Genomic DNA, 41,240 nt, shown 5'->3' on the forward strand with positions numbered 1-41,240 from the left:
GGGAGTGTCAGGGACAGGGCTCTATGCTATCGTTTTCCGGTCATTCGAAAAAATGAATAATTAGAATGACTTCATCTTTTTTCGAGAACATAGGAAAAGGCAGGAGAACCGCATGGAACTGGCTGAACTGGAGATTTTCCGTACCGTGGTGGCAGAGGGCGGCGTGACACGGGCGGCCGAGCGCCTGAACCGGGTGCAGTCGAATGTGACTACGCGCATCAAGCAACTGGAGGAGTCCATGGGCGTGCCGCTGTTCGTGCGCGATCGCCGGCGCCTGGTCCTGACCGCGGCTGGCGAGGCGCTGCTGGATTACGCCGAACGCATCCTCGATCTGGTGCAGGAGGCTCGCCATGCAGTCGCTCCGCAGAGCCCGCGCGGTCGGCTGCGCATCGGTTCGATGGAAAGCACTGCTGCCAGCCGCTTGCCGGCGCCCCTGGCCGAATTCCACCAGCGCTGGCCGGAAGTGCGTCTGGAGCTCTCCACCGCGCCCACTGACGTGCTGGTGGCCCAGGTCCGCGCCTGCAAGCTTGATGCTGCACTGGTGGCCGGTCATCTGGATGATCCGGCCTTCGATGCCACGCCGCTGTTCAAGGAAGAACTGATGCTGGTGACACCGCGCAGCCATCGCCGGGTGCGCTCGCCGGAGGATGTCACGCTGGATACGCTCATCGTCTTCGAGCAGGGCTGCGCCTATCGCCGCCACGCGCAGACCTGGTTTGCCACCCATGGTCGCGGCGGTGTGCCGGTGCGTACGCTGGAGCTGGCGTCCTATCACGCCATCCTGGCGTGCGTGGCGGCCGGGGCCGGCGTGGCGGTGGTGCCGCGTTCGGTGATCGCGATGCAGATGGAACCCCACGGGTTCGCCACCCACTCGCTGGGCCGCGATGGTCGTGTCACCACTTATCTGATCAGTAGACGGGATCGCTACTCCGCGTCCTTCCTGGCGTTGCGTTCTTTACTTATGGCGAGTGTTTGATATATTTGATTCATACGGATTGATGCAAATATGTAGTGCTGTGCAGCATATGAAGAGGGTGTAACCATTTGTAAAAACCGCTGCGACGGCACATTGATTTCCCTATATTGAAGTTCCCCCTCCATTCTCCCCCCCGAGAATGGGATTTACCCCACGGCTCGCAAGGGACGTGGGGTTTTTCTTTTGTCCCTCCGGTTTTTCTGACGTGGCGCGACCGTGACAATCAGCCTTGTACCAAAGTGATGGGCGATTTGTGTAAGGCCTGTGATGTTTGGTGAGTTCATATGCTCACCGTTGCCGATTTCTTCGTGGTGTTTCTTGTCTGCTTGACTATCCAGGTTCAGCTCCGGCGCCCACCGGCGACGGCTGCGGCTTTGCGTCGTGCAGGTGGCTCTTCGGATGTGCTGCCCGTACTGCCGACCAGCAGGTTGCCGCGCGCGGCCGACTGGATGGCCAGCACCGCGGGATGCGTCAGTCTGCGCTCCACCGAGATGGCATAGAACTGTTCGCGGATGGCATCGGTCCTGCCGATTTCCACCAGTCCGTACTGCTTGCGGATCTGCGCGGCGATGGCGGACGGTGCGGCAAAGATGCCGGCGCCGGCGTCGCCGAAGGCCAGCAGCAGCGCACCGTCGTCGAATTCGCCGCTGATCTGCGGGCGGATCTTTTCCCTTTCGAACCAGCGCAGCAGGCGCGGCCTGACGGCGGCGTCCTCGCCGGGCATCAGGAAGGGCGCGCCATCGAAACTGCGCGGGAAATCCTTGCGATAGCGCCGGGCCAGCTCGGGCGTGGCGAAGAAGCTGGTGTCGCACTCGCCCAGCAGGTGGTGGTAACCGCGCACGTCTACATTGGGCGGCATGGGGCTGTCGGCAATGATGATGTCCAGCTTGTGGATGGCGAGGTCAGCCAGGAGCACGTCGAGCTTGCCTTCGCGGCAGATGATGCGGATCGGGTCCGGCATGGCCAGTGCGCTTTCCAGCAGCAGGTAGGCAATCGCCTTGGGCACCGCGTCGGCCACCCCGACGCGTAACTGCAGGGCGCGTCCGCCAGGGCGCAGGCGCAGTGCTTCTTCCAGTTCTTCGCCCAGGCTGAAGATGCGTTCGGCATAATCGAACACCATGCGCCCTTCATCGTTGAGTTCCAGCCGCCGGCCCACCCGCTTGAAGAGCTTATAGCCCAGGCTTTCCTCGAACAGGCTGATCTGGCCGCTGATGGTCTGCGCCGTCAGGTGCAGCCGTTCGCCAGCGCGTGCCACGGCACCGCTCTTGGCGACCGTCCAGAAGTAGTGCAGATGCTTGTAGTTGAGACTGGCCATGTGGAACTCCCCCTTTCAATACTTCGGTTTTTCCGATGAATTATCTCAGAATATTCGAATTTTCATTCATCGGGCTTTGGCCTAAAGTAGCGCCTTGTCCGGTGGGAACATGAGTTATCAACATGTCTGCCGCAGTTGCCATCACTGACATCAAGGAGAAGCCTGATGAAATGTCCCGTCTGTACATCTCACAACCTGCTGATCTCGGAGCGCCAGGGCATCGAGATCGATTACTGCCCACAATGCCGCGGTGTATGGCTTGATCGCGGCGAGCTGGACAAACTGATCGAGCGCTCTGCAGCCAGCCAGATGACGGCGGCAGCACCGGTGCCGCAGCAAGTACGCGTGCCGATGCCACAGCAGCCGCAGCCGCCGGGCTACGACCCGCGCTTCGGCCATGGCGCTCGCCATGACCACGGCAGCTACGGTCATGATCACAAGCGCAGGAAAAAGGGCTTCCTCGGCGAGATCTTCGATTTCGACTGAGTCCGGCCACCCATCACGCATCAATGCAGTCAGAAAATAGAAAAGAAGAGAGAGGTCTATCGTGAACGGCGTAGAGAGTTTTGCAAGCCTGCCCATGTGGGGCGGTTTCATCGTATTCGTGCTGGGCATGCTGGCGCTGGACATGTTTGCCCTCGGCGGCCGCCATGCCCACCGCGTCACTCCCAAGGAGGCACTGGGCTGGTCGCTGGGCTGGGTGTCACTGGCCTTCCTGTTCGCGGGCCTGATGTGGTGGTACCTGGATGCCAACGTCGGCCGTGAATTCGCCAACCAGAAGGGTGCCGAGTTCCTCTCCGGCTACCTGATCGAGAAGGCGCTGTCGGTCGACAACATCTTCGTCTTCCTGATGATCTTCAGCTACTTCGCCGTGCCGCCCGAGATGCAGCGCCGCGTGCTGCTGTACGGCGTGGTGGGTGCCATCGTCATGCGTGCCGTGATGATCCTGCTGGGTGCCTGGATGATCGCGCAGTTCAGCTGGATCCTGTACGTCTTCGGTGCTTTCCTGGTCTTCACCGGTGTGAAGATGCTGATCTTCGCCGACAAGGAAGCCGACCTGGGCGACAACCCGCTGCTGCGCTGGTTGCGTGGCCATATGAAGATCAGCAACGACTACGACGGCGAAAAGTTCACCACCCGCATCAATGGCGTGCGCTATTTCACCCCGCTGATGCTGGTCCTGTTGCTGATCGAAATTTCCGACGTGATCTTTGCGGTCGACAGCATCCCGGCCATCTTCGCCATTACCAAGGATCCGTTCATCGTCTTCACGTCGAACATGTTCGCCATCATGGGTTTGCGGGCGCTGTACTTCCTGCTGGCTGATTCGGCAGAGCGCTTCCACCTGCTCAAGTACGGCCTGGCCCTGGTGCTCCTGTTCGTGGGCGGCAAGATGTTGCTGGCCTACTGGTTCCACGTGCCGGTGCTGGTGTCGCTGTCCATCGTGGGCGCCATCCTGCTGATTTCCATCATCGCCAGCCTGGTGATGACCAGGGGTAAGGAAAAGAGCGCCAGCTAACGGCACTTGCCGACAGATCAACGTGGGGCTTGACCGGCTGGAGCAATCTGGCCGGTTTTTTTATACTCGTCGATGTTCGAGATAATTCCGGATCTTTGTCATTCGGCCATGCCGATTCGGCAACGTGCTTTTATTGGGGACGGAGTGCATTAGAATAGCGCCTCCTCCCTACCGGTTTGCAGCGTTCGCCATGGCCCGCCTTCCCCGTCTCGTCGTTCCCAACCAGCCTCATCACATTATCCAGCGCGGTCATGACGGTCTGGTCATCTTCCGCGATGCCGACGACCACCAGGCTTTCCTGGGCTGGCTCAAGGATGCTGCGCGGCAATTCAAGGTGGCGATACATGCCTATGTGCTGATGCCGGATCACCTGCACCTGCTGGCTACGCCTGCCGATGACCAGGGCCTGGCACGGATGATGCAATGGATAGGGCGCCACTATGTTCCCTATTTCAACCAGAAGCACGGGCGCAGTGGCACGCTGTGGCAGGGGCGCTATCGTGCCACCGTCATCGACGCCGAGCTCTACCTGCTCGCCGTCTGCCGATACATCGAGCTCAACCCCGTGCGCAATGGCCTGGTGGCCAGTCCCGGGGAGTACCCGTGGTCCAGCTACATGCATCACATCGGCGCCAAGCAGGATGGCCTGATCACCGACCACCCTCAATATTGGTCGATTGGCAACACTCCTTTCGATCGTGAGATCGCCTATCGCCAGCTCACCGAAGAAGGGCTGGCGCGAGCCGAAGTGGAGCGCATCACCGATGCCACGCTCAAGGGTTGGGCGCTGGGCTCGGAAGATTTCAAGCAGGGCCTGGAGCGCCAGACCCATCGACGCGTCAGTCCAGCCAAGCGTGGCCGGCCGGCCAATGTGCGGGCGGTCATCGAGGATGACGACGCGGCGGCAGCCCAGGATGCGTAGTCATTAAAATTTTTGTTTTGTGATCAATGACTTGCACTCGTTTACAATAACTCTGTCCCCAATTAAAAAATCCTGAAATTTCTAGGGATTAAAATTGCACTCAGACCCTAATTATTTTCATTGAACTATTGGGTGCAGTGCACTATTCTTCAAATCCTTACTGTCAATGTGGTGGAGTTCCGTTATGCACGCGCAAGGCCTTTACGACCCAGCAAATGAACATGACGCCTGTGGCGTCGGTTTCATCGCCCATATCAAGGGCAAGAAATCCCATTCCATCGTTGACCAGGGTTTGCTCATTCTGAAGAACCTGGATCACCGGGGTGCGGTCGGTGCCGACCCGCTGATGGGCGATGGTGCCGGTATCCTGATCCAGATTCCCGACCAGTACTACCGCGAAGAGATGGCCAAGCAGGGCGTGGACCTGCCGCCGCCCGGCGAATACGGCGTGGGCATGGTGTTCCTGCCCAAGGAAAACGCCTCCCGCATTGCCTGTGAACAGGAAATCGAACGCGCGGTGCTGGCCGAAGGCCAGATCGTGCTGGGCTGGCGTGATGTGCCGGTGGACCGCGACATGCCGATGTCCCCGACCGTGCGTGAAAAAGAGCCGGTGATCCGCCAGATCTTCATCGGCCGTGGCCCCGACGTGATGGTGACCGACGCGCTGGAACGCAAGCTCTACGTGATCCGCAAGTCTTCCGGTCACGCCATCCAGGCGCTGAACCTGCTGCACGGCAAGGAATTCTTCGTGCCCTCGATGTCGGCCCGTACCGTGGTCTACAAGGGCTTGCTGCTGGCCGACCAGGTCGGCGTGTACTACAAGGACCTGCAGGACGAGCGCTGTGTCTCGGCCCTGGCCCTGGTGCACCAGCGCTTCTCCACCAACACCTTCCCGGAATGGCCGCTGGCCCACCCGTACCGCCTGATCGCCCACAACGGCGAAATCAACACCGTCAAGGGCAACTTCAACTGGATGCGCGCCCGCGAAGGCGTGATGCAGTCGGCCGTGCTGGGTTCGGACCTGAAGAAGCTGTTCCCGCTGATCTATGAAGGCCAGTCCGACACCGCCAGCTTCGACAACGCGCTGGAACTGCTGGTCATGGCCGGCTATCCGCTGCCGCAGGCGATGATGATGATGGTGCCCGAAGCCTGGGAAAACCACACCTCGATGGACGACAACCGTCGCGCCTTCTACGAATACCACGCCGCGATGATGGAGCCGTGGGACGGCCCGGCCGCGCTGGCCTTCACCGATGGTCGCCATATCGGCGGCACGCTCGACCGTAACGGCCTGCGTCCGGCACGCTACATCGTCACCGATGACGACCTGGTGGTGATGGCGTCCGAATCCGGCGTGCTGCCCATTCCCGAATCCAAGATCATCCAGAAGTGGCGCCTGCAACCGGGCAAGATGTTCCTGATCGACCTGGACGCCGGCCGCATCATCGACGACAAGGAACTGAAGGATACCTACGCCAACGCCAAGCCCTACAAGCAGTGGATCAACTCGGTGCGCGTGAAGCTGGACGAACTGAAGGAAGAGGCACGCCAGCCGTCGTCGTCCCTGAAGCTGCTGGACCTGCAGCAAGTCTTCGGCTACACCCAGGAAGACATCAAGTTCCTGATGGCCCCCATGGCCACGGGCGGCGAGGAAGCCATCGGTTCCATGGGCAATGACTCGCCGCTGGCCGTCATGTCCAACAAGAACAAGACGCTCTACAACTACTTCCGCCAGCTGTTCGCCCAGGTGACCAACCCGCCGATCGACCCGATCCGCGAAGCCCTGGTCATGTCGCTGGTGTCCTTCATCGGCCCCAAGCCCAACCTGCTGGACACCAACAACATCAACCCGCCGATGCGCCTGGAAGTGTCGCAACCGGTGCTGGACTATGACGACATCGCCAAGCTGCGCAACATCAGCGCCCACAGCGGCGGCAAGTTCAAGTCCTATGAACTGAACATCTGCTACCCCGTCTCCTGGGGCAAGGAAGGCATCGAAGCCCGCCTGGCCTCGCTGTGCGCCAAGGCCGTGGATGCGGTCAAGTCGGGTCACAACATCCTGATCATCTCGGACCGCAAGGTCGATGCCGACCAGCTGCCGATTCCGGCACTGCTGGCCACCTCGGCCATCCACCAGCACCTGGTCAGCAAGGGCCTGCGCACCTCCACCGGCCTGGTGGTGGAAACCGGCTCGGCCCGCGAAACGCACCACTTCGCCCTGCTGGCAGGTTACGGCGCCGAAGCCATCCACCCCTACCTGGCCATGGACACCCTGTCCGACATGGCCAAGGGCCTGTCGGGCGACCTGTCGCCGGAAAAGGCCATCTACAACTTCCAGAAGGCAGTCGGCAAGGGCTTGCTGAAGGTCATGTCCAAGATGGGCATCTCGACCTACATGTCCTACTGCGGCGCGCAGATCTTCGAAGCCATCGGCCTGTCCAAGGCGCTGGTGGACAAGTACTTCAAGGGCACCGCGTCCAACGTCGAAGGTATCGGCGTGTTCGAAGTGGCCGAAGAGGCACTGCGTCTGCACACCGCCGCCTTCAGCACCGACCCGGTGCTGGCCAACGCCCTGGACGCCGGTGGCGAATACGCCTTCCGCATCCGCGGCGAAGAGCACATGTGGACCCCGGACGCGATCGCCAAGCTGCAGCACTCGACCCGTTCGAACAGCTACAACACCTACAAGGAATACGCCCAGATCATCAACGACCAGTCCAAGCGCCACATGACGCTGCGTGGCCTGTTCGAGTTCAAGATCGATCCGTCGCGTGCCATCTCCATCGATGAGGTGGAGCCGGCCAAGGAAATCGTCAAGCGCTTCGCCACCGGTGCCATGTCGCTGGGCTCGATCTCGACCGAAGCCCACGCCACCCTGGCCATCGCCATGAACCGCATCGGCGGCAAGTCCAACACCGGCGAAGGTGGCGAGGACGTCAACCGCTACCGCAACGAGTTGAAGGGCATCCCCATCAAGCAGGGCGCCACCCTGGCCTCGGAAATCGGTCGCGAACACATCGAAGTCGATATCCCGCTGCAGGAAGGTGATTCGCTGCGCTCGCGCATCAAGCAGGTGGCGTCGGGCCGTTTCGGCGTTTCCGCCGAATACCTGATCTCGGCCGACCAGATCCAGATCAAGATGGCGCAGGGTGCCAAGCCGGGTGAAGGCGGTCAGCTGCCGGGCCACAAGGTCTCCGAATACATCGCCAAGCTGCGCGTGTCGGTGCCGGGCGTGGGCCTGATCTCGCCGCCGCCGCACCACGACATCTACTCCATCGAAGATCTGGCACAGCTGATCCACGACCTGAAGAACGTCAATCCGCGTGCCTCGATCTCGGTCAAGCTGGTCTCCGAAGTGGGCGTGGGTACCGTGGCGGCCGGCGTGGCCAAGGCCAAGTCCGACCACGTGGTCATCGCTGGCCATGATGGCGGCACCGGCGCTTCGCCGCTGTCCTCGATCAAGCATGCAGGTTCGCCGTGGGAACTGGGCCTGGCCGAAACGCAGCAGACCCTGGTCCTGAATGGCCTGCGCAACCGCATCCGCGTGCAGGCCGACGGCCAGATGAAGACCGGCCGTGACGTCGTCATCGGCGCCATGCTGGGCGCCGACGAATTCGGTTTCGCCACCGCACCGCTGGTGGTCGAAGGCTGCATCATGATGCGCAAGTGCCACCTGAACACCTGCCCGGTGGGCGTGGCCACGCAAGATCCGGTGCTGCGCGCCAAGTTCTCCGGCAAGCCGGAACACGTGGTCAACTTCTTCTTCTTCATCGCCGAAGAAGCGCGCCAGATCATGGCCCAGCTGGGTATCCGCAAGTTCGACGAGCTGATCGGCCGCGCCGACCTGCTGGACCGTTCCAAGGCCATCGCCCACTGGAAGGCCCGTGGCCTGGACTTCAGCCGCATCTTCCATCAGCCGGAATCGAAGCTGCCGGTGTATCACACCGACCTCCAGGATCACGGCCTGGACAAGGCACTGGACCACAAGCTGATCGCGCAAGCCAAGATCGCGCTGGAAAAGGGCGAGAAGGTTTCCTTCATCTCCCCGATCAAGAACCTGAACCGTACCGTCGGTGCCATGCTCTCGGGTGAAGTCGCCAAGCGTTACGGCGACGAAGGCCTGCCGGATGACACCATCCACATCCAGCTGCAAGGTACCGCAGGCCAGTCGGCCGGCGCCTTCCTGGCCAAGGGCGTGACCCTGGACCTGGTCGGCGAAGGCAACGACTACGTCGGCAAGGGTCTCTCGGGTGGCCGCATCATCGTGCGTCCCAACACCGAGTTCCGTGGCCGCGCCGTGGACAACATGATCTCCGGTAACACCGTGCTGTATGGCGCCATCAATGGCGAAGCCTTCATCAACGGCGTGGCCGGCGAACGCTTCGCAGTGCGTAACTCGGGCGCCACCGCCGTGGTGGAAGGCACCGGCGACCACGGTTGCGAATACATGACCGGTGGCACCGTGGTCGTGCTGGGCAATACCGGCCGCAACTTCGCAGCCGGCATGTCGGGTGGCATCGCCTACGTGTATGACCCGGAAGGTGATTTCGCCGGCAAGTGCAACACCGCCATGGTCAGCCTGGAAAAGGTCCTGTCGGACACCGAACAGGAACAGACCGTCAACCGCGACATCTGGCACAGCCTGCTGCGCGGTGGCGATCGCCAGACCGACGAAGCCATCCTGCGCGGCTTGATTGAGCGTCACTTCAAGTACACCGGCAGCACGCGTGCGCGCTACCTGCTGGATAACTGGGCGGCATCGCGCGCCAAGTTCGTCAAGGTGTTCCCGACGGAGTACAAGCGTGCGCTGGCCGAACTGGCTGCCGCTGCCCAATCGAAGAAGGAGAAGGTCGCTGCCTGATCGTCATCAGCCAGCGTAACTTTCGAGTCAATCAAGCACGCCGGCGGGCGTGGCGCCAGAAATGAAGAGCGCCGCCCGCCGCATCCTTAGCGAGAATGTGAGAGGAAAATGGGAAAAGCAACCGGTTTCATGGAATACCAGCGCCTGAAAGAGGCCAGCGAAGCGCCAGCAGCGCGCACCAAGCACTACAAGGAGTTCGTCCTGCACCTGAGCGACGCCGACGCCAAGATCCAGGGCGCGCGTTGCATGGACTGCGGTATCCCCTTCTGCAACAACGGCTGCCCGGTCAACAACATCATTCCCGACTGGAATGATCTGGTCTATCGCGGCAACTACAAGGAAGCCCTGGACACCCTGCACCAGACCAACAACTTCCCCGAGTTCACCGGCCGCATCTGCCCGGCACCCTGCGAAGCCGCCTGCACCCTGGGCATCAACAATGACGCCGTGGGCATCAAGTCGATCGAGCACTTCATCATCGACAAGGGCTGGGAAAACGGCTGGGTGGTGCCGCAACCGGCTGCCGTCAAGACCGGCAAGAAGGTCGCCGTGGTCGGTTCCGGTCCTGCCGGCCTGGCCGCTGCCCAGCAACTGGCGCGCGCCGGTCACGACGTGACCGTGTTCGAGAAGAGTGATCGCGTGGGTGGCCTGCTGCGTTATGGCATCCCCGACTTCAAGATGGAAAAGTCGCACATCGACCTGCGCGTGGAACAGATGAAGGCCGAAGGCGTGAGCTTCCGTACCAGCGTCTTCGTGGGCAAGGATTTCCCCGAGACCGTCAACAACTGGTCCAAGGAAACCGTCTCCCCCGACGAACTGAAGAAGGAATTCGACGCCGTCATCATCGCCGGTGGCGCCGAGTCCCCGCGTGACCTGCCGGTGCCGGGTCGCGAACTGAAGGGCGTGCATTTCGCCATGGACTTCCTGCCGCTGCAGAACAAGGTCAATGCTGGTGACAAGCTGAAGAACCAGATCATGGCCACCGGCAAGAACGTGGTCGTCATCGGCGGTGGTGACACCGGCTCCGACTGCGTGGGTACCTCCAACCGTCATGGCGCTGCTGCCGTGACCCAGTTCGAACTGATGCCGCAACCGCCGGAATCCGAAAACAAGCCGCTGGTCTGGCCCTACTGGCCGATCAAGCTGCGCACCTCGTCTTCGCACGAAGAAGGTTGCGAGCGCGATTTCGCGGTCACCACCAAGCGTCTGGAAGGCAAGGGCGGCAAGGTCGAGAAGCTCATCGCCGCGCGCGTCGAGTTCAAGGACGGCAAGATGGTCGAAGTCCCCGATTCGGAATTCGAGATCAAGGCTGATCTGGTGCTGCTGGCCATGGGCTTCGTCTCGCCGGTGGCGCAGGTGCTGGAGGCTTTCGGCGTGGACAAGGATGCCCGCGGCAACGCCAAGGCCACCACCGATGGCGAAGGCTGCTACAAGACCTCGGTGGACAAGGTCTTTGCTGCAGGGGACATGCGTCGTGGCCAGTCGCTGGTGGTATGGGCGATCCGCGAAGGTCGCCAGTGCGCCCGTGCGGTGGACGAGTTCCTGATGGGCAGCTCGCTGCTGCCGCGCTGATCCGGCATGACGGACTGCATCAAACGATTTATATGATTTAAATAGTTTTAACGGTTAGCTTCATTTGACCCTGGACCCGGGCCGACGCAAGTCGGTCCGGTTTTTTTATTTTTGCCGCGTGTAAAATGGGCCATCGCCGCCCGCCGGCATCATCTCCACACTGCAATGGCCACCCCGATCCGCTACAGCATCACTTCCCTCAATCCCTCCTCCCATGTCTATGAGGTCAGCGTCACCGTCGACTCGCCAGCGCCGGAGGGCCAGGTGTTTTCGCTACCGGCCTGGATTCCGGGCAGCTACATGATCCGCGAGTTCGGCAAGAACATCGTGGCCTTGCGCGGTGAGTCAGCCGGTCGCAAGGTGCAGGTCAGAAAGCTCGACAAGCACACCTGGCAAGCCGCTCCCTGCAAGGGCGCGCTCACCCTGCATTATCAGGTCTATGCCTGGGACCTGTCGGTGCGCACCGCGCACCTGGACGACACCCATGGCTTCTTCAACGGCACCAGCGTGTTCCTGGCCGCGCATGGTTTCGAGCAGGCTCAGCAGGTGGTGGAAATCCGTCGTCCCGAGGGCGACCAGTTCAAGCGCTGGCGCGTCGCCACGGCCATGGCTGAACTCAAGGCCAAGCGCTATGGCTTCGGCACCTATGTGGCGCAGAACTACGATGAGCTGATCGATCATCCGGTGGAAATCGGCGATTTCACCCTGGCCAGCTTCCAGGCGCATGGCGTGCCGCATGACGTGGTCATTACCGGCCGCGTGCCCAATCTCGACATGGCGCGCCTGTGCGATGACCTCAAGAAGATCTGTGAAGCCCAGATCGCCTTCTTCGAGCCACGCACCAAGCGCGCGCCCATGGACCGCTATGTCTTCATGACGCTGGCCGTCGGCGATGGCTACGGCGGCCTGGAGCATCGTGCTTCCACCGCCCTGATCTGCTCGCGCGCCGACCTCCCGGTCAAGGGCAAGCCGGAGCAGACCGATGGCTACCGTACCTACCTGGGCCTGTGCAGCCACGAATATTTCCATACCTGGAACGTCAAGCGCATCAAGCCGGCGGTATTCGCCCCCTACGATCTGCGCCAGGAGAACTACACCTCGCTGCTATGGCTGTTCGAGGGCTTCACCAGCTATTACGACGACCTGTTCCTGGTGCGTACCGGTGTCATCGATACCGACAACTATCTGAAACTGATCGGCAAGACCATCACCGGCGTGCTGCGCGGCAGCGGTCGCAAGAAGCAGAGCGTGGCCGAATCCAGCTTCGATGCCTGGGTCAAGTATTACCGTCAGGACGAAAACGCCAGCAATGCCATCGTCAGCTATTACACCAAGGGCTCGCTGGTGGCGATGGGACTGGACCTGACGATCCGCCAGCAGACCGGCGGCCGCCGTTCGCTGGACGATGTCATGCGCGGGCTGTGGACCGGTTTTGGCCGCGACTTCTACCAGGGCAGGCCGCAGGGCGTGCCGGAAGAGGGCATCCTGGAACTGATGGAGCAATTCGCCGGCGCCGACCTCAAGCGCTTCCACGACCGCTGCATCCGCGGTACCGAGGACGTGCCGCTGGAAGTGTTGCTGCCGGCCTTCGGACTGGCCTATGAGGCAGCGTTGCCGGCGGACGCCAAGCCCTGGCTGGGCGCGCGTATCACCAAGGATGGCAGCGACGCCAAGCTGGCAGCGCTGTACGAAGGCGGCCCTGCGATGCAGGCGGGCCTGTCGGCCGGAGACAAGCTGGTGGCCATCGATGGCTTGCGTGTGCCTGCATCCGGTCCCGATGGCTTGCTGGCGCGTTACCGACTCAACGATACGGTGCGTGTGCATGCCTTCCGTCGTGATGAACTGATGGAGTTCAACGTCAAGCTCAAGGCGGATACGGCACCGCAGGTGAGCCTGAAGGCCTTGCCCAAGCCGGTGGCGACGGTGCGTCAGCGCGAGGCCTGGCTAAAGATAAAAGCCTGACAGCCTGTTGTGCTGTAGACGAAAAAAAACCCGCCGAATCAGATTCGGCGGGTTTTTTCTTGCAGCGGAAGAAAGCGGATTACTTGGCTTCTTCGGTGCCGCCAGCAGCAGCTTCACCTTCAGCGGCAACTTGACCGGCCGGCACGGTGGCGGTGGCGATGGTCAGGTTTTCCTGGGTGACGGCGGTCACGCCGTTGGGCAGCTTCAGGTCAGCCAGGTGGATCGATTGACCGACGTCCAGCTTGGACAGGTCGACTTCGATGAACTCAGGCAGGTTCTTCGGCAGGCAGGTCACGTCCAGTTCAGCAGCCACGTGGCTGATGATGCCGGCGTGCAGCTTGACGGCCGGCGACACTTCAGCGTTCACGAAGTGCAGGGGCACCTTGGTGTGCAGCTTCTGGGAAGCGTCCACGCGCTGGAAGTCAACGTGCAGGACCAGTTGCTTGAACGCGTGGACTTGGAAGTCACGCAGTAGCACTTGTTCGACCTTGCCGTCGATTTCCAGGTCCAGGATGGACGAGTGGAAGGTTTCCTTCTTCAGGGCGTGGTACAGGGCGTTGTGGTCAACGGCGATGTTCAGCGGGGCAGCGGTGCCACCGTAGACGATACCCGGGGTTTGACCCGCGCGACGCAGGCGGCGGCTCGCTCCGGTGCCCTGTTCATTACGCGGAAAGGCGATCACTTTCATGTTGAAGCTCCAATGTTGGCAGGGCTCGTCGTTGAATCATTCAATCGACGGTTGCCCCGCAAGTTAAATATTCCCCGCGACCAGGGAATATGAAAAAACCTCGCCACGGAAAACCGCAGCGAGGCGAATGCAAAATCTTATTCAGCGAACAGCGACATCACCGAGTCACCCTTGGTGATGCGCTTGAAGGTCTCGGCCAGCAGGTCCGCGCAGGTCAGTTGACGCACCTTGGCGCAGCCACGTGCAGCCGGCGACAGCGGTATGGTGTCGGTCACCACCAGTTCGTCCAGGGGCGAATTGGCGATGCGGTCGATGGCGGGACCCGACAGCACCGGGTGGGTACAGTAGGCCACGACCTTCTTGGCGCCACGTTCCTTCAGCACCTCGGCAGCCTTGGTCAGGGTGCCGGCGGTGTCGACCATGTCATCCATGATGACGCAGTTGCGGCCTTCGACTTCACCGATGATGTTCATCACTTCGGAGACGTTGGCCTTGGGACGACGCTTGTCGATGATGGCCAGGTCGCAGTTCAGGCGCTTGGCCAGAGCGCGGGCGCGCACCACGCCGCCGACGTCGGGCGAGACCACCAGCAGGTCGTCGTAGTTCTTGTTGACCAGGTCGCCCAGCAGGATGGGCGAGGCGTAGATGTTGTCCACCGGGATGTCGAAGAAGCCCTGGATCTGGTCTGCGTGCAGATCCATGATCAGGACGCGTTCAACGCCGGCTTCCTGCAGCATGTTGGCCACGACCTTGGCCGAGATGGCCACCCGTGCCGAACGCGGGCGGCGATCCTGGCGGGCATAACCGAAGTAGGGGATGGCGGCAGTGATGCGACCGGCCGAAGCGCGCTTCAGAGCGTCGACCATGATCATGATTTCCATCAGGTTGTCATTGGTCGGTGCGCAGGTGGACTGCAGCACGAAGACGTCCTTGCCGCGAACGTTTTCATTGATCTCGACCATGACTTCGCCGTCGGAGAACTTGGAAACATTGGCCTTGCCCAGCGGGATACCGAGTTTCTCAGCGACGCCGCGCGCCAGTTCGGGGTTGGCGTTGCCCGTAAAAACCATCAGGTTCTCAAGTGCCATGTGGGTATCCCTGAATGCAATCGTTAAAAAGTCGAAAAGCCGACAATGCTTGACTTGATCGGTCTCACATTGACGGCTTATTTTTCTGACTGGACCCGGGCCTGTACTGCGGCCTGTCCGAATTAAATGGCAGGGGAACAAGGATTCGAACCTTGGAATGCCGGAATCAAAATCCGGTGCCTTAACCAGCTTGGCGATTCCCCTACGCAACTTGCTGCTCGCCGTGTCGCGCGCTCTATGCCAGGCGCTGCGCTCACGTCAAACCAATTCTTCTTTACGACTGCACTAAATGGGCGAGAGGATGTTCCTGCATCGCTTTGGCTTTCCAGCCGATCCAGCGCGAAGGCAATTGCTTGAGCACTTCGTCTGCCTGATGTTCGTGTTCGAATGCACAAAACACACAGGCGCCAGATCCGGTCATTCTTGCGCTCCCGAACCTGCTCAGCCATTCGACTGCCGCTGCAACTTCGGGGAAATGCGCAGTTGCCACCATTTCCAGATCGTTCTTCCCGAAGCTGGAAGCGATTTGTTTCGTCGCATCAGGAAAGTCCGTTATTCTGACGGGTTCGGTATCCCTTGTCAACAACTTTGAAGAAAATATTAAAGAAGTTGGAACAGATACGCCTGGTTCGATGACCACGAACCAGCAATCCGCGGTGCGCAGTGCCGCCAGCTCTTCACCCACGCCTTCTGCGAATGCATTGCGGCCAAACAGGAAGAAGGGAACGTCGGCGCCCAGTTTCAGGCTCATCTCCATCAGAGAGGCGCGATTGTAGCCGCAATTCCACAGATGATTCAAGACCATCAGCGTGGTTGCCGCGTCGGATGAACCACCGCCCACGCCACCGCCCATCGGCAGGATCTTGTGCACGGTGATGTCGGCGCCCAGGTGGGGCTTGCCGCTGGCCTCGCGCAGCAGGTGCGCTGCGCGGATCACCAGATCGGACTCGGCCGGCACGCCCGCCACCTCATTGGTCCTGACGATGTGGCCGTCGTCGCGCAGGGCGAAGTCCAGCGTGTCGCACCGGTCGATCAACTGGAAGGCCGATTGCAGCAGGTGATAGCCATCCGGACGGCGGCCGGTCACGTGCAGGAACAGATTGAGCTTGGCCGGTGCCGGGCAGGCGGTGAGGGTGGTGGTCATGCGTGTTGCGTCGTCGGGTGAGGGCAAGTGAAGACGTGGGGTCTCAGGGCAGGGCAGCGCGTTCAGGGCTTTTTCCAGCCATCGATGGCGATGCGGATGGCGACCTTGCCGGCCTGTGCGGTGCTGCGGGTCATGTCGATGCGCTTGGGGCGGACCTGGCCGCTGGCGGCATCGGTCTCCCAGTTGGCGTAGGTGATGCGCCAGCCATCGCGTGTGTCGAAGCTGGCTGCTTCCGTGCCGGCGCGGGCGGTGAAGGGCTTGCCGCTGGCATCGATGCCGCTGCCCTGCAGCCACTGGCGCATGCCCGATACCGGCAGGGGCCATCCCAGCGATTGCGCGGCCAGTTCATCCACATCGGGCGCCACCTGCGGTGCGCGCCCGGATTGCACCAGGGTGGCGATGCCGGGCTTGACGTTGATGGTGGCGACCGTCTGGCCCAGGGGCGAGAACATGTCCAGGTTCAGTTCCTGCGGGGTCTGCTTCCAGAAGAAGCTGCCGTGCAGAGACTGCGGGCGCTGGTCCTGCTCGTACTGGACCGAGATGCGGCCATCGATCTCGATGCTGGACTGGTAGGCCGGCGCGCTGGCGTTGGGCGCCACGCTGTCCTGCGATACCGTGGCGCAGCCGGCCAGCAGGACGGCCAGACAGAAAGGCGCCGCCTTCAGGAAGCCATGATAGGAACGCAAGCGACTCATAACTTCACATTGAGCCGCGCCAGCGTGCTTTTCAGGACTTCATTGTTGGGTTCCTTCAGCGCAGCCTCACGCCAGACCTTGCGCGCCTCATCCTGCTTGCCGTTGGTCCAGAGCACTTCGCCCAGGTGGACGCCGATCTCAACATCCGGACGCAGTCCATAGGCGCGGCGCATCTGGGTCTCGGCCTGTTCGGCGCGACCCATGCGGAACAGCACCCAACCCAGACTGTCGGCGATGAAGGCATCTTCCGGGGCCAGGTCGGCCGCCTTCTGGATCAGATCCAGCGCTTCCGGCAGGCGCACATTGCGATCGGCCAGCGAATAGCCCAGCGCGTTGTAGGCATGCTGGTTGCCGGGGGCCAGTTGCATCACGCGACGCAGGGACTTTTCCATCTCGTCGTACTTGCCCAGCTTTTCCAGGACCATGGAATAGTCGTAGAGCAGGTCGGTATTGTTGGGGAAGCGTTCCAGGCCGCCCTTGAGCACGTCGGCGGCTTCCTGGTTGCGGTTGGCGTCGCGCAGCAGGCTCGATTCGGCCAGCAGCAGTTGCAGTTGCTCACCATCATTGGCCGATTCGGACTGGGCCTGTTCCAGCGCCTTGCGGGCACCTTCGATGTCGGCCTTGCGTGCCAGCAGCTGGGCACGGCGCACCTGGATGTTGACGTAGCCTTCGCTACCCGGTTCAGCCTGGTCCAGATAGCGCAGCGCCGAATCCAGATCGCGCCGTTCCTCGGCGATGCGCGAGAGCAGCAGGAGCGCCTGGCTGGGGTCGCGATCATCTTCGGGCTGGGCCGAGAGCACCTGCAGGTAGCGCTGCAGATAGTATTCGGCATCCTTCAACTGGTCGGTCTGGGCCGACAGCACGCCCAGCGCGAAGAGGGTGGTGGCGTCTTCGCCGTCTTCCTTCAACAGCGTCTCGAACTGGCTGCGGGCCTGCTTGTAATCCTTCTGTTCCACCAGGCTGCGGGCGTAGGCCACGCGCACTTCGCGCGCATCGGGATACTTGCGCAGGAAGTCGGTCACCAGCTTGGTGGCGTCCTTGTTGTCGGAGGCCACCTGGGCGGCGGTCAGCACGGCCAGTTCGGAGTCCGGCTTGATCTTCAGGGCTGCGCGCGCCTCGCGCTGGGCCTGGGCGCCATCGCCGATGCTGAAGGCGCCCTGGGCCAGGGCCAGGTGGGTTTCCATCAGGTCGCCATAGGGCTTGGTGATGTTCTGCAGGATGGTGAAGCTGGCCTGCTTGTCCTTGGCCCGCGAGAGCAGGCGCTGGATCTGCAGGATCATCGGGCCACGCGCCTGTGGCGCGGCATCGGCCAGGCGCTGGGTCAGCAGCGGTTCGATTTCATCGACGCTGTCCGAGAGCATGATCAGGCCCAGATAGTTCTGCAGGGCTTCATCGGAGTGCGGTGCCAGTTCGGTCCACAGGCGCACTGCCACCAGTGCTTCGCCAGCCTGGCGCGCCGCTACCGCCATTTCGGCAGCACGCTTGGCCAGGCGCGGGTCGCGCGTCTGCTGCGCGGCCGCCAGCATGGTCACGTAGGCCGACTGCCATTGACCACGCTGGAAGGCGATCTCGGCTGTCAGCACTTTGTAAAGGATGTCCTCGCTCAGCTCCAGCGCAGGCAGGGTGTCTTCCTGCGGCTGGACCTTGGCCTTGGGGGCTTTCTTGCGATTGGCGGCCGACTTGGCCGACGCGCTCTTCTGGTCCTGGGCCGCCTGGGCATCCGCCTTGTCGCCGGGCTGTTGCAGGCTTGCGCAGGCAGTCAGCAGCAGGGAACTGGTGAGGAGAGCGATGGTTTTTTTCAAGATTTCATCCTGACGATTCGGAGAGTTTCGATTTTACGCGCAACAAACGTGGCTTTGCTGACAGCGCAGTGTAATCCATCTTTGACAAGCTTCCCTGCGCAGGTTGCACCTGCGGCTTCAGGTCTTGTTTTCGGCATCTGCATTATCATATGCAGCTTCACGCCCGTCCTCCCTTATCCGCCAGCCGATGCCAGAATTACCAGAAGTCGAAGTCACCCGTCGCGGGGTCGCGCCCTATCTCGAAGGCCAGACCGTCAGCGGCGTCGTCCTGCGTCACACCGGCCTGCGCTGGCCGTTCCCGACGGGCTTGCAGGGCCTGCTGGTGGGGCGGGTGATCCGGCGTACCGGACGTCGCGGCAAATACCTGCTGATCCATTTCGACCATGGCACCCTGATCGTGCACCTGGGCATGTCCGGTCACCTGCGCATCCTGCCGCCGGGCATCGCGCCGCAAAAGCATGATCATTTCGATCTGGAAGTGGGCGGCCAGGTCATGCGCATGACCGATCCGCGCCGCTTCGGCGCCATTCTCTGGCATGACAGCGCCGATGGCGCCATCGAGGAACACCTGCTGCTGCGCAGCCTGGGGCTGGAGCCGCTGGAAGACAAGTTCAGCGCCCGCGAGCTGTTCAAGCAGACCCGTGGCCGCAGCGCGCCGATCAAGCAGGTATTGCTGGCCGGCGACATCGTGGTGGGGGTCGGCAATATCTACGCGTCCGAGAGCCTGTTCAAGGCGCGCATCAATCCCAAGACGCCGGCCTACAAGATCAGCCTGGCGCGCTACGAACGCCTGGCCGAGGCCATCCGTGAAACGCTGGCCGCGGCCATCGAGCAGGGCGGCAGCACGCTGCGCGACTTCATTGCCGTCAATGGTCAGTCGGGTTATTTCCAGCAGAGTTACTTCGTCTATAACCGCACCGGCGAGGCCTGCCGCATCTGCGCCACGCCGATCCGCCAGATCAAGCAGGGCCAGCGTTCCACTTTTTATTGCGTGAGTTGCCAGAAATGAAGGGTATTGTCGAATCACGGGGCAAGGCTGCTGCCGGTGAGGTGTCGGAATATGAAGATTCCTCCTTCTCGGCTCAGGTGATCGCGTGGCAGAAACAGCACGGTCGCCACAAGCTGCCCTGGCAGAATACCCGCGACGCCTATCGCGTCTGGCTCTCGGAAATCATGCTGCAGCAGACCCAGGTGGCGGCCGTGATCCCGTATTACCAGCGCTTCCTGGAGCGCTGCCCGGATGTCTTCTCGCTGGCCGCAGCTCCCTCCGAGGATGTGATGGCGCTCTGGAGCGGGCTGGGCTACTACACCCGTGCGCGCAACCTGCACAAGTGTGCGCAGCGCGTGGTGGCCGAATACGGAGGGCGTTTTCCGGAGGATCCCGAACTGCTGGCCGACCTGCCCGGCATCGGCCGTTCCACGGCGGCGGCGATTGCGGCCTTTTCCTATGGCCGTCGCGCCGCCATCCTGGATGGCAACGTCAAGCGTGTCTTTGCGCGGGTGTTCGGGGTCGATGGCTATCCGGGCGCCAAGCCGGTGGAAGACAGGCTCTGGCTGCGTGCCGTGGCGCTCCTGCCGCCGCAGGATATCGAATCCTATACCCAGGGCCTGATGGACCTGGGCGCCACCCTGTGCGTGCGCGGCAAGCCCGCCTGCGAGCGCTGTCCGCTGGCCGGGCGCTGCGTGGCCTTGGCCCAGGACCGGGTGGCGGAACTGCCGGTGAGCAAGCCCAGGAAGGCGGTTCCTGAAAAGGAAACCGTGATGCTGGTCATCACCCATGGTGAGGATGTCCTGCTGGAACAACGGCCCGACAGTGGCATCTGGGGCGGCCTGCTGTCGCTGCCGGAGATCGGCGTGGCCGATGCGGCGCGCTTCGATACCGCCGTGCGCACCCTGGTGGCGCCCTACGGCGAGCTGGCAGGCTGCCGCAAGCTGCAGCCGTTCTCGCATGTCTTTACCCACTTCAAGCTGCACGTGGCGCCCTTCCAGGTGGCGCTGAGCAGTCGCAGCCAGGCCATCGCCGAGCGCGGCCTGCTCTGGTATCCGGCCCACAGGCTGGCCGATGCGCCGTTGCCGGCGCCGGTCAAGAAGCTGTTGCTGGGCGTGCTGGGGACGCGGGACCTGCTCTCGGTGGTGTAGCCGGCGGCGCCGGCCCGGGCGATCAGTTCAACTGGCGGTGCCGGCTCACCACCTGCTCGGTGGCGCGGAAGTGGCTGGCCAGCAGTTCGACCAGATAGACCGAGCGGTGCTGACCGCCGGTGCAGCCGATGGCCACGGTGAGGTAGCTGCGGTTGTCATCCTTGAAGGCCGGCAGCCATTTTTCCACGAAGCCACGGATGTCGTTGAACATGTCGGCCACCTCGGGATAGGCCGCCAGGAATTCGATGACTGGCGCATCGCGTCCGGTCAGTGGACGCAATTCGGCGTCGTAGTGGGGATTGGGCAGCATGCGCACGTCGAACACCAGATCGGCGTCCAGCGGCAGGCCGTGCTTGAAACCGAAGGACTCGATCTGCAGCGTCAGCGGCGAGCGTTCCAGGTCCACCAGTTCCTTGATCCAGCGACGCAGCTTGTTGGAGCTCAGCTGCGAGGTATCCATGACCAGGCCGATGTCCTGCATGTCGCCCAGCATTTCCTTTTCCAGCGCAATGCATTCGGTGAGCGTGAGACGGTCGGCCGGATTGCGTCCGGGCAGCAGCCGGTGCGACAGCGGATGGCTGCGTCGGGTTTCGGAGAAGCGGGTGATGAGCGTATCGTCAGAGGCGGTCAGGAAGAAGACCTTGACGTCATGTCCCTCGGCACGCAGGGTCTCGATGTCGGTGCGCAGGGTGGCCAGGGAATCGGCGCTGCGCGCATCGGTGGCCACGGCCAGCATGCTGGCGCCTTCCTTGATGCGGGTTTGCACCAGGTCGCACAGCAACGAGGGCGGAAGATTGTCGACGCAGAAATAGCCGGCGTCTTCCAGCACATGGAGTGCCACCGATTTGCCGGAGCCGGAGATGCCGGTGATCAGAACGATTCTCATGGCGGCAATCATAACGCATGGGGCGTCGATTCGTGGGAGGGGATGGCCTTTCCCGAACGGCGGGAAAGGCTTGCTGGCGGGCTGGTGCGTCGCCGTCGCGCTGCCTATTCGCCGTTCATTGCCCGTCGCTGGCGTTCGATGAATTCCTTGAGGGTATCGATGCCGCGCAACTGCAGGATGGTATTGCGCACGGCGGCTTCCAGCAGCACCGCGATGTTGCGGCCGGCCGCCACGGGAATGACCACCTTGCGGATCGGCAGGCCCAGCACTTCTTCATACTGCGCATCCAGCGGCAGGCGTTCGTAGTTTTCTTCCAGCGTGCTGCGGCGGACCAGGTGCACGATGAGCTTCAGGCGCATCTTGCGACGCACGGCGGTCTCACCGAAGATCGCCTTGATGTCCAGCAGCCCCAGTCCGCGTACTTCGAGCAGGTTCTGCAGCAGCGGCGGGCAGCGCCCCTCGATCATGTTGGGCGCGATGCGGGCAAACTCCACGGCATCGTCGGCCACCAGGCCATGGCTGCGCGAAATCAGTTCCAGCCCCAGCTCGCTCTTGCCCAGGCCGGATTCGCCGGTGATCAGCACACCCACGCCCAGCACGTCCATGAACACGCCGTGCATGGTGATCTGCTGTGCCAGTTTCTTGGACAGGTACACCCGCAGGTAGTCGATTACCTGCGCCGCCGGCAGCGGGGTGGAGAACAGCGGGATATTCTTTTCGTCGCATACCGCCAGCAGATCGGGCGGCGTCGAGAGGCCCTGCGCGATGATGAAGGCCGGCGGCTCGCCGGCCACCAGCTCGGCGGTCTGGTAGGCGCGCGAGGTGTTGGAGAGGCGATTGTAGTATTCGATTTCCTGATGGCCGAAGACCTGCAGGCGGCCCGGGTGGATCAGGTTCAGGTGGCCCACCTGGTCGGAGGCCGAGACGGCGTCGCCGGAAATGAGGCGTTCGCCGCCGGGGAAGCCGGCAAACCACCCCAATTGCAGGGATTCACGGTTTTCTTCGTAAAGCTGCTGTATCGACAACGCGGAATAGGTGGGCATGTAGATCCGGTCTGGTCTGCTGGCGGGTGGGCGGCGAGCGGGAGCGGCCGGGCTGATCAGCCGGCCTTCTCCATCGAGGTCTGCCAGGTCACGATGCGTGCATGCACCACGGCAGGGTCGGTCTCGACGGCGAGCTCGTTGCGGAACGCGTCGTCGGAAAACATCTCGGCGATTTCCGAGAGGATTTCCAGGTGCTGTTGCGTCACGTTGTCAGGAATGAGCAGGAAGATCAGCAGCTTGACCGGCTGGCCGTCGGGCGATTCGAAGGGGATCGGTGCGGCCAGCCGCATGAACAGCGCCAGCGGCGCCTTCAGGCCCTTGATGCGCCCGTGCGGCACGGCCACGCCGTGACCCAGTCCGGTGGAACCGAGACGCTCACGGGCAAACAGGTTTTCGGAAACGGTGGAGCGGGCGATGCCGCTGTTGTTTTCGAAAGTCAGGCCGGCTTGTTCGAAGGCTCTTTTTTTGCTGGAGACTTCCAGATCCAGAACCACATTTTCTGGAGACAGGATTTTTGCGAGATTAGTCATGACGCTCAAGGAATTGCCACGGGCTGAAGCTTTGAGCAGGATTATAGGCCTCTTTGGACCCGCAGGAACGCTTTGAAAGCGCCGAACAGCAGGTGATTTCGGGCGCATGGAGCGGATTTGCCCCAAGGTACGACTTTTGTAGAGATAGGTGGAAATATTTTTGCCGACCCCAGCGCCGATGAGGGTTGGTGATTTATCCATCACCGGCCCGCTCATCGGTCATCGCATCACCGGCAATGACATCTCGAATTACATCTCGAATTACATCTCGAATTACATCTCGAATTACATCTCGATACGGCCGAAGATCAGCAGCACGTCGCCGTTGTTCTTGTTGGAGGACAGGCGCGGCACGTAGGCAAACATGATCTTGCCCTTCTGGGTGCCGATGGAGGCCAGCGGCAACGGTACCGGGAAGGGGACGCTGTGGAAGTAATCCTGCCGGCTCATGAGCATGGCGGTGCCGCCCAGGCCCACTTCCAGGCCGCTCTTGGCAATCGGAAACACCCATTCATAGGCATAACCGGCCATGTATTGCGGATGGCGGTGAGAGTCCTTGATCACGAATCCATACAGGGACTCGTCATTGCCACTGTCGTTGCGCAGGGTCTTGCCGTAGCCCAGGCCCCAGGCGTGTTCATTGAGCTCATCCAGCTTCTGCGGGGTATAGGTGCTGCGGCCGTGGTGGGCCACGCCGGACAGGTAGATGGCACTGTCGCCCTGGTCCCAGATGTGGGCGGCGTGGTCCTTGGTCTGTTGCCACAGGCTGTACTGGTTGTCTTCGGCGTGGGCCGCCGGCACCAGCGCGAGGGTGGCAGCCGCGACAAAGGCGGCGCAACGCAGCGTGCGACGGGCAGGGGCAGCGCGAAGTTCAGAAGCGGTCGCAGGCCGCAGTGAGGTGGTGGTTGTCATCGTTATTGTGGACGTAAAGCAGAAGTCCCATGACTCCGGGGCGCGGAGCTGGAACGTGGTAGCACGGGGTTGAAGAAAGATCGGGTGTGCGAAGGCGCTGCCTGATTGGCAAGCTCATGCACATAAGAGTGGACAGACATGAAGGAAAAAATATCCCTTCATCTGTATTGTTGTAAAACGGAAAATGTTACCAAACCTTGGTCACGCCGCCTGTCCCTTAAAGGAGGCAAGTGCCTGCATGGCAAGATCCGGTAACAATTTACTGACGTTGTTTTTACAACTGGCACCCGACGGGCGGGTCCAGTGGCGCCGCCTTATTGGCGGGCGTTACGCAATTGCGAGGGCGGTTTGGCGCTGGAGAAGTTGCTGCGCCAGGGATTGATGTCCAGGCCGCCGCGTCGCGTGTAGCGTGCATAGACGGCCAGCTTCTGCGGTTTGCAGTAGCGCAGGATGTCGCTGAAGATGCGTTCCACGCACTGCTCATGGAATTCGTTGTGCTCGCGGAATCCGATGATGTATTTCAACAGCCGTTCCTGGTCGATGGGCGCGCCCACATAGTGGATCTGCACGCTGCCCCAATCCGGCTGGCTGGTCACCGGGCAGTTGGACTTGAGCAGGTGCGACACCAGGGTTTCCTCGACCAGGGCTTCCTCGTGGTTGGCGCGCAGTTGGCTGCCGTCAGGATGGGCGCCACCGCTGGCGGGTTCGATTTCCACATCCAGGCGATCCAGCGACAGGCCGGCCAGTTCGCCGAACTGCAACTGGCCGAACTGCGACGATTCGGTCAGCATCACCTGCACCCCGGCACCTGCAGCGGCCGACAGGTCGGTGCGCAGCTTTTCCACCAGTTGGTCGGCACTTTCCAGGCGCTCCTGGTTGAACGAATTCAGGTACAGCTTGAAGGACTTCGATTCGATGATGTTGGGCGAATCGGCCGGCACCATGAAGGTGGCGATGGCGATCTGCGGCTTGCCGCGCAGGTTCAGCCAGGAGATTTCATAGGCGGTCCAGATATCGACGCCGAAGAAGGGCAGGGTGCCGCTGATCTGCAATTCGGCGCGCTTGGGTGCGCGCGGGATGGGGAACAGCAGGGTTGGATCGTAATGGGTGGGGTATTCCGAGCTCTTGCCCAGGGGCGAGCTTTCCGGCGAATGGCCAGTGGTGGCGACGGTCGAGGCGGGCGGGGTGGTGTGGTTCATGGTGAGGCTCCTGCGATGCCAGCCTGGGCTGGCGATGACGTTCGGTATTGCCGTGGCCGCGCCCGGGTGAGGCGCGGCCAGCGGTGCTAGCCGAGGAACAGCTTGTACAGCGGGTTCCTGGTTTCGTCCCAGTGACGATAGCCCAGTTGCGCCAGGAAGGCGCGGAACTCCTTCATCTCCTTCTTGGGGACCTGCAAGCCGATCAGGATGCGGCCGACATCACCACCCTGGTTGCGGTAGTGGAACAGGCTGATGTTCCAGCCCGGGTTCATGCTGGAGAGGAATTTCATCAGCGCGCCCGGGCGCTCCGGGAATTCGAAGCGATACAGCAATTCATCGCTGGCAAGTTCACTTTTGCCGCCCACCAGGTGACGGATGTGGACCTTGGCCAGTTCATCGTGGGTCAGGTCCAGCACGCCGAAGCCGGCCTTCTCGAAGTTGCGGGCAATCTTGCCGGCCTCGTCGGCGGCCGAGACCTGGATGCCGACGAAGACGTGCGCGGCCTTGTCATCGCTGATGCGGTAGTTGAACTCGGTCACGTTGCGCGGGCCGACGGTCTCGCAGAAGCGGCGGAAGCTGCCGCGCTCTTCCGGGATGGTGACGGCAAAGACGGCTTCGCGGGCCTCACCGGCATCGGCCATCTCGGCCACGAAGCGCAGGCGGTCGAAGTTCATGTTGGCGCCGCAGGCGATGGTGATGAGCGACTCGCCCTTGATCGGCTTCTTGCTGGCACGCGCGCGCTCCACGTAGGCTTTGGCGCCGGCCACGGCCAGTGCACCGGCCGGCTCCACGATGCTGCGCGTGTCCTGGAAGATGTCCTTGATGGCCGTACAGACGGCATCGGTATCGACGATGATGATCTCGTCCACCAGCTCCTTGGCGATGCGGAAGGTTTCTTCACCGACCAGCTTGACGGCCGTACCGTCCGAGAACAGGCCCACGTCCGGCAGGGCCACGCGGCGACCAGCCTTGAGGCTGCGGGCCATGGCGTCGGAGTCGGTGGTCTGCACGCCGATGATCTTGATGTCCGGGCGCACTGCCTTGACGTAGGAGGCCACACCGGCGATCAGCCCGCCACCGCCGATGGCCACGAAGATGGCGTGGATCGGGTCCGGGTGCTGGCGCAGGATTTCCATGCCCACCGTCCCCTGGCCGGCGATCACATACGGATCGTCGAAGGGATGCACGAAGGTCAGCTTCTGCTTCTTTTCCAGTGTCAGCGCGTGTTCATAGGCGTCGGTGAAGGAGTCGCCGAAGAGCACCACTTCGCCGCCCCGCGCCTTGACGGCGTCGATCTTGACCTGCGGGGTGGTGGTGGGCATCACGATCACGGCGCGGCAGCCCAGGCGGGCGGCCGACAGTGCCACGCCCTGGGCGTGGTTGCCGGCGGAGGCGCAGATGACGCCGCGCTTGAGTTGCGCCGGGGTCAGGTGGGCCATCTTGTTGTAGGCGCCGCGCAGCTTGAAGCTGAACACGCTCTGCATGTCTTCGCGCTTGAAGTAAATTCGATTATCAATCCTTTGCGACAGCGTGTTCGCCAGTTCCAGCGGGGTTTCTTGGGCGACGTCATAGACGCGGGCAGTCAGGATTTTTTTCAGATAATCGTTACTCATGTCGGTCTTCAGTGAAGTGAGGTCAGGCGAGCAGCAGCGGGTTCAGGCGCGGTCATATCGCAATCAGGCAAAGGGAAAAAGCGGCTCGGTAAGCCGGTCGGGATTCCTCCTGGGCGCGGAGAGCGGTAGCCGCTCCGGTCCAGGGGAACTGGACATTATAAAGGAGCCCACCGGCGCAGGGCAGGGCACCGGCAAGCCGGGGGACAAGTTCCGGATGGGGGTGAATCTTTCTTCAGTTCTTGAATTCAGCCCCGATGGCACCAGCTAGAATGCACGCTGCGCCATTCGACCGGGCTTGATGGATGGCAAGTTTCGCAACATATTTCCCCCTGGCCGCGGCCAGCCTTCAATCTACCCTCCGCCTGCATGATCGAATCCGCCGTCCTCTGGCTGCTCAATATCCTCGCTATCCCCACGGTCGGCCTGACCTCGGTCTTCCTGATCAGCTTCATCTCCGCCACCCTGCTGCCGCTAGGCTCGGAACCGGCGGTGTTCGCCGTCATCAAGGCCAGTCCCGACATGTTCTGGCCGGTGATCCTGATCGCCACGCTGGGCAATACCCTGGGCGGCATCGTCGACTACTGGATGGGCTATGGCGCCAAGCAGGCCTTCGCCAAGGAGCGTTCCTCGCGCTGGTTCCACTGGCTGGAGAGGTTTGGCGCCAAGACCATGCTGCTGGCCTGGCTGCCCGGCATCGGCGACCCCATCTGTACCCTGGCCGGCTGGCTGCGCCTGCCGTTCTGGCCCTCGGTGGTGTACATGGCCATCGGCAAGTTCATCCGCTATGTACTGATGACCTGGCTGCTGTTGAATGTGCCGGACGGCTTCTGGCACAAGCTGGGGAGCTGGCTGGCGTGATCCGGGCCCTGGGTCGATAGGTCAGCGCTGACGCAAATGGAAACGGCACCCGAAGGTGCCGTCTGGCTGGCCGGAGCAAGCGCTCACGCGGTCAACTCAGGCGCTCAAGGCAGGCAGCAAGCCTTCCACCACGCGGATGGCCAGGAAGGTGGCCGTCACGCCGAGTACCGCCAGGTGGCGTGTCTTGAGCTTCAGGTAAAGGCCGGTGTCACTGAAGGTTGTCGCGGTGTTCATTGTGTTCATGATCGCTTCCTCACGCCTTGCATTGGGCATAGTCGGCCAGGGTAATGGCCAGGTTTTCCAGGAATTCCGTCATCAGTGCTTGCAACATGGGAGCCTCCTCGCTGGTATTGGTTCAGGAATGTTCACCTGAGGTCTGAACGAAGTATAGATTTATTCAATTGATTTATTAAAATTGATTGTATTTATAAATTCAATTGAGCCTGGCTATTGCTTTCCACCGCCAGGCCGCCCCTGCAAACGTCGTCCGGTCGCTCCCCAAAACCGGCCCATCCCGTCGCGAGTTTTGCCAATAGGCTAAAATGCTCCTCCGGCAGCAGATTGACCTCATACATAGATGAACGCCCCCGCACAGATCCAGGCCTTGCTTACAGACGCGCCGCACGGCGCCACGCCTCCGCGCTTGCGCGAAATCCCCTACAACTACACCTCCTTCTCAGATCGCGAGATCGTGATCCGGTTGTTGGGCGAAGCGTCCTGGTCCCTGCTGGACGAGCTGCGCGGCAAGCGCCAGACCGGTCGCTCGGCGCGCATGCTGTATGAAGTCCTGGGCGATATCTGGGTGGTCCGCCGCAATCCCTACCTGCAGGACGACCTGCTGGACAACCCCAAGCGCCGCGCCGCGCTGATCGAGGCGCTCAACCATCGCCTGAACGAAGTGGACAAGCGCCGCCTGGCCACCGATCTGGCCGAGGCCGGCGATGCCGAGGCCCAGCGCCGCAGCGCCAGCGTGGAAGCCCTGCTGAAGGCGGCCAAGAAGGCCATCGCCGACTTCGCCGAGGAATTCCGTCAGACCTATGATTTGCGCAAGCGCGCCAACAAGGTACTGGGTCGTTATACGGCCAAGGACAACATCAAGTTCGACGGTCTCTCGCGCGTCTCCCACGTCACCGACGCCACCGACTGGCGCGTCGAGTACCCCTTCGTGGTGCTGACCCCGGACACCGAAGACGAGATGGCCGGCCTGGTCAAGGCCTGTATCGAACTGGGCCTGACCATCATCCCGCGTGGCGGCGGCACCGGCTATACCGGCGGCGCCATTCCGCTGACGCCGCTGTCGGCCGTCATCAATACCGAAAAGCTGGAACAGCTGGGCGCGGTCGAGATGGAAATCCTGCCCGGCCTGGACAAGCCCTACGCCACCATCTACTCGGGTGCCGGCGTGGTCACCAAGCGCGTCTCGGATGCGGCCGAAAAGGCCGGCTTCGTCTTCGCGGTGGACCCGACCTCGGCTGAAGCCTCCTGCATCGGTGGCAACGTCGCCATGAATGCCGGCGGCAAGAAGGCCGTGCTGTGGGGTACCGCTCTGGACAACCTGGCCAGCTGGCGCATGGTCGATCCGCAAGGCGACTGGCTGGAAGTGACCCGCCTGGACCACAACCTGGGCAAGATCCACGACGTCGAAGTGGCACGCTTCAAGCTGGAATGGTCGCACCCCGGCGAAAAGGGCCAGAAGACCGAAGTCTTCAAGACCGAGATCCTGGAAATCTCCGGCAAGAAATTCCGCAAGGAAGGCCTGGGCAAGGACGTCACCGACAAGTTCCTCTCCGGCCTGCCCGGCGTGCAGAAGGAAGGTTGCGACGGCCTGATCACCTCGGCCCGCTGGATCCTGCACAAGATGCCCAAGCAGACCCGCACGGTCTGCCTGGAGTTCTTCGGCCAGGCGCGCGATGCGATCCCTTCGATCGTGGAAATCAAGGATTACCTCGACGCCGAGACCAAGAAGGGCGGCGCGATTCTGGCCGGCCTGGAACACCTGGACGAGCGCTACCTGCGCGCGGTCGGCTATGCCACCAAGTCCAAGCGCGGCGTGCTGCCCAAGATGGTGCTGATCGGCGACATCGTCGGTGACGACGAAAACGCCGTGGCTGCTGCCGCTTCGGAAGTGATCCGCATGGCCAACAACCGCGTGGGTGAGGGCTTTGTCGCCGTCAGCCCGGAAGCACGCAAGAAATTCTGGCTGGACCGTTCGCGCACGGCCGCCATCGCCAAGCACACCAACGCCTTCAAGATCAACGAAGACGTGGTGATCCCGCTGAACCGCATGGGCGAATATACCGACGGCATCGAGCGCATCAACATCGAACTGTCGATCAAGAACAAGCTGCAACTGCTGGCCGAACTGGACAGCTTCTTCGTCAAGGGCAATCTGCCGCTGGGCAAGAGCGATGACGCTGAGGGTGACGACATCCCCGCCGCCGAAATGCTGGAAGACCGCGTCCACCAGGCTGAAACCCTGCTGGAGCAGACCCACGCACGCTGGTCGTATCTGCTGGCCAACCTGGACAAGCCGCTGACCGAGGCCAAGGCCGAACTGGCCGCACTGGGCCTGGAGAAGATGCTGCCGGTCTTCGAGCAACGCCTGCTCGACCAGCCCCGCGCCGCCGTCTTCCACGTCGTGCAGGACCGCACCGTACGCATCTCCTGGAAGCAGGAAGTGCGCGCCCAACTGCGTCAGATCTTCTCGGGCGCCGCCTTCAAGCTGATCCTGGAAGAATGCCAGGCCATCCACAAGCGCGTGCTGCGCGGCCGCGTCTTCGTGGCGTTGCACATGCACGCAGGCGATGGCAACGTGCACACCAACATCCCGGTCAATTCCGACCACTACGAAATGCTGCAGGATGCCCACGTCGCCGTGGCCCGCATCATGAAGCTGGCGCGTTCGCTGGATGGCGTCATCTCGGGTGAGCACGGCATCGGCATCACCAAGCTGGAATTCCTGACCGAGGACGAGATCGGCGAATTCCGCGACTACAAGAAGCGCGTGGATCCGGAAGGTCGCTTCAACAAGGGCAAGCTGCTGGACCTGCCCGGCATGGAAGCCGACCTGCGCAATGCCTATACGCCGTCCTTCGGCCTGATGGGTCACGAATCGCTGATCATGCAGCAGAGCGACATCGGCGCCATTGCCAGCAGCGTCAAGGACTGCCTGCGCTGCGGCAAGTGCAAGCCGGTCTGTTCGACCCACGTACCGCGCGCCAACCTGCTGTACTCGCCGCGCAACAAGATCCTGGCGACCTCGTTGCTGGTGGAAGCCTTCCTTTATGAAGAGCAGACCCGTCGCGGTGTCTCCATCAAGCATTGGGAAGAGTTCGAGGACGTGGCCGACCACTGCACGGTCTGCCACAAGTGCGTCACGCCTTGCCCGGTCGATATCGACTTCGGCGATGTCTCGATGAACATGCGCAACCTGCTGCGCAAGATGGGCAAGAAGTCCTTCAACGCCGGCACCAATGCGGCCATGTTCTTCCTGAACGCCACCGACCCGGCCACCATCAACGCCACCCGCAAGGTGATGACGCAGTGGGGCTTCAAGGCGCAGCGCCTGGGCAACGACCTGTTGAAGAAGCTGGCCAAGAAGCAGACCCAGAAACCTGCAGCCACGGTCGGCAAGGCGCCGATCAAGGAACAGGTGATCCACTTCATCAACAAGAAGATGCCGGGCAACCTGCCCAAGAAGACCGCGCGTGCCTTGCTGGATATCGAGGATGACAAGATCGTCCCCATCATCCGCAATCCCAAGACCACCACGGCCGATACCGAGGCGGTGTTCTACTTCCCCGGCTGCGGCTCGGAGCGCCTGTTCTCGCAGGTCGGCCTGGCCACCCAGGCGATGCTGTGGAACGTGGGTGTGCAGACGGTGCTGCCGCCGGGTTACCTGTGCTGCGGTTACCCGCAACGCGGCACCGGCGACTTTGCCAAGGGCGAGAAGATCATCACCGACAACCGCGTGCTGTTCCATCGCATGGCCAACACGCTGAACTACCTCGACATCAAGACCGTCGTGGTCTCCTGCGGTACCTGCTACGACCAGTTGCAGGGCTATGAATTCGAGAAGATCTTCCCCGGCTGCCGCATCATCGACATCCACGAATACCTGCTGGAAAAGGGCGTCAAGCTGGAAGGCGTGACCGGTACCCGCTACATGTACCACGATCCCTGCCACACCCCGATGAAGCTGCAGGATCCGCTGAAGACGGTCAACTCGCTCATCACCACGGTGGATGCGCAGAAGATCGAGAAGAACGACCGCTGCTGCGGCGAGTCGGGTACCTTCGGCGTGTCGCGTCCGGATGTCTCGACCCAGGTCCGCTTCCGCAAGGAAGAGGAAATGAAGAAGGGCAGCGACAAGGTGCGCGCCGATGGTTTCACCGGCGACGTCAAGATCCTGACCTCCTGCCCGTCCTGCTTCCAGGGCCTGTCGCGCTACAACGAGGATGCCGGCACCACTGCCGACTACATCGTGGTCGAGATGGCGCGTCACCTGCTGGGCGAGAACTGGATGCCGGAATACGTCGAGCGCGCCAACAATGGCGGCATCGAACGTATCCTGGTGTAAGCACGGGAGCCCATGATGAGCCAGACCCCTGCATGCGAACTGTGCGCCGGTGACGGCGGCGAAGTGCTGTGGCGCCATCCGGAGTTCCGGGTGGTGCTGGTCGATGAGCCGGATTACCCCGGCTTTTGCCGCGTGATCTGCAACACCCACGTCAAGGAAATGACCGACCTGGCGCCAACCCAGCGCACGCGCATGGCCAACGCCGTCTGGGCGGTGGAAGCGGCGCAGCGCGAAGTCATGCAACCCGAGAAGGTCAACCTGGCCACGCTGGGCAACATGACCCCGCACGTGCACTGGCATGTGATCCCGCGCTTCCTCGACGATCGTCATTTCCCCAGTCCGGTATGGGCCGAACCGCGCCGGCCGGCCGACGCCGCCAGCCTCGCCGCGCGTCGCGCCTTGCTGCCGCAACTGCGCGAAGCCGTGCGCCGGCAGCTGGATGCGGCGGGTTTGACGGCCTGATTGCGCTGACTTTGTTGCACCGGGCGTGATCCATCGCGTCCGGGTGCGGTCGATGTCACAGATTTCGCGGATGGGTGATGCTGCAAGCTTGCCAGCGTCATTTCTCTTCTCACCGATTTCACACATTTCACAAGGGATAGCCCATGAGCGCCCAGACTTCTCCGGTTCCGGTGTCCTTCAAGGTGCGCAAGCTCTCGCGCGTGGTGGAGGTCGAGTTCGATGATGGCGTGATGTTTTCGCTGCCCTTCGAGCTCATGCGCGTGTATTCCCCCTCGGCCGAAGTACGTGGCCATGGTCCCGGCCAGGAAGTGCTGCAGACCGGCAAGCGCGAGGTCGAGATCAGCGGCATCGAACCGGTCGGCAACTACGGCGTCAAACCGCTGTTCTCGGACGGTCATGCCAGTGGCATCTTCACCTGGGATTATCTCTACCAGCTCGGCCGTGACCAGTCCGCGATGTGGGAAACCTATCTACAGAAACTGGAAGCGGCCGGCTTCACCCGCGACAGCGGGCGTGACCATCAGGCCGAGGCGGCCGGTGGTCACGGCTGCGGCCACTCGCACTGAACGCCGCAAGGCCATGCTGATCCAGGGCAAACCGCAGCGTGGCCGGTCTCTTATAATGTCGTCTTCAACGTTACAGGCCTAGCCATGACCAACACCACCCATTTCGGTTATGAAACCGTCAAAGAAGAAGAGAAGGTCCGCAAGGTCGCGGAAGTGTTCCACTCCGTCGCCGCCAAGTACGACGTGATGAACGACTTCATGTCGGCTGGCCTGCATCGCATCTGGAAGGCTTTCACCATCGCCCAGGCGGGTATTCGCCCCGGCTTCAAGGTGCTTGATATTGCCGGTGGCACCGGTGACCTGTCCAAGGCCTTCGCCAAGCAGGCCGGTCCCAGCGGCGAAGTCTGGCTGACCGACATCAACGAATCCATGCTGCGCGTGGGCCGCGACCGCCTGCTCGACCAGGGCATCGTCACCCCCACCATGCTGTGCGACGCCGAGAAGCTGCCCTTCCCGGACAACTATTTCGACCGCGTTTCGGTGGCCTTCGGCCTGCGCAACATGACCCACAAGGATGCCGCCCTGGCCGAGATGCGCCGCGTGCTGAAACCCGGTGGCAAGCTGCTGGTGCTGGAATTCTCCAAGGTCTGGGAGCCGCTGAAGAAGCCCTACGACGTGTACTCCTTCTCGGTCCTGCCGTGGCTGGGCAAGAAGGTCGCCAACGACGCCGACAGCTATCGCTACCTGGCCGAATCGATCCGCATGCACCCTGACCAGGAAACCCTGAAGCAGATGATGGAACAGGTGGGTCTGGAGCGCGTGCAGTATTTCAACCTGACCGCCGGCGTGGCCGCGCTGCATACCGGCATCAAGATGTAAGCCAGGCGGGCAGCGGCTGACCTGGCGTGGCCCGGCATTAAGGCTGGCTTAATTTTGCCGGGTGACAATGGCCCTGTCGGATCGCCAATCTGCTTTGCGCCCCGACAGCCCGCACTGACGGCAACATCCACAAGAGGTAAGCCATGAAAAAATTCCTGCTCGCACTGCTGCTGGCGATGACTTCGCTAGCCCTGCTCACGTCACCGGCCGAGGCCAAGCGCCTGGGCGGCGGTGGTTCCTTCGGCAAGCAATCGTCCAATTATTCGCGTCAGGCGGCACCGTCTTCGCCGTCTTACAGTCAGCCTGCCGCCACCCCTTATCGGCCCGCGACGCCAGCTGCCACGCCGCAAAGCGCCCCCCTGCCCAAGCCTGCCAGCCCCTGGCGCAACGTGCTGGGTGGCGCCTTGCTGGGCTTCGGCCTGGGCGCGCTGATGTCGCACTTCGGCATCGGCGGTGCGCTGGGTGGCATGCTGGGTTCTCTGTTGACCATCGCCTTGCTGTGCGCGGCGGTGATCTTCCTGATCCGCATGTTTGCCCGTGGTCGCGAGGCGCAGAACAGCAATCCGGCCTATGCCACGCCGATGCCGGGCGTGAGCCCCATCGGCAGCGCCGCCGGTGCGACACCAGAAATCGGCTCCGGCCTGCGTGACATCAACCCGCCGCCAGCCTTCCCAGGCAGTTCCCCGGCTGCGCTGCAAGGCAGCGGCCATGGTGGCTACGGTGGCACTGGTCAACCCGCGCAGATCCAGCACTGGGGCATCCCTGAGGGCTTCGACACTGCCGGTTTCGTACGCAATGCCAAGACCTACTTCATCCGCTTGCAAGCCGCCTGGGATCGCGCCGATGCCAATGACATCCGTGAATTCACCACGCCGGAAATGTTCGCCGAACTGCGCATGCAGCTCACCGAACGCGGTGCCGCGCCCAATGCCACCGATGTCGTGCAGCTGGATGCCGAACTGCTGGGCATCGAGACCATGGCCTTCGATTACCTCGCCACCGTGCGCTTCCAGGGGCTGATCAAGGAAGCTCCGGACGCCTCGGCCGAGCCCTTCGCCGAGATCTGGAACCTGTCCAAGCCGCTCAACGGCAGCGGCGGCTGGGTGCTGGCCGGTATCCAGCAGGTGTAGCGGCGCCGGGCGGCGCTGGATCAAGGAACACGCGGCGCGTGAACCTTGCCGGCGCGCCAAGCTGTTACACTTGAGACCGCCCGCTTGATCGGGCGGTTTTGTTTTTGCGGAGCTGAATATTGGTGAATTCTTCGCCGCTTCCGCGTTCTTATTGCTGTCCCCGGCTCAACCCGTCTCTGGAACCCATGTCCGTGCTGCCCGACCCGTCCACCCTGGCCCTCGACCCGATGAAACCCGCTGCGGCGGTGATCAACCATCTGCTGGCGCAGGAGCCGTGGGCGCGCAATACCCTCATCACCCATGCCGGCAAGGTCGCCTGCATCGATACCGGCGTCATGCAGTTGCGCCTGAAGGTGGCCGGTGACGGCTACCTGCAGGATGTCCCCGCCGACGCGCCGGCCAATGTCACCATCCGCCTGAAACTGTCGGACCTGCCGCTGATCGCCGCCAACCGCGAACGCGCCGTGTCCTACGTCAAGCTGGAGGGCGATGCCGATTTTGCCAATGCCATTTCGCAACTGAGCCAGAAGCTGCGCTGGGATGCCGAGGATGACCTGTCACGCGTGGTCGGCGATGTCGCCGCCACCCGCATCGTCTCCGGCGCGCGCGGCCTGTTCGAAGCTGCCCGCACCACCCAGCGCAAGCTGACCGAAAACCTGGCCGAGTATTTCCTGGAAGAACAACCGATGCTGATCCGCCCCCGCCAGCTGCAGGACTTTTCTGCCGACGTCGTGCGCCTGCGCGATGACCTGGAACGTCTGTCCAAGCGCATCGAGAAACTGGAGCGTCGCTAAATGCTGCTGCGTTCCATGCGTCTGCTCAAGATCATCCGCGTCGCCATTCTCTATGGCCTGGATGAAATCGTCGCCTCCGAATTCGCGCCGCCGCGCTTCGCCCGCATCGTCAACCGCATCTTCTTCTGGCGCGACCTGTCGGCGCCACGCGGCGAGCGCTTGCGTCGCGCACTGGAAGACCTGGGTCCCATCTTCATCAAGTTCGGCCAGGTGCTGTCGACCCGGCGCGACCTGATGCCGCCCGACATCGCCAACGAACTCACGCTGCTGCAGGACCGCGTGCCACCGTTCGAATCCGAACTGGCCGTCAGGCAGATCGAGAAATCGCTGGGTGCCCATCCGGACCTGCTCTTCGCCAGCTTCGAACGCACCCCGGTGGCCTCGGCCTCGATTGCCCAGGTCCACTTCGCCACCCTGAAGGATGGCAAGGAAGTCGCGGTCAAGGTGCTGCGCCCCGGCATGCGCGACATCATCGACCACGACATCGGTCTCATGCACGTGGCCGCCGACTGGCTGGAGCGTCTGTGGGCGGATGGCCGCCGCCTCAAGGCCAAGGAAGTCGTGGGCGAGTTCGACAAGTACCTGCACGACGAACTGGACCTGATGCGCGAAGCCGCCAACGCCAGCCAGCTGCGCCGCAACTTTGCCGAATCCACGCTGCTGATGGTCCCGGAGATGTACTGGGATTACTGCTCGCCCTCGGTGATCGTGATGGAGCGCATGCATGGCATTCCCATCTCGCAGACCGAGCGCCTGCGTGCGGAAGGGGTGGACCTGTCCAAGCTGTCGCGGGACGGCGTGGAGATCTTCTTCACCCAGGTGTTCCGCGATGGCTTCTTCCATGCCGACATGCACCCCGGCAATATCCTGGTCTCGGTGGCGCCGGAAACCTTCGGTCGCTACATCGCACTGGACTTCGGCATCGTCGGCACGCTCAACGATTTCGACAAGGATTACCTGTCGCAGAATTTCCTGGCCTTCTTCCGTCGCGACTACAAGCGCGTGGCCGAGGCCCACATCGAATCCGGCTGGGCGCCCAAGGATACCCGCGTCGATGAACTGGAAGCGGCCGTGCGCGCCTGCTGCGAACCCATCTTCGATCGCCCGCTGAAGGACATCTCCTTCGGCCAGGTGCTGCTGCGCCTGTTCCAGACCTCGCGCCGTTTCAATGTCGAGGTGCAGCCGCAACTGGTGCTGCTGCAGAAGACCCTGCTCAACGTCGAAGGCCTGGGCCGCCAGCTCGATCCCGACCTGGACTTGTGGAAGACTGCCAAGCCCTATCTGGAACGCTGGATGAGCGAGCAGATCGGCTGGCGTGGTTTCGTCGAGCAATTGAAGGTCGAGGTGCCGCGCTACAGCCGTCTGCTGCCCGAGCTGCCGCGTCTGGCACACCAGGCGCTGACCCGCTACACCAACGGCGAAGGACAGCCGCAGAATACCGAACTGATGCGCAAGCTCCTGGCCGAGCAGCGTCGCACCAACATGTTGCTCGGGGTGATCGTCTATTTTGGCGGCGGGCTGATCGGCGGCATCATCGTGATCCAGGTGCTGATGCATGTGCTGAGGTTCTATTGATGCAGGGCCGGTTTTGTAAATGATATAAATAATTTCGAAAAGAAGCGCCGGCACATGCCGGCGTTTCGCATGTCGGACCAGCAGACAGGGATAGAGGACGTGGGAACCAACGACAACAGCTTGCCGGACGCGCGCGTGCGCATGTTGCCCTACATCGTGGCGGCGACCTTCTTCATGGAGTACCTGGACACCACCATCATCGCCACGGCCTTGCCGCAGATGGCGCAGTCCTTCGGTGTCGGTCCCAACGAACTGAGCCTGGGCATGACCGCCTATATGCTCACGCTGGCGGTGTTCATCCCCATCAGTGGCTGGGTGGCGGACCGCTTCGGGTCGCGTACCGTGTTCGGCATGGCCATCGTCATCTTCACCCTGGCGTCCATCCTGTGCGGGTATTCGGAGAATGTCTGGCAATTCACGGCGGCGCGGGTTTTGCAGGGATTGGGCGGCGCCATGATGGTGCCGGTCGGGCGCATGATCGTGGTACGCAGCACCGGCAAGGAGCGGTTGATGAAGGCCATTGCCACCATCACCTGGCCGGCCATCGTGGCGCCGGTGGTGGGGCCATCCATCGGTGGCTTCATCACCACCTATGCCTCGTGGCACTGGATCTTCCTGATGAATGTGCCGTTCGGTATCGCCGCTTTCATCGCGGTGATGACGGTGGTGCGCAACGAGCATGGCCACAGCCGGCGGCCGCTGGACCTGATCGGCTTCCTGCTCTCGGGCGCGGCGCTGACCTCGCTGCTGTATGGCACCGAGATCGCCAGCCACATGGAATCCAAAATCAAGGTAGCGCTGGGCTTCGTGGCCCTGGGGGTGGTGCTGGGCGGGTGCGCCTGGTGGCACATGCAGCGCATCGAACATCCGCTGCTGGACTTTTCCAATCTGCGCATTCCGACCTATTCGGTGACGGTGCTGACCGGTTCGCTCACGCGCATCGGTGTGGATGCGGTGCCTTACCTGATGCCTCTGATGTTCCAGATCGGGTTCGGTCTCACGGCGTTCCAGTCGGGGCTGTTGCTGCTGGCGACCGCCCTGGGCAACCTGGGCATGAAGGCGTTCACCACGCGCATCCTGCAGCGTTTTGGTTTCCGCAGCGTGGCGCTGAACAATGCCGCCATCGCCGGTTGTCTCATCATTGCCTGCGGCCTGCTCACGCCGGGCACGCCCTTGCCGGTGATCCTGGGGGTGATCTTCTGTTACGGCCTGTCGCGCTCGATGCAGTTTTCCACGCTCGCCACGCTGGCCTATGCCGACATCAGCGATGCCCGCAAATCCTCCGCCAGCACGCTCTGGAGCGTGGCGCAGCAGATGACCATCGGCATGGGCATCGCCTTTGGCGCGCTGGCCTTGCGCGTGGCGGCCTATCTGCGCGGGGAAGAGGTGGACGCCAGCGGCGCCCACTTTACGCTGGGCGACTTCCAGTGGGCCTTCGCGATGGCCGGCCTGGTGACGCTGGTCTCGGTGATCGGCTACCGTGGTCTGTCGCACGATGCCGGCAGCAATATCGGCGGCGGCATGCGCGCCACCCGGCAGGGCAAGGCTTGAGGACGATCTTCAGCCCAGTGCGTTGAAGCGCTGCGCCAGCCGCTGCTGGCGGAAATGTTCCACCACGAAATCGACGAAGACCCGGGTCTTGGCCGGCAACAGCCGTGCCGCCGTGAAATACAGCGACAGCATGCCGGTATCGACGTACCAGTCCGGCAATACCCGCACCAGGGTGCCGCGATCCAGGTAGATCAGGGCGTGCGGCATCGAGACCAGGGTGATGCCCAGTCCGGCCTCGGCCACCTCGCAGGCGGCGTTGGCGTCGCTCATGGTCATCCGTTGTTGCAAGGTCACCGGCGCCTGTTGGCCATGGCGGTCGCGCAGCGAGAACGGGCGGATGCGCCCGGTCTGCGGCGAGCGGATCAGCACGCCGGCATGGTCGGCCAGATCGGCCGGCGAGTGCAGCGCCGGGTGCGCTTCCAGATAGGCCGGCGAAGCCAGCAATACCCGGTGTGCCGGCGCCAGTTCGCGCGCCACCACCCCGGGCGAGAGTTCGGTACCGCCGGCAATGGCGGCATCGAATCCTTCCGTGATCAGATCCACCGGCCGGTTCTCGAAATGCCAGTCCGGCTGGATGCCCGGATAGCGGCCCAGGAATTCCCCCAGCAAGGGCAGGATGTACTGGCGCCCGAACCCCGTTCCCATGCTGACCTTGAGCGTGCCGGCCGGCTGCCCGCCGGCGCTGGCCAGGTTGGCCACGGCGCTGCGGATGGCCTGCAGCCCGCCGGCCACCTCCTGCAGGAAGCGCTCGCCTGCCTCGGTCAGCGACAGCTTGCGGGTACTGCGGTGGAACAGGCGCACCCCCAATGATGATTCCAGCCTGGCCACGTTCTTGCCGACCGCGGCCGAGGTCAGGCCTAGCTGGCGGGCTGCCGCCGAAAAGCTGCCGGCATTGGCCGCAGCGACGAAGCATTCGATGCTGGTCATGGTTTCCATGGGCGGATTCTAAACCATTGGTTTAAAAAGAAGATAGTGATTGCCGGCTAGTCGCAACATAATCAAACGCCGATACTTGCTTCAACCCAGACGCAAACAGAAACGCGCCAACGGGTTCAACCCTACGCAATCACTTACGCATCTATCCAAGGAGCAAGATCATGACCAAGCAAATCACTACGACTTCCCACAACACCCTGGTGTCCAAGGTTGCCTTCGTCCAGGGCGGTTCGCGCGGCATCGGCGCAGCCATCGTGCAGCGTCTGGCCGCCGAAGGCGCCACCGTGGCCTTCACCTACGTCAGCTCGCCGGACAAGGCGCAAGCCCTGGTCAGCAGCGTGGAAGCCGCCGGTGGCCGCGCCCTGGCCATCCAGGCCGACAGCTCGGACGCGACCGCCCTGCAGCAAGCCATTCGCCTGGCTGCAGAAACCTTCGGTCGTCTCGATATCCTGGTGAACAATGCCGGCGTGCTGGCCATGGGCCCGATCGATGAATTCAAGCTGGAAGATCTGGACCGCACCCTCGCCGTGAACGTGCGCAGCGTCTTCGTCGCCACCCAGGAAGCCGCCCGCTACATGGGCGACGGCGGTCGCGTCATCAGCATCGGCAGCACCAACGCCGAACGCATCCCCTTCGCCGGCGGCGCCGTGTATGCGATGAGCAAGTCGGCCCTGGTGGGATTGACCAAGGGCCTGGCACGCGACCTGGGTCCGCGTGGCATCACCGTCAACAACGTGCAGCCCGGTCCGGTCGATACCGACATGAACCCGGCCAGCGGTGACTTCGCTGCCGCCCTGACCGGCCTGATGGCCCTGCCGCGCTACGGCAAGGCCGAGGAAATCGCCAGCTTCGTGGCCTATCTCGCCGGTCCGGAATCGGGTTACATCACCGGCGCGAACCTGACCATCGACGGCGGTTTCGCAGCCTGATCCGGCTCTCGCCCGGGAGCAAAAAAAACCTCGCACCGGTTTGCACCGTTGAACTGACCCCATAAAGTTGGACGGTCAATAGCCGGTTAAGGCCTCAAGGACTGAGTTCTGTATTGCACAGGGCTCAGTCCTTTTAATTTGCTCTTGATGCGGTGGTGGTTGTAGTAGTGCATGT

The 41,240-nt window shown here is 62.5% G+C and carries 34 protein-coding genes and 1 tRNA gene; 19 read left to right on the forward strand and 16 right to left on the reverse strand.

What is annotated here, in order from left to right:
• Positions 1–112: 112 nt before the first annotated feature.
• Positions 113–976: a LysR substrate-binding domain-containing protein gene (locus HBH1_RS23135; RefSeq protein WP_102664540.1), complete on the forward strand. Its 864-nt coding sequence runs from the start codon at positions 113–115 to the stop codon at positions 974–976.
• Positions 977–1,316: 340 nt separating this feature from the next.
• Here the strand turns inward: HBH1_RS23135 and nhaR are convergent, their stop codons facing one another.
• Positions 1,317–2,291 carry a transcriptional activator NhaR gene (gene nhaR, locus HBH1_RS23140; protein ID WP_102664541.1) on the reverse strand — a complete coding sequence of 325 codons (975 nt, stop codon included), beginning with the start codon at positions 2,289–2,291 and terminating at the stop codon, positions 1,317–1,319.
• Positions 2,292–2,456: 165 nt separating this feature from the next.
• Between nhaR and HBH1_RS23145 the strand changes: the two genes are divergently transcribed.
• The 6 genes from HBH1_RS23145 (at position 2,457) to HBH1_RS23170 (ending at position 13,127) form a co-directional block, all read left to right on the forward strand.
• Positions 2,457–2,777, forward strand: coding sequence for a TFIIB-type zinc ribbon-containing protein (locus HBH1_RS23145; protein WP_102664542.1), 321 nt, complete (start codon positions 2,457–2,459; stop codon positions 2,775–2,777).
• A 61-nt stretch (positions 2,778–2,838) separates the two neighbouring features.
• Positions 2,839–3,810, forward strand: a complete 972-nt coding sequence (locus tag HBH1_RS23150) for a TerC family protein (RefSeq protein ID WP_039877220.1) — start codon at positions 2,839–2,841, stop codon at positions 3,808–3,810.
• 190 nt (positions 3,811–4,000) lie between these two features.
• Positions 4,001–4,732: an REP-associated tyrosine transposase gene (locus HBH1_RS23155; RefSeq protein ID WP_102664543.1), complete on the forward strand. Its 732-nt coding sequence runs from the start codon at positions 4,001–4,003 to the stop codon at positions 4,730–4,732.
• A gap of 184 nt (positions 4,733–4,916) precedes the next feature.
• The gene (locus tag HBH1_RS23160; protein ID WP_102664544.1) at positions 4,917–9,593 is read left to right on the forward strand and encodes a glutamate synthase-related protein; all 4,677 of its coding nucleotides are present in this window, start codon (positions 4,917–4,919) and stop codon (positions 9,591–9,593) included.
• Between the two features lie 108 nt (positions 9,594–9,701).
• Positions 9,702–11,165, forward strand: a complete 1,464-nt coding sequence (locus HBH1_RS23165) for a glutamate synthase subunit beta (RefSeq protein WP_102664545.1) — start codon at positions 9,702–9,704, stop codon at positions 11,163–11,165.
• Between the two features lie 165 nt (positions 11,166–11,330).
• A complete protein-coding gene (locus tag HBH1_RS23170) occupies positions 11,331–13,127 on the forward strand; it encodes a M61 family metallopeptidase (RefSeq protein ID WP_102664546.1) in 1,797 nt (598 codons plus the stop codon).
• A 79-nt stretch (positions 13,128–13,206) separates the two neighbouring features.
• Here HBH1_RS23170 and HBH1_RS23175 read toward each other — a convergent pair whose 3' ends face one another.
• From HBH1_RS23175 to HBH1_RS23200, 6 genes are all read right to left on the reverse strand, one after another.
• Positions 13,207–13,815 (reverse strand): 50S ribosomal protein L25/general stress protein Ctc, encoded by a 609-nt coding sequence (locus HBH1_RS23175; protein ID WP_102664547.1) that lies wholly within the window; start codon positions 13,813–13,815, stop codon positions 13,207–13,209.
• 137 nt (positions 13,816–13,952) lie between these two features.
• A complete protein-coding gene (locus HBH1_RS23180) occupies positions 13,953–14,903 on the reverse strand; it encodes a ribose-phosphate pyrophosphokinase (protein WP_006465127.1) in 951 nt (316 codons plus the stop codon).
• Positions 14,904–15,030: 127 nt separating this feature from the next.
• A tRNA-Gln gene (locus HBH1_RS23185) sits at positions 15,031–15,107 on the reverse strand.
• A gap of 70 nt (positions 15,108–15,177) precedes the next feature.
• Positions 15,178–16,047: a 4-(cytidine 5'-diphospho)-2-C-methyl-D-erythritol kinase gene (ispE, locus tag HBH1_RS23190; protein ID WP_102664548.1), complete on the reverse strand. Its 870-nt coding sequence runs from the start codon at positions 16,045–16,047 to the stop codon at positions 15,178–15,180.
• A gap of 62 nt (positions 16,048–16,109) precedes the next feature.
• Entirely contained in the window at positions 16,110–16,742 is a 633-nt protein-coding gene (gene lolB, locus HBH1_RS23195; RefSeq protein ID WP_102664549.1) for a lipoprotein insertase outer membrane protein LolB, read from the reverse strand.
• Entirely contained in the window at positions 16,739–18,544 is a 1,806-nt protein-coding gene (locus HBH1_RS23200; protein ID WP_102664550.1) for a tetratricopeptide repeat protein, read from the reverse strand. The genes lolB and HBH1_RS23200 overlap by 4 nt, the downstream gene beginning before the upstream one ends.
• 187 nt (positions 18,545–18,731) lie before the next feature.
• On the opposite strand from HBH1_RS23200, the gene mutM reads away from it, so the two are divergent.
• Both mutM and mutY read left to right on the forward strand, forming a co-directional pair.
• Entirely contained in the window at positions 18,732–19,553 is an 822-nt protein-coding gene (mutM, locus tag HBH1_RS23205) for a bifunctional DNA-formamidopyrimidine glycosylase/DNA-(apurinic or apyrimidinic site) lyase (RefSeq protein ID WP_102664551.1), read from the forward strand.
• On the forward strand, positions 19,550–20,683 hold the full coding sequence (gene mutY / locus HBH1_RS23210) for an A/G-specific adenine glycosylase (RefSeq protein ID WP_102664552.1): 1,134 nt from the start codon (positions 19,550–19,552) through the stop codon (positions 20,681–20,683). The genes mutM and mutY overlap by 4 nt, the downstream gene beginning before the upstream one ends.
• A 22-nt stretch (positions 20,684–20,705) precedes the next feature.
• Here mutY and rapZ read toward each other — a convergent pair whose 3' ends face one another.
• From rapZ to ilvA, 6 genes are all read right to left on the reverse strand, one after another.
• The gene (gene rapZ / locus HBH1_RS23215; protein ID WP_039876860.1) at positions 20,706–21,569 is read right to left on the reverse strand and encodes an RNase adapter RapZ; all 864 of its coding nucleotides are present in this window, start codon (positions 21,567–21,569) and stop codon (positions 20,706–20,708) included.
• A 104-nt stretch (positions 21,570–21,673) separates the two neighbouring features.
• Positions 21,674–22,612, reverse strand: a complete 939-nt coding sequence (gene hprK / locus HBH1_RS23220) for an HPr(Ser) kinase/phosphatase (protein WP_006465120.1) — start codon at positions 22,610–22,612, stop codon at positions 21,674–21,676.
• Positions 22,613–22,668: 56 nt separating this feature from the next.
• The gene (locus HBH1_RS23225) at positions 22,669–23,142 is read right to left on the reverse strand and encodes a PTS sugar transporter subunit IIA (RefSeq protein WP_077235941.1); all 474 of its coding nucleotides are present in this window, start codon (positions 23,140–23,142) and stop codon (positions 22,669–22,671) included.
• A 285-nt stretch (positions 23,143–23,427) separates the two neighbouring features.
• On the reverse strand, positions 23,428–24,054 hold the full coding sequence (locus tag HBH1_RS23230; RefSeq protein WP_233207689.1) for a hypothetical protein: 627 nt from the start codon (positions 24,052–24,054) through the stop codon (positions 23,428–23,430).
• Positions 24,055–24,368: 314 nt separating this feature from the next.
• Positions 24,369–25,253 carry an NADPH-dependent 7-cyano-7-deazaguanine reductase QueF gene (gene queF, locus HBH1_RS23235; RefSeq protein ID WP_077235939.1) on the reverse strand — a complete coding sequence of 295 codons (885 nt, stop codon included), beginning with the start codon at positions 25,251–25,253 and terminating at the stop codon, positions 24,369–24,371.
• A gap of 86 nt (positions 25,254–25,339) precedes the next feature.
• Entirely contained in the window at positions 25,340–26,878 is a 1,539-nt protein-coding gene (gene ilvA, locus HBH1_RS23240) for a threonine ammonia-lyase, biosynthetic (protein WP_255411916.1), read from the reverse strand.
• Positions 26,879–27,232: 354 nt separating this feature from the next.
• On the opposite strand from ilvA, the gene HBH1_RS23250 reads away from it, so the two are divergent.
• Positions 27,233–27,724 (forward strand): YqaA family protein, encoded by a 492-nt coding sequence (locus HBH1_RS23250; RefSeq protein WP_102664555.1) that lies wholly within the window; start codon positions 27,233–27,235, stop codon positions 27,722–27,724.
• A gap of 96 nt (positions 27,725–27,820) precedes the next feature.
• On the opposite strand, the gene HBH1_RS25285 is transcribed toward HBH1_RS23250, so the two are convergent.
• On the reverse strand, positions 27,821–27,967 hold the full coding sequence (locus HBH1_RS25285; RefSeq protein WP_166758461.1) for a hypothetical protein: 147 nt from the start codon (positions 27,965–27,967) through the stop codon (positions 27,821–27,823).
• A gap of 334 nt (positions 27,968–28,301) precedes the next feature.
• On the opposite strand from HBH1_RS25285, the gene HBH1_RS23255 reads away from it, so the two are divergent.
• From HBH1_RS23255 to HBH1_RS23290, 8 genes are all read left to right on the forward strand, one after another.
• The gene (locus tag HBH1_RS23255) at positions 28,302–32,303 is read left to right on the forward strand and encodes a DUF3683 domain-containing protein (protein WP_102664556.1); all 4,002 of its coding nucleotides are present in this window, start codon (positions 28,302–28,304) and stop codon (positions 32,301–32,303) included.
• 15 nt (positions 32,304–32,318) lie between these two features.
• Positions 32,319–32,765 carry an HIT family protein gene (locus HBH1_RS23260; protein ID WP_102664557.1) on the forward strand — a complete coding sequence of 149 codons (447 nt, stop codon included), beginning with the start codon at positions 32,319–32,321 and terminating at the stop codon, positions 32,763–32,765.
• Between the two features lie 143 nt (positions 32,766–32,908).
• On the forward strand, positions 32,909–33,331 hold the full coding sequence (locus HBH1_RS23265; RefSeq protein WP_102664558.1) for a gamma-butyrobetaine hydroxylase family protein: 423 nt from the start codon (positions 32,909–32,911) through the stop codon (positions 33,329–33,331).
• An 84-nt stretch (positions 33,332–33,415) separates the two neighbouring features.
• A complete protein-coding gene (gene ubiE, locus HBH1_RS23270) occupies positions 33,416–34,150 on the forward strand; it encodes a bifunctional demethylmenaquinone methyltransferase/2-methoxy-6-polyprenyl-1,4-benzoquinol methylase UbiE (protein WP_102664559.1) in 735 nt (244 codons plus the stop codon).
• Between the two features lie 143 nt (positions 34,151–34,293).
• Positions 34,294–35,280 carry a Tim44 domain-containing protein gene (locus HBH1_RS23275; protein ID WP_102664560.1) on the forward strand — a complete coding sequence of 329 codons (987 nt, stop codon included), beginning with the start codon at positions 34,294–34,296 and terminating at the stop codon, positions 35,278–35,280.
• A gap of 185 nt (positions 35,281–35,465) precedes the next feature.
• Complete coding sequence (locus tag HBH1_RS23280) at positions 35,466–36,074, forward strand: ubiquinone biosynthesis accessory factor UbiJ (protein ID WP_006465108.1); 609 nt, start codon at positions 35,466–35,468, stop codon at positions 36,072–36,074.
• Positions 36,075–37,649, forward strand: a complete 1,575-nt coding sequence (ubiB, locus tag HBH1_RS23285) for a ubiquinone biosynthesis regulatory protein kinase UbiB (protein WP_102664561.1) — start codon at positions 36,075–36,077, stop codon at positions 37,647–37,649. It abuts the gene before it with no gap.
• A 69-nt stretch (positions 37,650–37,718) separates the two neighbouring features.
• Entirely contained in the window at positions 37,719–39,200 is a 1,482-nt protein-coding gene (locus HBH1_RS23290) for an MFS transporter (protein ID WP_369878648.1), read from the forward strand.
• A gap of 9 nt (positions 39,201–39,209) precedes the next feature.
• On the opposite strand, the gene HBH1_RS23295 is transcribed toward HBH1_RS23290, so the two are convergent.
• Positions 39,210–40,136 carry a LysR family transcriptional regulator gene (locus tag HBH1_RS23295; RefSeq protein WP_006465105.1) on the reverse strand — a complete coding sequence of 309 codons (927 nt, stop codon included), beginning with the start codon at positions 40,134–40,136 and terminating at the stop codon, positions 39,210–39,212.
• Positions 40,137–40,297: 161 nt separating this feature from the next.
• Between HBH1_RS23295 and HBH1_RS23300 the strand changes: the two genes are divergently transcribed.
• A complete protein-coding gene (locus tag HBH1_RS23300; RefSeq protein ID WP_077235929.1) occupies positions 40,298–41,065 on the forward strand; it encodes a 3-oxoacyl-ACP reductase family protein in 768 nt (255 codons plus the stop codon).
• Positions 41,066–41,151: 86 nt separating this feature from the next.
• Here the strand turns inward: HBH1_RS23300 and HBH1_RS23305 are convergent.
• A partial coding sequence (locus HBH1_RS23305) for an IS3 family transposase (RefSeq protein ID WP_146012892.1) occupies positions 41,152–41,240 on the reverse strand: 89 nt, incomplete at its 5' end.

Source organism: Herbaspirillum sp. BH-1, from assembly GCF_002870055.1.
In the GTDB taxonomy this organism is placed as follows: domain Bacteria; phylum Pseudomonadota; class Gammaproteobacteria; order Burkholderiales; family Burkholderiaceae_D; genus Herbaspirillum; species Herbaspirillum frisingense.

Coding starts and splice junctions, on each gene's coding strand:
- HBH1_RS23135 (WP_102664540.1), top strand. CDS start 113: ATGGAACTGGCTGAACTGGAGATTTTCCGTACCGTGGTGGCAGAGGGC.
- nhaR (WP_102664541.1), bottom strand. CDS start 2,291: ATGGCCAGTCTCAACTACAAGCATCTGCACTACTTCTGGACGGTCGCC.
- HBH1_RS23145 (WP_102664542.1), top strand. CDS start 2,457: ATGAAATGTCCCGTCTGTACATCTCACAACCTGCTGATCTCGGAGCGC.
- HBH1_RS23155 (WP_102664543.1), top strand. CDS start 4,001: ATGGCCCGCCTTCCCCGTCTCGTCGTTCCCAACCAGCCTCATCACATT.
- HBH1_RS23160 (WP_102664544.1), top strand. CDS start 4,917: ATGCACGCGCAAGGCCTTTACGACCCAGCAAATGAACATGACGCCTGT.
- HBH1_RS23165 (WP_102664545.1), top strand. CDS start 9,702: ATGGGAAAAGCAACCGGTTTCATGGAATACCAGCGCCTGAAAGAGGCC.
- HBH1_RS23170 (WP_102664546.1), top strand. CDS start 11,331: ATGGCCACCCCGATCCGCTACAGCATCACTTCCCTCAATCCCTCCTCC.
- HBH1_RS23175 (WP_102664547.1), bottom strand. CDS start 13,815: ATGAAAGTGATCGCCTTTCCGCGTAATGAACAGGGCACCGGAGCGAGC.
- HBH1_RS23180 (WP_006465127.1), bottom strand. CDS start 14,903: ATGGCACTTGAGAACCTGATGGTTTTTACGGGCAACGCCAACCCCGAA.
- ispE (WP_102664548.1), bottom strand. CDS start 16,047: ATGACCACCACCCTCACCGCCTGCCCGGCACCGGCCAAGCTCAATCTG.
- lolB (WP_102664549.1), bottom strand. CDS start 16,742: ATGAGTCGCTTGCGTTCCTATCATGGCTTCCTGAAGGCGGCGCCTTTC.
- mutM (WP_102664551.1), top strand. CDS start 18,732: ATGCCAGAATTACCAGAAGTCGAAGTCACCCGTCGCGGGGTCGCGCCC.
- mutY (WP_102664552.1), top strand. CDS start 19,550: ATGAAGGGTATTGTCGAATCACGGGGCAAGGCTGCTGCCGGTGAGGTG.
- rapZ (WP_039876860.1), bottom strand. CDS start 21,569: ATGAGAATCGTTCTGATCACCGGCATCTCCGGCTCCGGCAAATCGGTG.
- hprK (WP_006465120.1), bottom strand. CDS start 22,612: ATGCCCACCTATTCCGCGTTGTCGATACAGCAGCTTTACGAAGAAAAC.
- HBH1_RS23225 (WP_077235941.1), bottom strand. CDS start 23,142: ATGACTAATCTCGCAAAAATCCTGTCTCCAGAAAATGTGGTTCTGGAT.
- HBH1_RS23230 (WP_233207689.1), bottom strand. CDS start 24,054: ATGACAACCACCACCTCACTGCGGCCTGCGACCGCTTCTGAACTTCGC.
- queF (WP_077235939.1), bottom strand. CDS start 25,253: ATGAACCACACCACCCCGCCCGCCTCGACCGTCGCCACCACTGGCCAT.
- HBH1_RS23250 (WP_102664555.1), top strand. CDS start 27,233: ATGATCGAATCCGCCGTCCTCTGGCTGCTCAATATCCTCGCTATCCCC.
- HBH1_RS25285 (WP_166758461.1), bottom strand. CDS start 27,967: ATGAACACAATGAACACCGCGACAACCTTCAGTGACACCGGCCTTTAC.
- HBH1_RS23255 (WP_102664556.1), top strand. CDS start 28,302: ATGAACGCCCCCGCACAGATCCAGGCCTTGCTTACAGACGCGCCGCAC.
- HBH1_RS23260 (WP_102664557.1), top strand. CDS start 32,319: ATGAGCCAGACCCCTGCATGCGAACTGTGCGCCGGTGACGGCGGCGAA.
- HBH1_RS23265 (WP_102664558.1), top strand. CDS start 32,909: ATGAGCGCCCAGACTTCTCCGGTTCCGGTGTCCTTCAAGGTGCGCAAG.
- ubiE (WP_102664559.1), top strand. CDS start 33,416: ATGACCAACACCACCCATTTCGGTTATGAAACCGTCAAAGAAGAAGAG.
- HBH1_RS23275 (WP_102664560.1), top strand. CDS start 34,294: ATGAAAAAATTCCTGCTCGCACTGCTGCTGGCGATGACTTCGCTAGCC.
- HBH1_RS23280 (WP_006465108.1), top strand. CDS start 35,466: ATGTCCGTGCTGCCCGACCCGTCCACCCTGGCCCTCGACCCGATGAAA.
- ubiB (WP_102664561.1), top strand. CDS start 36,075: ATGCTGCTGCGTTCCATGCGTCTGCTCAAGATCATCCGCGTCGCCATT.
- HBH1_RS23290 (WP_369878648.1), top strand. CDS start 37,719: ATGTCGGACCAGCAGACAGGGATAGAGGACGTGGGAACCAACGACAAC.
- HBH1_RS23295 (WP_006465105.1), bottom strand. CDS start 40,136: ATGGAAACCATGACCAGCATCGAATGCTTCGTCGCTGCGGCCAATGCC.
- HBH1_RS23300 (WP_077235929.1), top strand. CDS start 40,298: ATGACCAAGCAAATCACTACGACTTCCCACAACACCCTGGTGTCCAAG.